Here is a 56,508-nt window from a genome sequence, read left to right as displayed (position 1 = left end):
GCGGGAAATATGCACATGTATGAAGCTAGCTTTATCGATGAAGCAATAAAGCTTTGCCATGATTTTAATGTGCAAGTGATTTTTGATGAAATTGCGGTAGGTTTTGGACGCACAGGCACTTTGTTTGCCTTGCATCAATGCAAACAAAGCCCCGATTTTATCTGTCTTTCAAAGGGAATTACAGGAGGATTTATGCCCCTTTCTGTAGTGCTTACAAAGGATGAAATTTATAATGCCTTTTATGCACCCTATAGCGAACAAAAAGCCTTTTTACACTCTCATAGTTATACAGGAAACACTCTAGCTTGTGCAGCAGCTAATGCGGTTTTAGATATCTTTGAAAATGAAAATATTTTAGAAAAAAATCAAATTTTAAGCACCTTTATCCAGCAAGAATTTTCAAAACTTAAAAAATTTGATTTTTTAGGAAATTTTAGAACTTGTGGAATGATCAGTGCTTTTGATATTTTAAGCCATAAACACGAACGCGTGGGACTTTTTGTATTTCAAAAAGCCTTAGAAAAAGGTTTGCTTTTAAGACCTTTAGCAAATACGATTTATTTTATGCCTCCTTACATCATCACAAAAGAACAAATCGTTTATGTAGTAGAGAGTTTAGAACAAATTTTTAAGGAATTTTAAGTTGCAAAATTTCTTGCATTTGCTCTTTAAAATCTTGATTTAAAATGCTATTTTCATCAAAAAAATCAAGATTAATTATGGGAATTTTTGCATAATTTTTTATAAAATCATCTTGAAAGGTATCTTTTTTGCCCATCATCACAAGGGCTAAAAGATTAATATTTCTTTGCTTTAAAGCTTCAATGCTAAGCAAGATATGATTAATGCTTCCAAGATAGTATTTTGCTACTAAAATCGTAGGGTGTTTAAAAATATTCACAAAATCAATCATAGTGTAATTTTCATCCATAGGAGAAAAAAGCCCACCTGCAAGCTCAATAAGTAGGTTCTCACTTTTTGGTAAAATAATATCTAAGGCTTTATAATCAAGCTTTTCTTTGATTTTTCCAAGATGAGGGGAAGCTGGAGTTTGCAAAAAAATACCTTCTTTAAAAACCTTTGTTTTTGGGCTAAATTTTGCAATAAACTCGCTATCTGTTGGAGTTCCTGCTTGAATGAGTTTAAAATAATCATAGTTAAAATTCGCGCAAAAAGCTGCACTAAAATGTGTTTTTCCTACATCAGTATGTATTCCACTCACATAAATTTGCACAAAAAATCCTTAAGAAAGAAATTTTAAACCTATTGTACAAGCAATAATCACAGCGATTAAAAAAAGTTTTAAAAAACTTTTACTTTCTTTATAAAAAAGTACTCCTATCATTACCCCACCAGCAGTTCCAGCTCCTGTCCATATAGCATAAGCAACACTCATAGCGATATTTTGCATACTTAAGCTTAAAAAAGTAAAAGAAAATCCAAAACACACAATCAAAGCCAAAAGGTAAAGCTTGTTTTTAGTGCTTACAAGTTCTTTCATGATCACCACACCAAAAATTTCACAAGCAGTAGCTAAAAACAAATAAAACCATTCCATAACTAAGCTTCCTTGCTTACCCATTTAAGGGCTATAATGCTTAAAAGTAAAATCGCTATAAGCACAAGTTTAACTATAGAAACAGCCTCGTTAAAAATAAACATTTCATTTAAAACCACCCCAACAGTGCCAATGCCTACAAAAACACTATAAGTAATACTTACTTCAAGTCTTTCACAAGCTTTTAAAAAGCAAGTAAAAGAAATACAAACTCCAATGGCTGTTAAAATATAATGCCAAATTTCTGTAGAATATTTAAGTCCGCTTACCCAAAAGCATTCTATAATCCCACCTAAGATTATTAAAAACCAAGCTATATTGATATTGAATTTTTCATTCACATGAAGCCTTAAATTAACATAATTTATAAAACAAATTATATCTTAAAGAAATTAAAGAAGCTATAAATTTACTTTTCCATAAGCCAAAATTAGATATAATCAAAGCTCATTTTTTAAGAAAGGACAAAAGATGTTAGAAGGTATCGTTAGAGAGAGTATCGGTAGAAAAGCTGCTAAAGCTTTAAAAAGAGATGGTTATCTAATCGCAAACATCTATGGAAAAGGATTAGAAAACATCAATGCCGCTTTTAAAGTAAATGAGTTTATTAAGGAAGTTCGTAAAAAAACTACTTTAATTTTTGATGTAAAAGTAGGTTCTCAAACTTTAAGCGTTGTAGTTGTGGATTATCAAAAAGATCCTGTAACTGCAGAACTTAAACATGTGGATTTAAAAGTTGCACAAAAAGGTGTGATTTCTAAATACATGGTTCCAGTTAAAATCACAGGAACAGCTATAGGTCTTAAAAATAAAGGTGTTTTAATCCAATCAAAAAGAAGATTAAAAGTAAAATGTGCAGCTGAAAATTTACCAAATTTTTTCGAACTTGATGTAAGTAAACTTGATGTGGGTGATGCTTTACTTGTTCGTGATATTGTAGTTCCTGCGGGAGTAACTATGATTGATGCTGATAGAGTAGCGGTTGTAGGTGTAGAAAAAGCTAGATGATTTTAGTCGTAGGGCTTGGCAATATAGGCGTAGAGTATGAAAATACCCGTCATAATGTCGGTTTTATGCTAATTGACTTGCTTTTAAAAGAAAGCAATTTTACAAATCTTACAAACTCTAAATTTAAAGGAGAACTTTTTAAAATAGGTTCTTCTTTACTTCTTCTTAAACCTAGTACTTATATGAATAATTCAGGACTTAGTGTAAAAGCAGTGAATGATTTTTATAAATGCGAAAGAATGATAGTTATCCATGATGATATAGATATAAATTTAGGAGCCTTGCGCTTTAAAAAAGGCGGTTCAAGTGGTGGACATAATGGGCTTAAAAGCATAGATACTTTATGTGGAAATGGTTATGAAAGAGTGCGTATAGGAGTGGGAAAGGGTGAAAATGTGATTTCCCATGTTTTGGGCAAGTTTAAAGCCGAAGAAGAAATAACTTTAAGCAAAGTTTTAGAGCATACAAAAAAAGCTTTGCTTGAGCTTATTGAAAACGATGATTTGTCTGCTATATCATCCAAATACAGCCTAAAGGCTTAAGATGTGGATATTTTTTCGTTTTATTTCAGGGATTTATCTAAAAAATTTTTTTATTATATTTTTTTCTTTACTTGGTTTTTATTGCGGTATTGATTTGCTCTTAAATTTTAAAGATCTACCAAAAGCCGCAAATCTTGATTTGCTTTATGTTATGTTTTTATCTTTCTCGGCAGTGCCTTATGTATTACCCATTTCTTTGATTTTTGCTTTGGTAGTTTCTTTGATTTCTATGATCAGAGCAAATGAATTTGTAAGTCTTTATGCGTTAGGACTGAGCAGAAATTATGTTATTTTATTTCCTTTTTTATGGGCTTTATTTTTTTGTTGTATTTATATAGGATTGAATTTTACTTCTTTTGCTTATGCAAATGATTATAAGAGAAATATTTTAAAAAATGGCACTATTATGAATCAAAGTGGAGAAGTGTTTTTGAAATTTAACAATAATTTTGTTTATATTTCAAAGATAAACAATGGACAAAATAGTGCTCAAAATATAAAAATTTTTAATATCAATGATTTAAATTTAAGCTCTTTTGTAAGTGCTAAAAATGCCCATTTTGAAGGTGAAAGTTGGATTTTGCGAGATGGTAATATTACATTATTACCTAAAAATTATGAACTTGCTAATGATGGTTTAAAGATACAAGATTTCTCCGAGCTTAAATCACTTGAGGGTTTTAAACCAAAGATTATAGAAGGGGTTGCTAGTAATAGTGATTATTCAATATCTGACGCACTTGAAAGTTTTGAGCTTTTTAAGGCGCAAAATGTCAATACAGATGCTCTTAAAATCAATCTTTATAAATTTGTTTTTACTCCTTTTTTTGCACCATTTTTAATGCTTATTATGTATTATTTTTTTCCTGTAATAGCAAGATTTTTTAATCTTGCTTTTGTAACTTTTATAGCTTTTGTAGTGACTTTGATGATTTGGGGAGTCTTGTTTTTGCTTACTAGATTAAGCGAAAATAGTGTGATTGCAAGTGAAATTGGCATTGTAGTGCCTATTATAATTTTGGGTTGTTTAAGTGCTTATATGTATTATAAGCATCGATAAATTAAGCTTTGTGTAGTAAAATTATAAAAATTAAAGGTTAAATATGGATTATAAACAATTAAAGCAAGAATTTAATACTCCTTTTTATATTTACAATTTTGATTTCATAAAAGAGCGTTTTTTAAATCTCAAAGAGGCTTTTAAGGCAAGAAAATCTCAAATTTTTTACGCTGTAAAAGCCAATTCAAATTTAAGTTTGTTGCAAATGCTTGCAAATTTAGATAGTGGATTTGATTGTGTGAGTATAGGCGAGGTAAAGCGTGCCTTAAAAGCAGGAGCAAAAGCTTATAAGATTATTTTTAGTGGAGTAGGAAAAACCAAAGAAGAGTTAAGACAAGCTTTAGAATATGATATTTTATATATTAACCTTGAAAGCGAAGCTGAAATGATGCTTTTAGAAAGTGTGGCTAAAGAACTTAATCTAAAGGCAAGAATCAGTATTCGTGTTAATCCAAATGTTGATGCAAAAACTCATCCTTATATTTCTACAGGATTAAATGAAAATAAATTTGGTGTTGAAATTGATATAGCAAGAAAAATGTATCTTTATGCAAAAAATTCATCTTTTTTAGAGCCTGTTGGAGTGCATTTTCATATAGGTTCGCAACTTTTAGATATTTCTCCCATTCATGAAGCAGCAGGCATTGTTGCAAAACTTGTAAGAGAGTTAAAAGCCTTGCAAATCGACCTTAAATTTTTTGATATAGGCGGTGGTTTGGGTGTAGCTTATGAAAAAGATGAGTGCGAACCTGATCTTTATAATTATGCACAAGGTATATTAGCACAACTTCATGGGCTTGATTTAACCATAGGAATGGAGCCTGGAAGGTATTTAGTTGCTAAAAGTGGAGAATTTGTTTGTTCAGTACTTTATGAAAAACAAAATAAAACCAAGCGTTTTGTTGTAGTAGATGGAGCGATGAATGATCTTATACGCCCAAGTTTATACGAGGCTTATCATGAAATAATCTTACCTTATAATCAAGCCCAAGAGAGTTTATGTGATGTTGTAGGTGGAATTTGTGAGAGTGGAGACTTTTTTGCTAAAGCAAGGTCTTTACCTAGCACTCAAAGCGGCGATATAATGGTTATTAAAAATACTGGAGCTTATGGTTTTAGCATGAGTAGTAACTACAATACTCGTAATAAAGTTTGCGAATTAGCCCTTGAAGAAGGACAGGTAAGATTGATCCGTCAAAGAGAAAATTTTGAAAATCAAATCGCTTTAGAAGAGAAATTTTTAAAGGCTTAAAATGTTTTTTTTAGATGTTCAAGGGACTTTAATTTCTGATCATGATAAGAGTTTAATCCATGGTGCTAAAGAATTGATCGATTTTTTAAATGCAAAAAATCTTCCTTATGTTATCATTACTAACAATACAAAAAAACTTGATTTTTTAGAAAAATTACAGCAAAAAGGATTGGCTATAAAAGAAAATGCTTATATTGATCCTTTTAGCGTTTTAAAACACCTTTTAAAACCTTGTAAAGTTGCGGCTTTTGGTGCAGATGAGTTTGTAAAAAGTCTTGAAAATCTTGGTTTTGAACTTGATTTTGTAAATCCTAGTGCTGTGCTTGTAGCTAGTTATGATGATTTTAAATTTAAAGATTTTGCTAGTATGATAGAATTGGCTAGAAGAGAAGTTAGGTTTATAGCTATGCACGAAACTAGCATTTATAAAAAAGATGGTAGGCCTTATCCTGGTGTAGGTAGCATTATGGCTATGCTTAAAAATGCTATTGATTTTGAATACGAGGTTGTGGGTAAGCCTAGCATTGCTTTTTATAAAGAAGCTTTAAATTTGATAAGAAAACAAAATTCAAAAATCGATTTTGAAGATATTAAAATCATTAGTGATGATTTTAGAGGAGACTTGCTTAAGGCAAAAGAACTTGGCATGAAAACCTTGCTGGTTTTAAGCGGAAAGATAAGCGATACAAAAGGCATTGATATGGATTTGCTTGATGGAGTTTATCCTAGTGTTTTTGAGTTTTTAAAGGAGCTAAAATGCCAAATTTAGAAGAATTTAGAAATAAAATCGATGCGGTTGATGATAAAATTTTAGAACTTTTAAATGAAAGAATGACTTATGTTAAAAGTATAGGCGAGCTTAAACAAAGCAGTGGGGGAGCTATTTATCGTCCTGAGCGTGAAAGAGCCATTATCAATCGTTTAAAAAATGCAAATTTAGGACTTTTAGATCAAAATGCCATAGAGGCAATTTATCAAGAAATTTTTGCAGTTTCAAGAAATTTAGAAATGCCTCAAACTATAGCTTATTTAGGGCCTGAGGGAACTTATACTCATCAAGCAGCAAGAAGTCGTTTTGGTGCGATGAGTCGTTATATAGCCTTGGCTAATATCGAAGATGTTTTTAAAGAGTTAAGCAACAAAGAAGCAAAATACGGTGTTGTGCCTATAGAAAATAATACCGAAGGTGCAGTAGGTATTACTTTAGATTGTCTAGGTAAGTATAATGAGCTTAAAATTTTTGGTGAAATTTATATGGATATTCATCATTCTTTTGTGGGAATTAATGAAAATTTAAAAGAAATCAAACGCATTTATTCGCATCCGCAAGGTTATAATCAATGTCGTAAATTTTTAGAAAGTCATGAACTTAGCGCTATAGAATTTGTTCCTTCAAAATCTACAGCTAATGCGGCTTATTTAGCTTCGCAAGATAAATATGCGGCAGCAATTTGCTCTAAAATAGCGGCTAAGCTTTATAATGTGCCTGTGCTTTTTGATAAAATAGAAGATAATGCAGCCAATAAAACAAGATTTTTAATTTTAAGCGATATTAAAAATCCTAAAATGCCAAATTGTAAAACTTCTATTTTAGCACACACAGCACATAAACCTGGGGGGCTTAGCTTTTTATTAGAGCAGTTTAAAAAAGAAGATATCAATCTTACCAAGCTTGAATCTCGTCCTGTAAAATCAAAAGAATTTTTACACAGTTTTTATATAGATTTTGAAGGGCATATTGATGATGAAAATGTAAAAAAAGCTTTAAAAGATATACAAGAGATTGTTTGGCTTGGATCTTATTTATCAGGAGAAAAAGATGAAATTTAATGAATTTTTAAATCATTTAAGCAATTATGAACCCGGAAAAGATATAGAAGTTATTGCCAAAGAATATGGCGTTAAAGAAGTGATAAAATTAGCAAGTAATGAAAATCCTTTTGGTACGCCACCAAAAGCCATAGAATGCTTAAGACAAAATGCAAACAAAGCTCATCTTTACCCTGATGATAGTATGATAGAACTTAAAAGCACATTGGCTCAAAAATACAAAGTTCAAAATGAAAATATTATCATTGGTGCAGGTAGTGATCAAGTGATTGAATTTGCTATACATGCTAAGTTAAATTCTAAAAATGCTTTTTTACAAGCCGGAGTTACCTTTGCTATGTATGAAATTTATGCCAAACAATGCGGTGCAAAGTGTTATAAAACTCAAAGCATTACTCATGATTTAAATGAGTTTAAAAAGCTTTATGAAGCACACAAAGATGAAATTAAACTCATTTTCTTATGCTTACCAAATAATCCTTTAGGCGAGTGTTTGGATGCAAGTGAAGTGACCAAGTTTATTAAAGGTGTGGATGAGGATTGTTTAGTTGTGATTGATGCAGCTTATAATGAATTTGCAAGTTTTAAAGATAGTAAAAAACATTTAGAACCTTGTGAATTGATTAAAGAATTTGACAATGTACTTTATTTAGGAACTTTTTCTAAACTTTATGGATTAGGAGGCTTACGCATTGGTTATGGTATAGCTAATGCTAATATTATTAATGCATTTTACAAGCTTCGTGCTCCTTTTAATGTGAGCAATCTTGCTTTAAAAGCAGCAGTTGCAGCAATAAATGATGATGAATTTACTAAAAAAACTTTAGAGAATAATTTTTCTCAAATGGAGCTTTATAAAGAATTTGCTAAAAAATATGATATTAAAATCATTGATAGTTATACAAATTTCATCACTTATTTTTTTGATGAAAAAAATAGTACAGATTTGTCTGAAAAATTGCTTAAAAAGGGTATAATAATAAGAAATTTAAAAAGCTATGGTTTAAATGCTATACGCATTACTATAGGAACATCTTATGAAAATGAAAAATTTTTTACAGAATTTGATAAGATTTTAAGATAGATAAATCAAATAAAAATATGTAAAATTCGCTAAACTAAGGGATGAGAATTAATGGATTTTAAAAATATGCTTCATCAAATTGGGCAACTTTATCAAAATTTAACTCGCAAGCAGCGTATAGTGATTGCTGCATCTATTGTAGTAGTGGTTGGGTTTTTGGTTTTTTTAGCTTTATTTCGTGGAAGTGGTAGTAATGCAAATAATGGATATGCAGTTTTAGTTGAAAATGTAAGCCCAAGTTCTTCTGCTGCAATTGTAGCTAAACTTGAACAAAATAATATTCCCTATAAATTAGAAAGTGAAAATAAAATTTTAGTTCCACAAGATCAGGTTTATCGTCAAAGAATGTTTATTGCAAGCGAAGGTCTTATAAAAGATAGTCGCGTGGGTTTTGAAGCTTTTGACACTCAAGCTTTTGGAGCTACAAATGAAGAGCAAAAGGTAAAATACCAAAGAGCCATAGAAGGCGAACTTGCAAGAACTATTGAGACTTTAGAACCTATTCGTAGCGCTGTTGTACACATAGCATTTCCTAAAGATAGTGTTTTTACTGAAAGGCAAATTCCACCTACAGCTTCAGTTGTTGTTAATGTTCGCGAAGGCTTAAAGCTTACTAGAAAACAAATTGATGGTATAAAAAATATTGTTTCAGCGGCAGTTCCAAAACTTACTAAAGAAAATGTTAAGATTAGTGATCAAAGTGGTGTGCCTTTAGATGAGCAAGAAGCATATGAAGATGACTTGGTTCGTGCGCAAATTAAATTTAAAAGTGATCAAGAAAAAGCTTTAGAAGATAAGATTATAGAAAATTTAGCTCCTTTTGCAGGTGGTATGGATAAAGTAAAAGTGAGTGTAAATATAGATTTTGATTTTTCCAAGCAAGAATCTCAAAGTGAAATTTATGATCCAAATCCTATAGTGCGTAGTGAGCAAACTTTAAACGAGGAAAGAACAGGTAGAAAAGATCCAGAAATTCAGGGTGTTCCAGGTGCTGTTTCTAATATAGGTCCTGTTGAAGGACTTGACAATAAAGGTCAAATTGACACTTATAAAAAAAATCAAGTTACTACAAACAATGAACTTTCTAAAACTATCACAAATACAAAAAAACAATTTGCAACAGTTTTACGCACTTCAGCAGCTGTCACTATAGATGGAAAATATCAAGATGTGGTTGATGAAAATGGGGAAGTGAAAAGCGAATATGTCCCATTGACTAAAGAAGAGCTTGCAAGTGTTGAGAGTATAGTTAAAAATACTATTAATTTTAGCGCTACTAGAGGTGATAGTGTTGTAGTGCAAAATTTACCATTTCATCGTGAGTCGATTAGAGTTGAGAGTAAAGTTAAAACTTTTTACAATCGTTTTGTTGAGCCATTTATTCCACCAGTTAAGTATTTTATTGCAGCGATTTTACTTTTTATTTTTTACAAAAAAGTCATTGCTCCATTTACTCAAAAAATGCTTGAAGATGTCGCAGCGCAAGAAGAAATGCAGCAAGGTCCAAATGCTGTTTTAGATGATGCTGAAGATGCTTTGGAGAAATTTAATGCAGCAAGGAAAAAAGTTGAAGAACAACTTGGTTTTGGGGATAATTTTAATGAAGATTCTATTCAATATGAGGTTTTACTTGAAAAATTGCGTGGTTTAGTAAGTGATAAAGGCGAGGAAATTGCAGCACTTTTACAAAACTTAATTCAAAATGATAGTGAATTTGGCGAAAAGGATATGTGATGATAAAGCTAAGTGAAGAACAAAAAATGGTCTATGATGATTTATCGATGCCTGAGAAGGTAGCAATATTTCTTATACAACTTGGCGAAGATGCAACAACTTCTGTGTTTTCACATATGGAAATTGATGTAATTACAGAAATTTCACGTTATATTGCTATGGCTAAAAATGTTGATAGATCCGTAGCTACTGCAGTTTTAGAAGAATTTTACACTCTGCTTCAATCAAATCAATATATTAAAAGTGGTGGTTTGGAATATGCTAAAGAAATACTTTTTCGTACTTTTGGGCCAGAGATTGCAAATAAAATTCTTGAAAAACTCACTAAAAGTATGGAGAATAATCAAAATTTTGCTTATTTGGCACAAATTAAACCACAGCAACTTGCAGACTTTATTACCAAAGAGCACCCACAAACCATCGCTCTTATTTTGGCACACATGGATTCTATTCATGCGGCAGAAACTTTAGAGTATTTTAGCGATGAGTTAAGGGCTGAGGTGGTTATAAGAATGGCAAATCTTGGCGATATTTCTCCAAGTATTATTAAAAGAGTTTCTGCAGTGCTAGAAAGCAAGCTTGAAAGTCTTACCTCTTATAAGGTTGAAGTGGGCGGCCCAAGAGCGGTAGCAGAAGTGCTTAATCGTTTGGGTCAAAAAGCAAGCAAATCAACCATTACTTATATTGAACAAAGTGATGAACGCTTAGCAGAGACTATTAAAGAGCTTATGTTTACTTTCGATGATATACAAAAACTTAGCACTCAAGCTATAAGAGAAATTTTAAAAGTAGCCGATAAGCGTGATTTAATGATAGGTTTAAAAGGTGCAAGTGAAGAGTTAAAGCAAAAATTCTTAGCCAATATGTCTACGCGTGCAAGCGAAGCTTTTCTTGAAGAAATGGGTTTTTTGGGTGCTGTGCGTGTTAAAGATGTTGAAGATGCACAAAGAAAGGTTGTTGAAGTGGTGCAAAAACTTGCAGAACAAGGTCTTGTTCAAACAGGCGATGCGGATGAAATGATAGAGTAGGTGAGAGATGGTTAATCGTAGCAATGTAATTTCTGGTGGGGCTTCTGATCAGCATGTTGTTGAAGGATATCGTTTTAAAGTTATTTCAGAATTTGATAATCATACAGGTGAAAAAAAACATACTCAAACTCCAGATGAAGAAAATGCTAATATATCTTTAAATGACGAAAAACCAGTTGAAGAAAATCAAGCCATTGTCCCTACGCAAGCTGTTATGGAAACTCAAATTCCAACATTTCAACCAAGTTTTGTTGAAGATTTGCTTAAAAAAACAGATGAAATGTCAAGCAATATTATTAAACTTCAAATGCAAATAGAAAGCCAAGAGAATGAATTTAATAACCGCTTAAATTCAGAACTTGAAAATGCTAAAGAAAAATTTGCCAAAGAAGGTTATGAGAAAGCAAAAGAAGAATTTCAAAAGGAATTGAGTGATTTTAAAGATAAGTATTTAAAAAGTATAGCCAAACTCGATAATGCTTGCGAAAATCTTGAAAATTTCATAGAAAAAAATGAGAAAGAATTAGCAGATACTGCTATAGATATCGCTAAAGAAGTAATCTTAAAAGAGCTTGAACTAAATTCAAGTAAGATAGCTTATGCTTTGGCCAAAGATTTAATCGGCGAGCTTAAGGGTGCTAGCGCAATTGAGCTTAAGGTTAATGCAGAGGATTATGAGTATTTAAAAGAGCAATTTGATCAGAATGCTCATATTAAAATAAGTCTTGATGATGCAATTAGCAAAGGAAGTGTTGTTATTATAAGTGACGCAGGCAATATAGAATCCAATCTTAACTCTCGTCTAACTAAAATTAAAAAAATGGTGAATAATGAGTAAAAAATTTGCCCATACTCAAGAAGAGTTAGAAAAGCTAAGTTTAAAAGAATTAGAAAATTTAGCAGCATCTATGCGTGAAAAAATCATACAAGTTGTGAGTAAAAATGGTGGGCATTTAAGTTCAAATTTGGGTGCTGTAGAACTTAGTATAGCAATGCATTTGGTTTTTGATGCAAAAAAAGATCCTTTTATTTTTGATGTGTCGCATCAGTCTTATACACACAAGCTTTTAAGCGGAAAAGAAGAAATATTTGATACTTTAAGACAAATCAATGGTTTAAGTGGTTATACAAAACCTAGCGAGGGAGATTATTTTGTAGCAGGGCATTCTAGCACCTCTATTTCTTTGGCAGTAGGTGCTTGTAAGGCCATTGCTTTAAAAGGTGAAAAGCGTATTCCTGTTGCTTTGATTGGAGATGGTGCTTTAAGTGCGGGTATGGCCTATGAGGCTTTAAATGAATTGGGTGATTCTAAATTTCCTTGCGTAATACTTTTAAATGATAATGAAATGAGTATTTCAAAACCAATTGGAGCAATTTCAAAGTATCTTTCTCAGGCTATGGCAACGCAGTTTTATCAAAGTTTTAAAAAGCGTATTGCTAAAATGTTGGATATATTGCCTGATAGTGCTACTTATATGGCCAAGCGTTTTGAAGAGAGTTTTAAACTTATTACTCCTGGGCTTTTGTTTGAAGAATTAGGGCTTGAATATATAGGGCCTATTGATGGACATAATTTAGGTGAAATTATTTCTGCATTAAAACAAGCAAAAGCTATGCAAAAGCCTTGTGTGATACATGCTCAAACCATAAAGGGTAAAGGCTATGCTTTAGCTGAAGGAAAACATGCTAAATGGCACGGGGTGGGAGCTTTTGATATAGATAGTGGAGAGAGTGTTAAAAAAAGTGATGCTAAAAAATCTGCTACTGAAATTTTTTCTAAGAATTTGCTTGATTTAGCCTCAAAATATGAAAATATTGTTGGGGTTACGGCGGCTATGCCAAGTGGAACAGGTCTTGATAAGCTTATAGAAAAATATCCAAATCGTTTTTGGGATGTGGCTATTGCAGAACAGCATGCAGTAACTTCTATGGCCGCTATGGCAAAAGAAGGATTTAAACCTTTTATTGCAATATATAGCACCTTTTTGCAGCGTGCTTATGATCAAGTGATCCATGATTGTGCGATTATGAATTTAAATGTGGTTTTTGCTATGGATAGAGCAGGGATAGTAGGCGAAGATGGGGAGACGCATCAAGGTGTTTTTGATCTTAGTTTTTTAGCTCCTTTGCCAAATTTCACTCTTTTAGCCCCAAGAGATGAACAAATGATGCAAAATATAATGGAGTATGCTTATTTACATCAAGGACCTATTGCTTTTCGTTATCCTAGAGGGAGTTTTATTTTGGATAAAGAATTTAATCCTTGTGAGATAAAACTTGGTAAGGCACAATGGCTTGTAAAAAATAATAGTGAAATTGCTTTTTTAGGTTATGGACAAGGTGTGGCAAAAGCGTGGCAAGTCTTAAGAGCCTTGCAAGAAATGAATAATAATGCTAATTTGATTGATTTAATTTTTGCTAAACCTTTAGATGAAGAGCTTTTGTGTGAGCTTGCTAAAAAAAGTAAAATTTGGTTTATTTTTAGTGAAAATGTTAAAATTGGCGGTATAGAAAGTTTAATTAATAATTTTTTACAAAAATATGATTTGCATGTAAAAGTTGTTAGCTTTGAATATGAAGACAAATTTATTGAACATGGAAAAACAAGTGAAGTGGAAAAAAATCTAGAAAAAGATGTCAATAGTTTGTTGACGAAAGTTTTAAAATTTTATCATTAAATAATAAAAAATATTATTTAATATAAACTTCTTTTAATAAAAATTTTATTATTATTTTTACTTAAAAAAGCAAGGAATAAATAAAATGGAATTACTACAAATGCTTAAAAAACATGAGTTAAAAGCTACTCCGCAAAGACTATGTGTTTTAAAAATTTTAAAAAGACATGAGCATCCTAATATTGATGAATTATATACAGAAATTAAAAAAGAATACCCTTCAATCTCTTTAGCGACGGTTTATAAAAATCTTAATACTTTGCAAGAACAAGGTTTAGTTGTTGAAATCAATGTTTTAAATCAAAAAACTTGTTACGATATTTATGAAGAAGAACATATTCATGTTGTTTGCGCCAAATGTGGTGGTATAGAGGATTTAAGTTTTAAAGATGCTAAGCTTTATGAATATCAAGAGCATTTAGAAAAAAAGATAGGCAATCTCGTCAATCATCTGTCTGTTTGTGCTTATGTTGACAGTTGCAAAAAGTGTCATTAAGCAAAATAAGGTTAAAATAACCCATATATTTTAAGGGTTATTTTAATGGTTTATGAAATTCAAAAAAACTTTTTACTATCCGATTGCACTCTTTTAGAGAATTTAAAAAAAGATAATATACCTTTTCAAAATTCTAAATTTGAAACTTTTTATACTCAAATAACTTCAAATCATAGTGTCAAATTTCAAAGTTTTTGCAATGAATTTTATAAAATTACAAAATTTAATAATTCAATTTTAGAACAGAATCAAGAAGAGAAAATTTCTAAAAAAAAATTTGAAAAAGCTCGAAAAAAGATTATAGGAAAGAGTATTAAAAAAGAACGCTTCGAATTTAAATTTTGCTCTTTAAAAAGTTATATTGATATTTATGAAGAGCCTAAAATTTGTATTTTAAAAATATTTTTTCCAACTTTGGATAGTTCCAATGAATTTAAAATTCCTAAAGATTTTAAAATTCAAAAAGAATTACATCATGATTTAAATTCTAAACATATCGTTTTATATGGTTTTGAATATCAAAATTTTGATATAGAGAAATGTTTTAAAATTATAGAAAAAAATCAGAATTTTAGCTTGGATTTTCCAAATTATATTAATGCTTATGATGGATTTAGAATTTTTTTATTTTATTTATTTAAAAAATTAAAATTTTATTGGACTTTATCTTTAGAGAGAAAAGATAAGCAAAGTTTATACGAATTTTTATTTTATTCAAGAAGCTTGTATATAGTTTTATCAAGTATGAATACTATTTTAGATAAAAATTTGAGTAATATTTTAGCCTTAAAGTTTAAAGATATAACGAAAAAAACTCAAGATATTTTAGCAAGTGAAAATTCAAATCAAGATTTATTGCTATTTTTAAGCGATGAAAAAATCCAAGATTTGTTTAATGATTTTGATTTTTTCATAAAGGAAAATTCTTTTTATGAAGGCGATTGCAAAGATAGGTTTTTTAAACAACTTGTTGCGTTAGAACTTAGAAAAAAAATTATTTTATTTAGAAAAAATATACTAAAAAATTTTGATTTAGAGCTTTTTGAAAATAGTTTTTTTGAATTGGCAATATTTTTAGAATATTTTTATCGTTTTTTAGAGATAAAAAATTTAAACAAACTTTATGAAAAATATTGTAAAGATAGAGATAAAAATATTTTTTCGAAAATAATCAATAATAAAAATAAATTTTGCAAATTGCTTAAAAAATCAAGTAAAAATTTGAAAATTTACAAAGGATAAAAATGCAAAAACAAGAAAAAATTATAGAAATGTTTAATCAAATTGCACCTACTTATGATAAGGCGAATAGAATTTTAAGCTTTGGAGCTGATGTAGCGTGGCGCAAAAAAGCTTGTCAAAGAGTGATGAGTTTGTATTTAAAAAAAGATTTAAAAATCGCTGATATTGCCTGTGGCACAGGGGATATGATAGAGATTTGGCAAGAGAGTGCTTTAAAAATGGAAAAAAATATTTTAAATATTAAAGGTATTGATCCAAGTAGTGGCATGCTAAATGTTGCAAAAGAAAAATTCCCAAATGTCGAATTTATAGAAGCAGGGGCGCAAAATTTACCTTTAGAAAGTCAAAGTTTAGATATTTTAAGTATTAGTTATGGCATTCGCAATGTTGTAGAAAGACAAAAAGCCTTAAGCGAATTTGCTAGAGTACTTCAAAAAGGTGGTATTTTGGTAGTTTTGGAATTTACAAAAAGAGAAAAGGGTGGATTTATAGCAGCTTGTAGAGATTTTTATCTTAAAAATATTTTACCAAGTATAGGTGGGATAATCAGTAAAAATAAAAGTGCTTATGAGTATTTGCCAAACTCTATTGAAGGATTTTTAAGTAAGGAAGAATTCATCTTAGAACTTAAAAATGCTGGTTTTGAAATGCTTGATTATAAAAGTTTTAGCTTTGGCGTGAGTTCAATGTTTATAGCAAAAAAACTATGACACCAACAGAATTAAATCTTAAAGCAAAGGCTTTATTAGAAACACATTTTGATGATATAGTTTTAAGTGGAGAAATTTCAAAAATTACTTTGCATGGTTCAGGGCATTGGTATTTTGATTTAAAAGATGAAAGATCAAGCATTGCTTGTGCTATGTTTAAAGGAGCTAATTTAAAAGTCGGGTTTAAACCAGCGGTGGGGGATTTTTTAGAGCTTTGTGGAAGTGTGAGTTTATATCCTGAAAGCGGTCGTTATCAATTTATCGCTACTAGTATGAAAAAAGCAGGTTTTGGGGATTTGGAAGCACAGTTTTTGGCTTTAAAAGAGCGTTTGCAAAAAGAAGGACTTTTTGATCCACGCTTTAAAAAATCTTTGCCAAAATTTCCTAAAAAAGTAGGCATTATCACTTCAAAAACTTCTGCTGCTTTGCAAGATATGTTAAAACTTATTCATCAAAAAGAATATTTTTTGGCAAAAATTTATATTTTTGATGCTTTAACTCAAGGAAATAATGCTCCTTTTTCTCTTATACAAGCTTTAAAAAAAGCCGATGATATGGATTTAGATGTTCTTATTATAGCACGTGGTGGAGGAAGCAGGGAAGATCTTTTTTGTTTTAATGATGAAAATTTAGCAAGAGAGATTTTTAAAGCAAAAACTCCTATTATTTCAGCCATAGGACATGAGATTGATTATGTTATTAGTGATTTTGTTGCAGATTTTAGAGCTCCAACGCCTTCAGCTGCTATAGATACTTTGTTTTATTCTAAGTTGGATATAGAGCAAAGTTTGGATTCAATGGAAGAAAAATTAATGCAACTTTGGAATCATAAAATACAAAATTATGAAAATTTGCTTTTAAATTTAAGCAAATTTTTCAAATTTAATTCTTTGCCAAAAATAATAGATGAAAAAATAAAACAAAGCCATAATATAGAAAAGCAATTAAATCATCTACTGGCAAATCAAATGCGTTATAATGAATTAAAATTAGATAAATTGCAAAATGCTTATTTGCAACATGAGAATTTTTTTAATAAAAGCAAAAAGTTTATTTGTATCAGAAAAAATGGTAAAATAGCAAATTTAGAAGATCTTAAGAGTGATGATATCGTTATTTTAAGTTCTCAAACTTCTCAAAAAGAAGCAAAAATTTTATAAGGATAGATTATGAGAAAAATCAATTTCAGTGCAGGGCCATCGACTTTACCTTTGGAAATTTTAGAGCAAGCTCAAAAAGAACTCTGTGATTATCAGGGTAGGGGTTATTCTATAATGGAAATTTCTCACCGCACAAAAGTATTTGAAGAAGTGCATTTTGGAGCACAAGAGAAAGCTAAAAAACTTTACGGGTTAAATGATGATTATGAAGTATTATTTTTACAAGGTGGAGCAAGTTTACAATTTGCTATGATTCCTATGAATTTGTCTTTAAATGGGGTTTGTGAATATGCAAATACAGGAGTTTGGACAAAAAAAGCAATTAAAGAAGCGCAAATTTTAGGTGTCAATGTTAAAACCGTAGCAAGTAGCGAGGAAAGTAATTTTAATCATATTCCTAGAGTGGAATTTAGCGATAATGCTGATTATGCTTATATTTGTTCTAACAATACTATTTACGGCACTCAATATCAAAATTATCCTAAAACTAAAGCTCCTTTGATTGTGGATGCATCGAGTGATTTTTTTTCTAGAAAAGTAGATTTTTCAAATATCGCTCTTTTTTATGGCGGGGTGCAAAAAAATGCTGGAATTTCGGGTTTAAGTTGTATTTTTATCCGTAAAGATATGTTAGAAAGATCTAAAAATAAACAAATTCCTAGCATGTTAAATTATTTGACTCATGCTGAGAATCAGTCCTTGTTTAACACGCCTCCAACCTTTGCTATTTATATGTTTAATCTTGAAATGGATTGGCTTTTAAATCAAGGTGGACTTGATAAAGTACATGAGAAAAATTCTCAAAAAGCTGCTATGCTTTATGAGTGTATTGATTTAAGCAATGGATTTTATAAAGGACATGCAGATAAAAAGGATAGATCTTTAATGAATGTGAGTTTTAATATTGCTAAAAATAAAGATTTAGAGCCTCTTTTTGTAAAGGAAGCCGAAGAAGCTGGAATGATAGGACTTAAAGGACATAGAATTTTAGGAGGAATTCGTGCAAGTATTTATAATGCGCTTAATTTGGATCAGGTAAAAACCTTGTGTGAATTTATGAAAGAATTTCAAGGAAAATATGCATGATAAAGCGTTTTGATGAGTGCGATAGAATGTCGCAAATTATTGTTTTTGATAAATATTTTAAAACTGCAGGACAAGTGGCTTTTAAACCTAGCGGAGATATTAAAAAACAAACTAAAGAAGCACTTGCAGAACTTGATACTTTGTTTGAAAAAATAGGCGCATGCAAAGGAGATTTGATTCAAATTCAAATCTGGTTAGCTAATATGCAAGATTTTGATGCAATGAATGAAATTTATGATGCTTGGATTAAAAATTACCCTAAACCTGTTAGAGCTTGTGTAGGAAGTGCTTTAGCAGAGGGTTATTTGGTGGAAATTCAAGCTTTTGGAAAGCTAAGAGAGAATTAAAAATTCTCTCCTCCAAATTTTAAAAGTGCAGATCCCCAAGTAAAACCACCGCCAAAAGCATCTAGTAAGATTAGATCTCCTTTTTTAAGTCGACCTTCTTCATAGGCATCATTCATTGCCATAGGTATAGAAGCAGCTGAAGTATTGCCATATTTGTGCACAGTGATCACACATTTTTCATCGCTTAGATTGAGTTTTTCTTGGACGGCTTTAATGATGCGTAGATTAGCTTGATGAGGAATAAAAAGATCAATTTCTTGTGCTAAAATGTTATTTTTAGCTAAAATTTCTACAACATCATTACTAAGCGTGTTTACTGCTATTTTAAAAACTTCATTGCCTTTCATTTGCATAGAAAGTGTTTGACATAGGCTTGATTTTTGCAATCTTTGAGTCATTAAAAGATCTCCATAATTACCATTGCTTGCAGTATGTACATCAAGGATATGATTTTCATTATCCAAACTTACAACTCCAGCACCTGCACCGTCTCCAAAGAGTATGCAAATACTTCTGTCATTGTAATCCATAATTGAACTTGTTTTTTCAGCTCCTATGATTAAAACATTTTTTTTCAAACCACTTTCTACTAAGGCTTTAGCTTGTTCAAGCAAATAGATAAAACCAGAACAAGCTGCTGAAATATCAAAAGCGCTAATATTTACAAGTCCTAAATTTGAAGCAATTTTACAAGCCGTTGAAGGCATAGTAAAATAATCAGGACTTAAAGTAGCTACAAGAATCGCATCAATATCTTCAGGTTTTAAATTTGCTCTTTCTATGGCTTTTAATGCAGCTTTTGTGCCCAAATCACTGGTATTTTCATTTTCACTAGCAATGCGCCTTTCTTTAATACCTGTGCGTCTAGTGATCCATTCATCGGTGGTATCTACCATTTTTTCAAGATCAGCATTGCTTAAAATTTTTTCTGGAATATAAGAAGCTATACTTTTAAGACTGGCTTTAAGCATTGTATTTCCCAAGTTCATTTTCTATAAGTTCATTGATATGAGATTGGCTAAAATTTATAGCTTGAAAAATTGCATTTTTAATAGCTCTAGAATCGCTTTTTCCATGACTTATGATCACACAGCCATTAACTCCAAGAAGGGGTGCTCCGCCATATTCTTGCCAATCTGTGTGTTTTTTTAATTTTTTAAAAGATGGCTTCATAAGTAAAGCACCTATTTTAGAAATAAAAGATTGTTTTACTTCGTTTTTTAGAAGTTGAAAAATAGCTGTTGCTACACCTTCGCAAGCCTTTAAAATAACATTTCCATCAAAACCATCACAGACTAAAACATCTATTTCACCATTGAAAATATCTCTACCTTCAGCATTACCTATAAAATTTGGAATTTTTTTCATAAGCTGATGACTTTCTTTGGTAAGTTCATTACCTTTGCATTCTTCTTCACCATTAGAAAGTAAAGCAAGGCGTGGTTTTTGAATTTGCATGATTGCTCTAGCATAAACTTCACCCATTATGGCAAATTGAAATAAATTTTCAGCTTTACAATCTGTATTAGCTCCAACATCCAAAAGTAAAGTTTTGTTAACGATATTTGGCATTAAAGTGGCAATAGCAGGTCTTGAAATGCCTTTAAGTCTTCCAAGCCTTAAGGTAGCCAAAGACATACTTGCTCCACTATGACCCGCTGAAACTACAGCATCTACTTTTTTTTCTTTTAATAAATTAATAGCTTTGTATATGGTTGTTTCTTTATTTTTTAAAGCATCTGTGGCATTTTCATTCATCGAAAAAATTTCACTAGCTTCTTCGTATTGTATATATTGTTCTAATTTTTTTGGTATTAAAGGTTTTAGAATTTTAGAATTTCCCACTAAGATAGCGTTAAAAGGTTTTGCTTCTAGCGCCTTTAAAACGCCTTCTATAATGGGTTTTTCTCCAAAATCACCACCCATTGCATCAATGGCAATGTTAATCATTGATTTTAATATTCCTTAGTTGTTGGATTCGCACGGTGAGGCATTTTGTAGCTTCCATCTTTGTCTTTTATAGGCATAGGAAGACTAACTTTATAGTGAGTTCTGCGTTTAGCTGCACGAGTTTTGCTCACTCTTCTTTTTGGTACTGCCATTTTTTCTCCTTTATAAAATTTAATTAATTATTGCAATTTATGCAATAAAAATAATCACTTAAATAAGCTTCAAGCTCGCTAATAGCAACTTCTATTAAATCAATATGTCCATCGAAAAATTCTATAGTATTGCTCAATTCGTTTGCTTCATCTTTAAAAATACCATCGCTTGCAAAAAGTTCTAAATTTTCTTTAATTTCAAGTTCTAACTCAGTTCCACAACTATCACAAGGTCTATAGATAAAACCTTGCATAATAGCATTTATTTTAACAAGCTTAGGATTTATTTTTACTAAATTTCCCTCAAAAATCATATTTTCAAGATTAAGTTTAAAAGGATATTCCTTTGTATTAATCTTAGAAAAAGGGATTTTCATTTAGCAAATTTCATTTGGTTTAAAGAAAAAATCAATTTCTATTTTTGCATTTTCCAAGCTGTCACTTCCATGAACAGCATTAGCATCAATACTCTCAGCAAAATCGGCTCTAATTGTTCCTGCTTTAGCTTCTTTAGGATTTGTCGCTCCCATTAAATCTCTATTTTTTAATACAGCACCTTCTCCTTCTAGTACAGAAACAACAACAGGACCGCTAATCATAAATTCAACCAAGTCTTTAAAAAAAGGTCTTTCTTTATGAACAGCATAAAAATTTTCAGCTTGTTCTTTACTAAGTTGAACTTTTTTCATTGCAGCGATTCTTAATCCATTGCTTTCAAAACGATCTAAAATTTTTCCTATAACACCTTTTTTAACAGCATCAGGTTTAATTATAGATAAAGTTTTTTCCATCTTTGTAATAACTCCTTATTTTAATAAAGCTTAAAATTATACTTGAATTTGTTTAAAGAAAGTTAAATTAAAAGAAAAAGCTAGGAATCTCTAGCTTTTTAATTTTTTAAAATTATGCAAAAACTGGAGTGTCCCCACTTCTCATATCAGCGCCAATATTATCACGACTTGGTTGTCCTGATTCTACTGCACTCCAAACTATACATCCATCTGTTGGGCAAGCACTGGCACAAGCGGGTTGATCATTATGTCCTACGCATTCAACGCATTTGTTTGCATAAACATAATATCTATCTTCACCTTCTGGATTGTTAGCATCATCAACGATAGCACTCACTGGACACTCATCAATACAAGAACCACAAGCAATACATATATCTGTAATTTTTACAGCCATTTTTTCTCCTTTTTAATATTAAGATTTAAAAGATTTTAGCATAAAATTCTTAAATAAGGTAAATTTTGATAATCAAAAATTTACATTATTTGATAATAATTATAACTTTCTTAAATTTTTAATATTATTTTAGATATTTAAAAAAAAATAAAGATTTAAACGATATAATTTCGTTATCAATAAAATTTATTATTTAGGAGAAAATATGATAGTTACTAAAAAAGCTTTAGATTTTACTGCTCCAGCAGTATTGGGAAACAATGAAATTGTTCAAGATTTTAATCTTTATAAAAACATAGGTCCAAAAGGAGCGGTAGTATTCTTTTATCCAAAAGATTTTACTTTTGTTTGTCCTTCAGAAATTATAGCTTTTGACAAAAGATATCAAGAATTTAAAAACCGTGGCATTGAAGTAATTGGAATTTCAGGAGATAATGAATTTTCACATTTTGCTTGGAAAAATACTCCAGTAAATCAAGGTGGTATTGGTCAGGTTAAATTTCCGCTTGTTGCTGACTTAACTAAGCAGATTGCTAGAAATTTTGATGTACTTTATGCAGAAGCAGTTGCCCTTCGTGGTTCGTTCTTGCTTGATGCTGATGGAACAGTTCGCCATGCTGTGGTTAATGATTTACCACTAGGTAGAAATATAGATGAAATGTTAAGAATGGTTGATACTATGCTTTTTACAAATGAGCATGGTGAAGTTTGTCCTGCGGGATGGAATAAGGGCGATGAAGGTATGAAAGCTAACCCTAAAGGCGTGGCTGAATATCTTGGCAAAAACGAAGCTAAACTTTAATTTCTTAGTATAAAGCCTCTTTACGAGGCTTTTTCTTCATTTTTATTCTTTAATTGAAATTCATAAATTTTCTATTATAATTTTATACACATAATTAAAATTTTTATTTAGGCTAAAATATGGCAGGCGAAGATCAAGAAAAAACAGAAGAACCCACGTCCAAAAAGATAGAAGATGCGCGTAAAGAAGGTAATGTTCCAAAGTCTCAAGATGCGGCAGCTATTGTAACTTTGATAATTGGAGTAACTATAACTTTATTTATGATGAGTTTTATGGGCGAGAGAATTGTAAATTTATATAGATACTATCAAAGTTTTATTGGTGTTGAATTTGATTTGCGTATTATTCAAGCCATTATGATTAAAAGCATTTTTGAGGTTTTAATTATTCTTGCACCTATTGTTTTAAGTATTATGATTGCTGGGGTTTTGGGAAATATTATGCAATTTGGTTTTATTTTTACAACTAAACCTATTATGCCAAATTTAGGAAAAATCAATCCTCTAAAAGGTTTAAAAAACCTTTTTTCATTGAAAAAAATTGTTGAAAGTATAAAAATTATTTTAAAAGTGGGTATTGTTTTTACTATAGCTTTTATAGTTTTACTTAAATTTATGCAAGAGCTTCCAAGAGTTGAGCTTTATACTATGGTTGCACAGCTTACTTGGCTAAGAGACAGAGCTATTGTTTTAGCAGCTATTGTTATAGTTGCTTTTTTAATTATTGCTGTTTTAGATGTTTTTTTGGTGCGTTTTCAGTATTTTAAAGGTTTGCGTATGAGCAAACAAGAAATAAAAGATGAGTATAAACAAATGGAAGGAGATCCTCAGGTTAAAGGTAGAATTCGTAGACTTCAAATGGAAGCTGCGCGTCGTCGTATGGTTCAAGATGTTGCAGGTGCGGATGTGGTGATCACAAACCCAACGCATTATGCCGTAGCTATTCGTTATGATACAAGTAAAGAACAAGCCCCTAGGGTTGTTGCCAAAGGAGTGGATTTTCTCGCTCTTCGCATAAAACAAGTAGCCTATGAAAATAATGTTGTAGTTTATGAAAATCCTCCTTTAGCAAGAGAGCTTTATAAAGCTTGTGATGTTAATGATCTTATTCCTAGGGAAATGTTTAAAGCTGTAGCTGAGGTACTAGGATTTGTTTATAATACAAATAATAAGAGTCGTTTAGCTGGTCAAGTAAAAAAAGGAAACTAAAACTTTTAAGGTGCTTTAGCTCCTATTTTGTTAATAAGCTCAAGAACCGATTTTTGAGTACTTGTATCTGCTGTATCGACTTTAAAATATATTTCTACTCTATTATTTTCTAGAGCTTGTGGATTTCCATTGATGGGATTATTAAGCCCGTAGCTTTTAATGCTAATGTTTTTTAAATTTGCTCCACCTTCTATAAAATATTTTAATACATTTTCTGCTCTTTGATAGGCGAGTTCATAACTTCTTATAATAGAGTCGCTATTGTCTGTATAGCCTCTAATTTCTATTTTTGCTTGAGGTGGCAAATATGTTGTTAGTTCAGCCATACGTTTTAAATAATCTTGTATATCAGCTGAAACGATTTGAGCACTACCTCTTTCAAATTCAACTTTAGATGGAAGGTTAAGAGCAACCTGATTGTCGCTTTGATCTAGAGCTGCTTGAAGACGTTTGATGGTTTCTTGCTGTGTCATAGTCATTTGTTTTAACGATTTGAGTTCATCACTTTCTTCTTTTGATGCACCCTTATATTTTTCTTGGGTTTTACTTTCTTCTTTGACTGTTTGAGTAGAGGTATAATCAAAGATTTTAACAAATTCGGTTTTTAAAGCCTCTACTTTAGCAGGATTTGTTTTAGAAATTGCCCAAAGAGCAATAAAAAGTGCCAAAAGCAAACTTAGAAAGTCTGCATAAGGTACAGCCCATTTTTCACCTGCAGGACATTCTGGACATTTATGTTTCTTGGCCATTTTTAACCTTTGTCAAATTGTGAAATTTTTGGATCATCGTGACTTAAGAAATTAAAAAGCTTAGCTTCCAAATCTCTAGGATTCGCACCTTCTGCAATTCCTTTTATGGCTTCAGTGATGACAATTTGCTCTTTTACAAGATCCATTCCATTAGCTTTCATTTTTCTTCCCCAAGGTGCAAAAAGCGCATAAGCACCAAAAATCCCAGTAACCGTAGCTGTAAAAGCACCTGAAATACCCGCTGCCATTGCTTGAGGATTATCTAGCAATTTAAGAGCTAGAATAAGACCAAAAACCGCTCCAACAAGTCCCATGGTAGGGCAAGTTTCTCCAAATACTATCCAATATTCTGCGCATTCTTTATAATGCTCTTCAAGTTGTTCGGTTTGTATTTCCATGCTTTCGTGAATTTCTTCAAAGCTTTTACCATCTACAAGCATCATCATAGCATTTTTTAAAAATTCATTTTCAATCTCATTGGTTCTTGATTCTAATGCTAAAAGACCATCTCTTCTTGCAATAATAGCAAATTCTATTAACTGAGCTATCCTTTCAGGTAGATTTACTCCAGAACCTTTAAAGACAACTTTGAGTTCTTTATAAGCTGCTTTTACAATTTTTTTATGTGTAGAAGTCATTGCACAAAATGCAGCCGTTGGCATAACTATAAGAAAGGAAGAAAGGTGAATAACATGTAAAGGATTTCCTCCTTCTAATATATCTCCTACTGAAATACTAGTAACTGCGAGCACCATTCCCAGTATGGTTGAAAGATCCATTAAATATCTCCTTGATTATTTTAAATCGCCCCAATTTTTGGCGATACTTGAGCTTGTTTTTAATTTTACTTTTAATTTTACTATATTTTCCATAATATCTCTAGTTTTTTTTACAAAATTTTCACATAAATCATCTTTTACTTCAAAAATTAATTCATCGTGAATTTGCAAAATAAGCTTTTTGTCTTCATTTAATTCTTTATTGATTTCTAGCATTGCAAGTTTGATTACATCAGCTGCTGAGCCTTGTAAGATTGAATTAATGCTTTCTCTTTCATACATGGCAATTTGCATAGGTTTTGCGTTTTCAAAATCAAAATAACGCTTGCGACCGCTTAAAGTAGTGATAAAACCATTTTGTTTAGCTTTGTTTTTAACTGTTTCAAAATATTTCTTAATACTAGTAAAATTTTCAAAATATTTTTCTATGTAAGATTTGGCTAAATGAGCTTCTATTTTTAAATTTTGACTTAAAGTTTTATAGCCCATGCCATAAATAAGTCCAAAATTTATACTTTTTGCAACACTTCTGGTTTCATAATTGCTTTCTCCAAAAATCATTATAGCTGTTCTTGCATGTATATCTTCATTGTTAGCAAAAGCATTTAAAAGTTTTTCATCTTCGCTAAAATGCGCAAGCATTCTCAGTTCGATTTGAGAATAATCAAGAGAGATAAAACTAAATCCATCTTTAGCTACAAAGCAAGATTTATAATCTTTTGCGTATTGTCCGTGTGCAGGAATATTTTGCAAATTTGGATCTTTAGATGAAAGGCGTCCTGTAGCGGTTCCAGTCTGTAAAAAACTTGAATAAATACGTGAATTTTTATCTTTTAACGCTAGTTTTAACAAAGGTTCGCAATAAGTGGAATAAAGTTTGGCAAGTTCTCTATAATCTAAAATTTTGGCAATTACAGGATGTTTATCTAAAAGTGCATTTAAAACTTTTTCATCGGTAGAATATCCTGTTTTTCCTTTTTTTCCACTTGGAAGTTTAAGTTTTTCAAAAAGTATATCACCTACTTGTTTAGGTGAGTTTAGGTTAAATCTATCCTCGCAAAGAGTATAAATTTCTTCACTTAAATTTTTGATTTCATTTTCAAATTTTTTCATAAGGATTTCAAGTGCATTTGTGTTAAGTTTTATCCCATTTTCTTCCATCGTCATAATGATTTTAATGAAATCAAATTCGCAGTTTTTAGCAAGTTCTAATAAAGGAGTTTCAAGATTTTTTAAAAAATAAAGATAAAATCTTAAAGTGATATAAGCATCTTCCGCAGCATATTTGCAAGCTTTTTCAAGCTCTACACTTGCAAAATTTTCTCCTTTTTTAACAAGGCTTTCAAAATGTAAGGTTTCATAATTAAAAAGTCTTAAAGCTAAATCATCCATATTTACTCTTAAAGAAGGATTTTTAAGCCATGCTAAAATCATTGTATCTGCGTATTTTTGAGGTAAATTTAATCCAAAATTATTTTGAATGATTTTAAAATCATATTTGAGATTGTGTCCTATAACAAAATGATTAAAGATTACTTCTATAGCTTTTTTGGCGCTTTGCAATGAGATTTGCTCACCTACTCCAAGATAATTATGGGTTAAAGGCACGTAAAAAGCTTCATTTTCACTCATGCAAAAACTAAAACCAACAATTTTTGCTTCTTTTGTATCAAGTCCTGTGGTTTCGGTATCAAAAGCAATAATACTTTCTTTATCAAGGGTATTTAAAATTTCAAAAAGTTTGTTTTCATCTTGTATTAAAGTGGCTTTAAAACCTAAATTTTTATCTTTATTATCAGGATTTTGACGCAGTTTTTTAAGTAAAGTATTAAGTTCGTAATGTTCTAAAATTTCAAGTATTTTTAAAAGAGGTTCTTCATCAGGATAAGTTGCTTTTTCTATAAGATCTTGCACTTCTAAATTTTCATATAAAGAAGCTAGTTTTTTGCTTAAAAATGCATTTTCCTTACCCTCTAAAAGCAAGTTACGACTTCTTTCATTGCGTATTAGAGTTAAATTTTCATAAATTCCTTCTATGCTACCAAATTCATCAAGTAAGGTTTTAGCCCCTTTTGCACCTATACCTTTAACGCCTGGAATATTATCAGAACTATCTCCGCAAAGAGCTAAAAAATCTCTGATTTGATGAGGTTTTACTCCGTATTTTTCTAAACACGCTGCTTCATCATAGTCGTTTTTAGAAATAGGACTGTAAATGCTTGTTTTACCATCTTTTATGAGCTGATAAAGATCTTTATCTTGAGTGATAATGCGTACAAAAATATCCCTATCTTCACAAGTTTTTACAAAAGAAGCGATGATATCATCGGCTTCATAACCTTCTTGAGAAACGCTTATAAAACCCATTTTTTCTATCATCTCTATGCAAATTGGAATTTGTTCTAGAAGTTCAGGTGGTGGTGGAGTGCGATTTTGTTTATAGTTTGGATCAATTTCGCTACGAAAAGTTTTTCCTTTGGAGTCTAATGCAAAAACAATATAATCACTTTTATGTTCATTTTTTAAGCTATAAATAAAATTTGCAAAACCGCTAATCATTCCACTAGCTTGTCCTTGTGAATTTTTAAAGCCTTTTAATGCGTAGTAAAGTCTGAAAAAAAATCCAAAAGTATCAATAATAGTTAAAGTTTTCATAATAATTTCTTCTTTTGATAAAATATATTTTTAAGTTGTATTATTTCAAAATTTTGCTTAAAATGTCTACAATTTAAGATCTTTAAGCAAAAACACTGCAATTTTTAGCCATAATTACAAATTATTTATAAAAAAATATATTAAAATATAAGGATAATGTAATGACAAATCAGCAAATTGATGGAATTGCGGATAAGAATTTTAACACACCTGAAGGTAGGAAAGTTTTTAAAAAGGCAGTTTTTTCTTGCTGGTTGGGAACTGCTATGGAATATGCAGATTTTGCACTTTATGGTTTAGCAGCTGCAACAATTTTTTCAGAAGTGTTTTTTCCTGAGCAAACTCCAGTAATTGCACTTTTGCTTAGTTTTGTAACTTATGGCATAGGTTTTATTGCAAGACCTATTGGGGCTTTGTTTTTTGGTTATTTAGGTGATAAACACGGAAGAAAAAATGTTATGATGGCTACAATAGCTTTAATGGGAATTTCAACTACTCTTATAGGTTTTATTCCAAGCTATGCAGTGATTGGTGTTTGGGCGCCTATTTGTTTGGTTATATTACGTTTTATGCAGGGTTTTGGTGCAGGAGCTGAACTTTCAGGTGGAACAGTTATGCTAGGAGAATATGCTCCTAGCAAGAGAAGAGGGCTTGTTTCTTCTGTGATTGCCTTAGGATCAAATAGCGGAACTTTGCTTGCGTCTTTTGTATGGCTTTTGATGGTGCAAATGGATGAAGCAAGTTTTAAAGAATGGGGCTGGAGAGTTCCTTTTATGGGAAGTATTTTAATCGCTCTTTTTGCTGTATATATTCGTTTTCATGTCAAAGAAACCCCTGTTTTTGAAAAGCAAAAAAATGAGATGATGAAATTGCGTCTTAATAACGAAAAGCATATGAAAAAAGATGAAAGAAGTTTTTGGCAAAGAAGTCGTGCTTTTTGGACTATGGTGGGCTTAAGAATAGGTGAAAATGGACCTTCTTATCTTGCGCAAGGTTTTATTGTAGGTTATGTGACTAAAATTTTACTTTTAGACAAATCAGTAGCTACTACAGCAGTGATGATAGCTTCATTGGTGGGTTTTTTGGTTATTCCTTTGGCAGGTTATTTAAGTGATAGATTTGGAAGACGTATTACTTATAGAATATTTTGTTTGCTTTTGATGATTTATGCTTTTCCTGCTTTTATGCTTTTAGATAGTAAAAATGAAATTATTGTGATTTTAACTATTATTGTAGGTATGTCTTTAGCATCTTTAGGGATTTTTGGTGTGCAAGCGGCTTGGGGTGTGGAGCTTTTTGAGGTAAAAAACCGTTATACAAAAATGGCTTTTGCTAAGGAGCTAGGTTCTATTCTTTCAGGAGGAACAGCACCTATGGTGGCTTCTGCTTTACTTGCGTATTATGGTACTTGGTGGCCTATCGCAACGTATTTTGTATTAACTGCAGGTATAGGTTTTGTGACTACATTTTTTGCGCCAGAAACTAGAGGCAGGGATTTAAATAAAATAGAAGATGCAATATGAGACTTATCTTAGACACGGATATAGGCAATGCTATTGCGGGAGCAAATACTGATGATGGTTTAGCGCTTGCTTTGATTTTGGCATCTAAAGAAATCAAACTTGAAATGCTAAGCACGGTTTGTGGTAATGTTCCAAGCCTTGTTGCCTATAGTGTGGCTAAGGATTTATTTAAACGTTTAAATTTAAATATTCCTGTTTATTTAGGAGCGAATGAAGCCCTAAAAGAACCAAGTAAAGCTTGGCGTCAAAGACTTGATGAAAGTGTAAAAAATTTTAAACTTGAATATCTTTGGGAAAATATAAAAAGTCCCGAAATTTTAGAAAATATAAATCCTGATGCGATTTTTAAAATGGGTGAGTTGGTGAGTAAAAATCCTAAAGAAATTTCTATTTGTGCGATAGGACCTTTGACAAATATCGCTATGACTATGAAAATTTTTAAAGATTTTGATATAAATCTTAAAGAGCTTTTTATTATGGGCGGTAGTTTTGATATGCCTTATTATACTAAAGATACAAATTTTGGTTTCGATCCTGAGGCGGCTAGTATAGTGTTAAATTCAAGAGCTAAAATTACACTCGTACCTTATAATGTAACCATGCAGACTTTATTGACTCATGAGGATTTAAAAGAGTTGCAAGCTAAGAATATTTTATGCGATTTTATCGTTGAAACTTTAGGTGTTTGGATTGATTATGCCTCTAAAACACGTGGTACAAAGGGAACTTGGATACATGACGCTTTAACGATAGCTTATGCATTAGATTCTAGTATTGCAGATTTTGATGAGTGTTATGCTGATGTTATTTGCGATAGTTCTTTGGCAAGAGGTATGAGTTGGCGTTGCTTTAAAGAACCAAAAATGAGTATGGGGGTGGATTTAAGCACTAAAAATTGTGTTAAAATTTTAAAAAATGTAGATAATACAAAGCTTTTAAAACTTATAAAAGAGAGGCTTTTAAAAGGAGTTTGCTATGAAAATTATGAAAGCATAACGACTTAATTTTCCAAGTAAGATAAAAAATATAGTTTTTAAAAAAGAATATTTCGCAAAACCAAGTCCTAAGGCAAAAAGATCTCCCACTAAAGGTAAAAAAGTAAAAAAAGCAAATATACTTCCAAATTTAGCAAAATTAGCATTGAAATTTTCTAATTTTTTTAAGGATTTGCTAAAGTATTTTTCTAAAATTTTTTGCTTACCAAGATAAGCCAAGCCATAAGTACTTAAACTTCCTAAGGTATTACCCAAAGTGGCTACGATAAGCACTAAATTTGGATTAAAATCAAGTTTTATAAAGCCTAAAACAAAGGCTTCACTTGCTAAGGGTAATAGTGTGCTTGAAAGAAAACACACTATAAAAAGTCCTAAATAACTTATATCATTATATAAAAAATCAAACATAAAATTATGATTTTTGTGTATTTTTAAGCTCTAAGTCTAGATAATATCCTGTGTAAGAACGGGTTTTTTTGTGTTCTTTAGCGACTTTTTCCACGCTTCCTGTGCTTATAACTTTTCCACCTTTAACTCCGCCTTCAGGCCCCATATCGATAATATAATCAGCATTTTTAATCACATCTAAATTATGCTCTATTACAAAAACCGAATTTTTAAGATCAACCAAATGTTGTAAAACTAAGATGAGTTTATTGACATCTTCAAAATGCAGTCCTGTTGTAGGTTCATCAAGTATATAAAGCGTTTTTCCTGTATCGCTACGGCTTAGTTCTTTAGCAAGTTTGATTCTTTGTGCTTCACCTCCACTTAAGGTGGTGGCATTTTGTCCTAGGGTTAGATAGTCTAAACCCACTTTTACTAGAGTGTCTAATTTTTGCTTGATTTTAGGAACGGCTGTAAAAAATTCACACGCTTCTAAAACACTCATATTTAAAATTTCACTGATATTTTTGCCTTTATATTTGATTTCTAGAGTGGCATCATTGTAGCGTTTGCCCTGACAAGTATCACAAACTACCATAACATCAGGTAAAAAATGCATTTCTATTTTGATTTCTCCATCTCCGCTACACTTCTCACATCTTCCACCCTTGACATTAAAAGAAAAGCGTCCTGCTTTATAACCACGCATTTTAGCTTCTTTAGTGGCGGCAAAAAGATTTCTGATTTCATCCATAGCGCCTGTATAGGTGGCAGGATTTGAACGTGGTGTGCGTCCAATTGGGCTTTGATCAAGATAAATGACTTTATCAAGTTTTTCAAGTCCTTCTATTTGCACCCCACCAAGTTTTTTAACTTTTTTAGCGCGGTTTAATTCCTCTTGTGCAAAAGGAAGTAGGGTTTGAAGTATCAAAGAACTTTTTCCAGAACCTGAAACTCCTGTTATAGCGACTAAATTTTGTAAAGGAAATTTTACGCTTAAATCTTGAATATTGTTAATATTTACATTTTTAAGCTCTAGCCATTCTTTTTGTGCTCTGTTTTGAAGTTGTGAAATTTGTTTTTTACCATTCATATAAAGTGCAGTTTCGCTTTTGCTTTTTAAAAGTTCTTTATAAGTTCCACTAAATACAACCTCACCTCCAAATTTTCCTGCTTTTGGGCCAATATCTACAATAAAATCTGCTTCTTCTATAGTCATTTTATCATGCTCTACGACAATTAGGGTATTGCCCTTTTGTTGTAAATTTCTTAAAGTTTTAATCAGTTTTGCAGTATCTCTTTCATGAAGTCCTATGCTAGGCTCATCTAAGACATACATCACTCCGCTTAAACCACTGCCAATTTGTGAAGCTATGCGGATTCTTTGTGCTTCACCCCCACTAATCGTTCTTGCATCGCGCCCTAAGGAAAGATAACCTAGCCCCACATCATACAAGAAAAACAATCTTTCGTTGATTTCTTTTAGGATAGGTTTAGAAATAAGTTTTTGTTGCTCGCTTAAATAAGAAAAATTTTTCGCATCTGCAAAAAAGGCCGTACTATCTTCTATGCTCATATCTAAAATTTCGCCCAAGCCTTTTTTGGCTACTTTCACGGCTAAACTTTCGGGTTTTAAACGATGCCCACTGCAGTCTTTACAAATTTTTTCACTCATATATTCGGCTAAATCTTTTTCATCTTTTAGCATTTCATAAGCCATTTTAACTACGCCTTCAAAGGTGCGTTTTAGACGATTTCTTTTCCAAAGAAATTCTATGGTTTTGGCATTACCATACAATACAAGGCGTTTTTGTTCTTCGCTTAATTGCATAAAAGGTATTTTGATAGGAATTTCATTTTGTTCGCAAAAGGCGATTAGGAATTTATAATAATAACTTTTGTTAAAACCATACATGATTTTAACAGCACCATTTTCGAGGCTTAAATTTTCATCGATAATTTTTTTCATATCTAAAGTATAACGAATGCCAAGTCCATCACAAGCTTCGCATGCTCCTTTTGGAGAATTAAAAGAAAAGCTTAAAGGTTCAAGTGGAACAAAGGAAATTTTACAATCAAAACAAGCACAGTGTTCGCTAAAATGATAGTGTTTATTAAGGTTTATTTCCTCATGATTTAAAACTTCTATTTCTATTTCTCCAAAGCTTTCTTGTAAGCCTTTTTCTATATCGCTTGCAAGACGAGAAAGTAAATCTTCTTGAATTTCAAGCCTATCTATGACAAGTTTAATGGTGTGTTTTTTGGTTTTGGCCAGTTCAATTTCTTCATCAAGTCTTACCAAAACTCCATCGATTTGAGCTCTTACATAGCCTTTGTTGCGTAAATTTTCAAGCAAATCTGCATAAGTTCCTTTTTTTTCTCGTATGAGTGGGGCGTAGATGATGATTTTTGCACCTTTTGGAAATTTTAAAATTTCACTGACTATATCACTTGCACTCATAGATGAGATTTTTTGTCCGCATTGATGACAATGTTGAATGCCAACTCTTGCGTATAAAAGTCTTAGATAATCATAAATTTCAGTGATGGTTCCTACAGTAGAGCGTGGATTTTTAGAAGTGGTTTTTTGATCTATAGCAATGGCTGGAGTTAAACCTTCGATTTTATCGACATCAGGTTTGCCTACCTTATCTAAAAATTGTCTAGCATAAGCGCTTAAACTTTCTATGTAACGGCGTTGTCCTTCAGCATAAAGAGTTCCAAAAGCAAGGGTTGATTTTCCACTTCCACTCAGTCCTGTAAAAACAATGAGTTTGTTTTTGGGAATTTCAAGGTGGATATTTTTTAGGTTATTTTCTCTTGCACCAATGATTTTTATGGTATCGTTCATAGTCTTTCCTAAACATTAAATAAATTTAAGATTTTAGCATAATAATATTAAAAGAACTTGGATAAATCCAAGTTAAAAATTTATAAGATTTAGCTTATTAAGTAAAGAGTGGGTGGTTCCAAGTATTGATAAGGCATATACGCAAAGTAAAATTTTTCTATGAGCTGAAATATGCATTTTTTCTATGATTTTAATTCCTATAAAAACTCCAACCATAGAAGCTATACCTACTAGTATTCCTTTATGAATAACTTCAGAGTCTATAACTCCAGAATTTGAAAAAGATATAATACCAGAGACTGAAGCAAAAATAACAAAAAACAAGGATAAAGAAACAACTTTTTTACTATCATAGCCTAAAAAATAAGCTAAAATCGGAGCAATTAAAAGTCCACCACCAATTCCCAAAGAAATAGCAAAAATACCAGTAAAAGCTCCAGCAATAAATAAAATGACATTTTTTACCCAAACGCTTCTTTGATTTTGCACAATGTTTTCTTTAATTCCAAAAGCATATTTGATAAAAAATATACAACTTACTGCTAAAAATACACTAGTAAGAGCTACATCACTTAAAGCTTTTAAAAGCATTCCGCTAAAGCTTGCTCCTATGAGTCCTCCAAAACCTATCATAATACCATCTTTAAGATTTAGATTTTTTTTCTTATAATTAATATAAGAGCCAAAAACTGCTGCAAAAATCATTTGCAATACTGAAATTCCGATAGCATGGTGAGCACTTGCTCCAAGTGCGAACATAGAAGGAACGATAATCATACCTCCACCAATGCCAAAAAGTCCAGAAGCAATACCTGAAATGATTCCTATGATTAGATAAGGTAAATCTGTGATTTCCATAGCTTTTCCTAAAAAATATTAAATATTTCAAATACGGAATAATTTTATCTTATTAAGCTAAGTATTATCTTAGTTTTTTATAACAATAGAATATTTTTTGGTAACTTTAAGCATCGTAAAAATGTTTCAAAATATTATAAAATATAAAGATTTTATAATATTTATTTTAAATTTAAAGCAAAATTTATATTTATTGATTAAAATTAATTTAGACTTTAAAAATTTTCATAAAAGTCTTAATTTTTGAAATATTTTATAAGAAAGGTAAAAGATGAGTGAAAATGATTTTTTTAGTAATTCTTTGATTTTAAAACTTACACATACTCTTCGCTCTTGGCGTTTCTAAACTTCTTTTTATCTAAATTTTTTCTTTAATATTATTTTAATTTATTTTTTAAAAAAAGGTTTATTATGTTTGTTAAAAATGTAAATTTTTATTACAGACAAATCCTTGAAAAATTTGAAAATTCTTATTTTGCAGAGGATTTGACTAAGGTAATTATAGGGATTGATTGTGATTATTTAGATGCTAATGAATTATCATTTAGCGAGTTTAAGGCAAAATATTATGAAGCTTTAAGCAAGAATAAAATTTGCGACTTTGCTGGATTTTTTGGAGTTTTTAGTGCAAATTTTGTATCTTTGTTTGAAAAAATTCCACTTTCTTCTAAGAAAAATTATGATTTTCCTTTATTTTTATTTGCCAATGCTAAAGCTTATTTGATTTATGAGAAAAATAGCAAGATGTTTTTTAAATTTGGTGCTTCAAAATATTTTGAATATTTAAAAGATGATATTGAACCAATGAAAAAGAAACAAAAAAATGATTTTGAAATTTTAAACTCTTTAGAAGATGAGAAAAATGATTTTTTAAAAATGTGTGAAAAAGCTAAAGAATATCTTTTAAGTGGAGATATTTTTCAAGTGGTCTTAAGTAAGCAACTTTGCATCAAGCATCAAGTAAATGCTTTTGATTATTATGAGAGTTTAAGTGTTTTAAATCCAAGTGCTTATATGTTTTATTTTCCAAGCAAATATGGCGTTGTTTTAGGTTCTTCTCCAGAGTTTTTATTAAAAATTAAAAAAAGAGAGATTTATTTAGCCCCTATTGCAGGAACTAGAAATTTGGAAAATAACTGTGATCTTTTAGCTTTAGAAAAAGATCTTTTAAGTGACGAAAAAGAACTTAGTGAACATAAGATGCTTGTAGATTTAGCAAGAAATGATGCTTCTAAATTTGGCACTCAAACAAGAGTGGAAAATCTTTTTTCTATTATTAAAAATAAATTTGTAATGCACATAGTGAGTGAAGTGTATGCCAATATGAAAGAAGATGCGAGTATTTTTGATGTGATTGAAGCAGTTTTTCCAGCAGGAACTTTAAGCGGAGCTCCTAAAATAAGAGCTTTAGAGATCATTAGTGAGCTTGAAGATTGCGATCGTGGAATTTATGGTGGTGCAGTAGGATTTTTAAATTTTAACGAAGACATAACTTTAGCGATTTTAATTCGTTGCGCTTTTTTTACTCAAGATAAGGCTTATTTGGCAAGTGGGGCGGGTATTGTTTTGCAAAGTGAGAGTCAAAAAGAATATGCAGAAATTTGTGCTAAACGCAAGGCGCTTTTGGTAGCTTTTGAAAATTTAAAAAAGGAAAATCAATGATACTTTTAATTGATAATTATGATTCTTTTGTTTTTAATGTTAAAAGCATGTTAGAACAACTCAGCAATGATGAAATTTTAGTAAAAAGAAATGATGAAATTTCGCTGAGCGAAATTAAAAATTTAAATCCTACTCATATTATTTTAAGTCCTGGTCCAAAGCATCCAAGTCAAAGTGGGATTTGTCTTGAAATTTTTAAAGCAAGGCTTAATATCCCTGTTTTGGGAATTTGTTTGGGACATCAAGCTTTAGCTTTGGCTTTTGATTCTTTAGTGGTTAAAATGCAAGAGCCTATGCATGCAAAAAATTCTTTGATAAAACAGTGCAGGGAAAATGAATTATTTTCTAACTTGCCTTCAAATTTTAGCGTGATGCGTTATCATTCTTTAGAGATTAAACAGCTTGGTGATGAGCTTGAAATTTTAGCCCTTGATGAAAAGGGTGTGATTATGGCTTTGGGGCATAAAAATTTACCTTATTATGGTGTGCAATTTCACCCTGAAAGCTATTTTAGTGAATATGGCTTACAACTTTTTTTTAATTTTTTAAAACAAGATATAAAAAAATCACAAAAACAAGAAAATCCTCTAAGTTTTTATTTGCAAAAAATGAGTGAAAATCATTTTTTGCAAAGCGATGATTTTGAGCAAATTTGTAAGATTATTATGTCTAAAGATTATGAAATTTTACAAGTAGCGGCTTTATTGATTTTAATCACTGAAAAGTCTTTAAACGAAAAATCTTTAAGTGCTTTTGTAAGACAAATTTTAAGATATTCTCAAACTTTTAGTGATGAGAGTGAGATGATTGATATTTGTGGAACAGGTGGAGATGGTTTTAAAAGTATCAATGTTTCTACGACTAGTGCTTTTATTTTAGCAGCTTTAGGAGTAAAAGTAGCCAAACACGGAAATCGTGCCATTTCAAGTTCTAGTGGAAGTACAGATGTGTTAGAAGCTTTAAGTATAACTACTCCAAATACTTTAGAATCAGTTTTAAAACAACTAAACAATCAAGGGCTTAGTTTTTTACATGCTCCATTTTTCCATCCTTTAGTAGGAGAACTTAAAGAGATTAGATCAAGGCTTGGAGTAAGAACGGTTTTTAATGTTTTAGGTCCTTTATTGCACCCTAATTTAAAGTTAAAATATCAACTTATGGGAAATTATCACGCACCTGTGCATAGGCTTTTGATAGAGGTTTTAAAAAATTTAGGACGCAAAAAAGCTTTAGTGGTAAGAGGAAATGATGGTATGGATGAGCTTAGTATTTGCGATGAAAGTAAAATTTATGAACTTTGTGAAGGAGAAATTTTAGAGTATTCTATCTGTCCTGAACAATTTGGTTTTAAAAGAGCTTTTCATAGTGAAATCATAGGGTCTAGTGCATATGAAAACGCTAAGGATTTAAAAGATATTTTAAGTGGTAAAATGCAAGGGGCAAAATTTGATTTAGTAGTTTTAAATGCTATGTTTGCACTTTATACAGCCAATAAAGCAAGTTCGCCTTTAGTGGCTAAAGATATGATTTTAGAAGCCATTTATTCAGGTAAGGTTATAGAGTATTTTAAGGAGTATCAAGCTTATGTTAAAGCTTAAAATTTGTGGCATTAAAGATGAAAAAAATGCCAAAGATTTAGCTTTTTTAAATATTGATTTTTTTGGACTTATTTTTGCTAAAAGTCCAAGAAGAGTGAGTTTAGAACAAGCAAGAAATTTGAGTGCAATTTTTCATGAAAAAGATAAAAAAGTTGTCGGTGTTTTTGTAGATGAAAATTTAGAACAAATTTTAAGATGTATTAAAGAAGCTAAGCTTGATGGAGTACAAATTTATCGCACTATTACCAAAGAAGAATTTGAAATTTTAAAGGTGCAAAATGTTTTTGTATGGCAGGTGATAAGTGTGGAAGATAGTTTAGATTTAAAAAGTGAAATTTTTGCTGATTTAGTGCTTTTTGATGCTAAGGGAATTTTAAAGGGCGGTAATGGAATAAGTTTTAATTGGACTTTATTAAGTTCTTATACTAAAGATTTTGCATTAGCTGGAGGCATAGGTTTGGACAATATTCATAAGGCTGTAAAAACAGGAGCTAAAATTTTAGATCTTAATTCAAAACTTGAAGATGAAAAAGGCTTAAAAGATATCAACAAAATAAAACAAATTTTAAAGGAGCTGAAAAAATGAAAAAAGCATATTATGGGGATTTTGGTGGGCAGTTTTTGCCTGAAAGTGCAATGTTTGCTTTAAATGAGCTAGAAGGTGCTTTTTTGAAATTTTCTAAAGATAAACTCTTTAAAAAAGAATTAAACGAGCTTTTAAAAACTTATGTGGGGCGTCCTACTCCGCTTTATTTTGCTAGAAATTTAAGCAAAAAATATCAGCATGAAATTTATTTAAAACGCGAGGATTTAAATCATACTGGAGCACATAAAATCAATAATGCCATCGCTCAAGCCCTTTTAGCAAAAAAAATGGGAAAGAAAAAAATCATAGCAGAAACAGGAGCAGGTCAACACGGACTTGCAACAGCCACTGCAGCAGCACTTTTAGGACTTGAATGTGAAATTTACATGGGAGCAACTGATGTACAAAGACAGGCTTTAAATGTTTATAAAATGGAGCTTTTGGGTGCTAAAATTCATGCAGTACAAAGTGGGCTTAAAACTCTAAAAGAAGCTACTACTGCGGCTATTCAAGCTTGGGTTGGAGATATTAAAAATATTTTTTATGTGGTTGGAAGTGCGGTAGGTCCTTATCCTTATCCTAAAATGGTAACGCATTTTCAAAGCATTATAGGAAAAGAATGCAAAATGCAACTTCAAAAACTCAATAAAAAAGTAGATTATATTATTGCAGCTGTTGGGGGTGGAAGCAATGCAGCAGGAATATTTTATGATTTTATCAAAGATGAAAATGTTAAACTTATAGGTATTGAAGCAGGGGGGCTTGGCATCGATACACCTTATCATGCAGCGACTTTAAATAAGGGAAAAACAGGCATTATTCACGGTATGAAAACCAAGGTTTTACAAGATGATTTAGGCAATATCTTGCCTGTGCATAGTGTTTCTGCAGGGCTTGATTATCCAGGAATTGGTCCTTTGCATGCTTTTTTATTTGAAAGTAAAAGAGCGCAATATCATGCTATAAGTGATGAAGAATGTATGCAAGCTTTAAAATTACTTTGCAAAGAGGAAGGTATTATTGCAGCGATTGAAAGTTCGCATGCTTTAGCGTTTTTAGAAAAACTTTGTCCAACTTTAAAAAAGAAAAGCGTGATAGTAGTAAATCTTTCAGGTAGGGGAGATAAAGATATGCAAATGATTAGAGATTATAAAAAAGGGGTGATTTATGGTTGATTTTAGAAAATTTTATAAAGAAAATGCAAATGTGGCTTACACGGTTTTAGGTTATCCAAATCTTCAAACAAGTGAAGCTTTTTTGCAAAGATTAGATCAAAGCCCTATTGATATTTTAGAACTTGGTGTTGCTTATAGTGATCCTATTGCCGACGGTGAGATTATTGCAGATGCGGCAAAAATAGCTCTTGATCAAGGTGTAGATATTTACAATGTTTTTGAGCTTTTAGCTAGGATCAAAACTAAAAAAGCTTTGATTTTTATGGTTTATTATAATCTAATTTTTTCTTATGGCTTGGAAAAATTTGTGAAAAAAGCAAAATCTTTAGGGATTTGTGCTTTGATTGTACCTGAATTAAGTTTTGAAGAAAGTGATGATTTGATTAAAGAGTGTGAAAGATATAATATAGCTTTAATCACGCTTGTAAGCGTTACAACCCCTAAAGAAAGGGTTAAAAAGTTGGTAAAACATGCTAAAGGTTTTATTTATTTATTAGCAAGCATAGGTATTACAGGTACAAAAAGTGTCGAAGAAGCAATCTTACAAGATAAAGTAAAAGAAATCAGATCTTTTACAAATTTGCCTATTTTTGTAGGTTTTGGCATTCAAAATAATCAAGATGTAAAAAGAATGAGAAAAGTTGCTGATGGAGTGATTGTGGGAACTAGTATAGTAAAGTGTTTTAAACAAGGAAATTTGGATATAATAATGAAAGATATTGAAGAAATTTTCAAAAAATAAAATTTTAAAACATATTTTTATTTTATATTTACTATAATTTTAAATTAAGTTTTTTATAAAGGTGGTAGCTATGTTAAAGATTCTTGAGTATTCCATCACTCATTTTTGCGAGCATATCTTAAGACTTCGCATTGAAGCAGCTCAAGATATAAGCGGTGAACTTTATGGAGCGAGTATTCCTATCATGGGCAAAAGCGAAGGAGAATGTAATTTTTATTTATTTTTTCCAAAAGAATTTTTAAAAAAAATTGCAGAAATTTTAATTAATGATGAAAAATTTAAAGAAGATGACTGGTGCGATTTAACTAAAGAATGCGCCAATCAGATTATAGGTTATGCTAAAAATTTGTTAAATGATGCCAAGGGTGATGACGAGTATAAACTCGGAATTCCCGAATATTTAGGAAAAGTTGATTTTTCTGAAATAGTTCTAGATGAAGCTTTAACTTATAAATTTGAAAATTGTTATTTTAGAATAGGATATTGCAAATAATGAGCGATGATATAGAGTTTAACATTCATCATGGGCTTTTACAATCTTATGAAGATATCTTAGATATTACAGTAGATTTTGTAAGCGAGCTTGGAACTACAAATATGAGTGTAGCGGAGCTTTTAAAACTTGAAGTAGGCTCGGTTATTGATCTTGAAAAGCCTGCTGGAGAAAGCGTTGAGCTTTATATCAATAAAAGAATTTTTGGCAAAGGCGAGGTTATGGTTTATGAAAAAAATCTCGCTATAAGAATTAATGAAATTTTGGATTCTAAGACTGTGCTTCAATACTTTAAAAAAGAAATTTAAATGAGATTGCTAGTATTATTTTTTTTAATTTTACCTTTATATAGTGTTGAGTTGATTAGTTATAATATCTACGATAGAAATGACCGAGTAGATTTAATGCTTTCTTTTGATAATGCTTATAATGGCAAGATTTCTCAAAAAAAAGAAAAAAATTTAACTCTTTTAACTTTTAGTGATTTAACGTATTCTAAAGATGAATTAAAAGAACTTAACTCTCAACTTGTAGATAAAATTAGTATTAGTTCTAAAAATAATAATACCTATATTATGCTACAAAACAAACAAAATATTAATTTAGAACTTAGCTCTATCAATGATAAATTTGGAGTAAGGATACGAGCTATAGAGCAAGGGAAAGCAAATATCGAATCTGTACCTACAACAACTGCGAATAATTCTCAAGAATTAATGCCTAAACCAAAAAGTACAAGTTTAGAAGGGTATGATTATACAAATTATATCTTAGTAATGCTGATTTTAGTTATTTTGTTAATAGTGCTTTGGTGGTTTAAAAAGACTATGGTTTATAAAAATAACAATGTTTCTAGAGATTTTACTATGATTTTTCAAAGATTTTTAGATAAAAATAATCAACTTGTTGTTTTTGATCACGCTAATAAACGTTATACAATGATAATAGGTAATTCCAATGTGCTTTTAGAAAGTGTTGAAATTCCAGAGGAACAAACAATAAAACATACAGAAAAAACAGAGAAAAATTTTGATTCTTTTTTTGAAGAGAATAAAAAAAGAATTCAAAATCTTATAGAGCAGCGTCAAAAAGGTAAAAAATCTTAAATTTTTTGATTGATTGCTAATGCTATGGTAGCTGGTTTTGCAATTTTTTTGAGCTCATCTTTGGGTAAATTAAGAATTTTGTTTTCTTGATATATATAAAGAGTATTATTTGCAAAAGCAAAATCAATCTTATCTTCATTTGTGCTTAAAGTTTTAGCTAGGCACAAAATAAAATTAAGCCATGAAATGGTATGAATATTGGGTAAAAGTTGCTTATAGGGTTCAAGATTATAAGGATTAACTTTTTTTCCATTAAGCTTAATAATGCTAGCAATTAAAGCTTTTTCTTTATGTGAAAATCCATAATTTAATCCACCTAGTACAAAATGAGCAGAGTGTTCATTAGCAAAATAGAAATTTAAATATTCTCCAATATGGCATAATTTAGCAGCATTTAGTAAAGTATGCTTATAGTTATCGTTAAGTTTATGAAGATTTTTAAGGGTTGTAAAAATTTGCAGAGCAAAATGTGGAGTTTTATTTTTTTGTTTTGATTGTAAAAATTTATCTTGTAAACATTTTAAGCTAGGATTAAAATTTGGTGGAAAAGTGATTTTAGGACGAAGTAAATCTTGCAAATAAACTCCTTCTCTGATTCCAACCCCACTCGTGATAACTTGTTTGGCTTTTATTTTTTCCGCAATCTTCAAAAAAATAAATATACCCTCTTTAATGGTATCAAAACGATCCTTTTTTATGCCAAAATTGATTAAAGAGTCTAAGCTTGAATTAAAAATTTTTAAAATATGTCCTTTTTCTTCATCTAGCATATAGCGAAAATCATGTAAATTTTTCAGTGGATAGGAATTTTTTTGCATGATGGAATTAGATATTGCTCTTAAGCTTCCACCTATTGCAATAAGGTTTTGATTGCAAAATTCTTTAGGAATTTGTTCTAAAATTGGTTTTATAAATTCTTCTAAAGAATCCATTTTTCCAGTATCATAGAACAATTCTTTTAGCCTAACAGTGCCAATATCAAGAGATATGCAAGAAATAATTCTATTATTTTTTATTAAACACAATTCACTAGAACCACCACCTATGTCTAAAGTGGTTCCATCCTTAAAAGGACTTAATAAATTTAAAGCCGCAAGACCACCTAAGTAACTTTCGCTTTTTCCATCTATACAGCGTATATTTAAAGACAGATTATCTTTGATTCTTTTAATAAAATTTTTTGAATTTGGGGCATCTCTTAAGGCTGATGTGCCTACTATAAATATTTTTTTGCACTTATGCTTTAAAGCGCATTGTTTGAAAAAAGCTAAGGCATCTTCGGCTCTTTGCATGGCTTCTTCTTGGAGAATTTTGCCATTATTATAAGCATTTTCTCCAAGTCTTACTTTGCGTTTGTATTCGCAAGTTGTATAAAAACCATATCTAGAAGTTTTTTCAAAAATCACCATTCTAATGGAGTTTGAGCCAAGATCAACAACGGCTGTTTTTTTTGCCATTAAAATTCTCTATCTCTATGTTTGAGTTTTAATTCTTCTATAGTTTCTACATTATCAGGATCAGGAATGATACATTCATATGGGCAAGCAACAATACAGGCAGGCTCTGAAAAATCATTAACGCACTCTGAACAAAGATCAGGGTCTATTACATAAATTGGACTATTTTCATAAATAGCTTCATCAGGACATTCTTCTCTGCAAGCATCACAACATACGCAGTCTTTTGTAATTAAAAGAGACATCATAACCTTTCAAAAATTTAAAAAATAATTTTAGTTTATACAATAACCAAACTTAAATAAAATATAAAAATAGAAATAAAGATAAATTTTTTGCACCGAAGGTGCAAAATTGTTAAGATTTTTTAGGGAAGCAGAAACGGTATCCTCTACGACGAACTGTTTCTATGGTAGATATATTTAATGGTTTATCCATTTTTTGACGAATTTGATTGATAGCTACTTCGATAACATTTGGAGTTACTAGCTCAGGTTCTTCCCAGATGGCATCTAAAAGTTGTTCTTTGGATACAATTTGATCCGAATGTCTTGCTAAGTGCGTTAAAACTTCAAAAGGTTTTCCTTTAAGTTCTATATCTTGACCTTTATAAGTAATTTTTTCTTCATCTGGATCAATAACTAAGTCTTCAATTTTAATAACATTGGTTCCGCCAAGTCTTAGTCTTGCTTCAATTCTTGCGAGTAGAATATCAAAATCTAAAGGTTTTTTAACAAAATCATCAGCTCCAGCTTTCAAAGCTTTGATTTCTGTTTCTTTGTCTGTTTTTGAAGACATAATCATAACTGAAGTTCTTGGAGATTTATGTTTAATGGTATTAACAAGTTCTGCTCCATCTCCATCAGGTAAAGTCCAGTTTGCTAAAACTAAATCATAATGTCTAATGCCGATAAAGTATTCTCCATCTTTAAAATTTTCAGAAGAATCGGTTTGATAACCAAATTCATTAAGATTGTCTATAATTGTTTTATTTAGGCTAATCTCATCTTCTATAACTAAAATTCTCATTTGTTCTATCCTTATTAAGAAAAATTTAAAGAATTATATCATAGCTTAAGTAAATGTTTAGATATCTTTAAAAAAAAATTAATATTTTTTTTTCAATTTAACCCCAACTGTAGCATTTTTTATTATATGGGGTTTGAAAATTTTTATGTTAAGATTGGTTAAATTAGGAAAATCTTTTTTTAAATTTAAGCTTACAAAGTCTAAAGACTCTTCAAGGGTGTAAAATTCTTCTTTTTTATACCATGTTTTAATTTTGGTAATTACCTCTGCATAATTTAAAAATTCATTTGCTTTAGCTTTAAGCTTGATAATAATTTTTTGTTTTTTTCTTCTTTCGAAATCTAATATACCAATGATACACTTAAAGTGAAATTTTATTTTTATATGACTTTGCATTCTTCTTTAAAAATCAATCTTTTAATATTAGGTAGATGTTTATATACTATAATAAAAGCGATAATGAAAACGGGTGCATGTGTATGAATTTCTAAGTCATAATTAAATATAAAAGAACTTATAACAAAAGCAAGTAACGCTGCTAAAGAAGCTAGCGAAGATATTTTAAAAATTTTTCCAATAACTACCCACACAATAAATGCTGTAAGCACTTCCAATGGAAGTAAAACTATCATAGCGCCTGCTCCTGTTGCTATGCCTTTCCCTCCTTCAAATAACAAGTAAATTGAAAAACAGTGTCCAAAAATAGCCAAAACTGCGACGCTCCAAAGCAAAGCTTGATCATAATGAAGAAATTTCAAGATTAGTAAAGGAATAGCTGCTTTTGCAAAATCTAAAATTATTGTAGCAATGGCAAGTTTTTTTGCTAGTTTGGGATTTTTTTCTTTTACTACTCTTAAAACATTGGTTGCCCCTATACTTTTTGAACCTTCTTTTTTGATATCAGTTTTAGCAAAAAATTTAGCTAGGATTAGCCCAAAAGGGATTGAACCTAAAAGATATATAAAAGCGTAAATTATTAAATTTTCCATAATATCCTTTTCAAATCATCTTAAAATTTTAAGATTTATAACTAAAAATTATATCTTATGAAAATAAATAAACAAAAATAATTTTTATAGGATAAAAATAGTATTAATTAATTGTAAATATTTTTTAATAATATTTATTTTTATTTAAGCTCTAAATGATTATTATTTTATTTTAATTTATCTTTAATAGGAGTTTGTAAATGAAAGTAAAATCATTGCTAATCGCATCCTTAGTTGCTTTTTCAAGCTTAAATGCTGCAAGTCTTATAGATGAAGCTAAAAATTCAGGTCTTGTTGCCTTGCCAAAAGATCAAAAAGGCGTTGATGAAATTTTAAAACAAAATGGAGTAAAGGCTAGTGAATTTACTCTTGAAAAAGCAGAGCTTGGCAAAAAGCTTTATTTTGAACCACGTCTTTCAAAAAGTGGTATCATTTCTTGTAATACCTGTCATAATGTAGGACTTGGTGGAACAGATGGAATCAGTGCTGCAGTGGGTCATAAATGGACAGCAAATCCTCATCATTTAAATTCACCAACAGTTTATAATGCGGTTTTAAATAATACTCAATTTTGGGATGGTCGTGCAGGAACATTAGCCGATCAAGCTAAAGGTCCAATCCAAGCCGATCCTGAAATGGCAACTCCTGCTAAACTCGCAGTAGAAAAAATTTCATCATTGCCTGAATATGTGAGTGAGTTTAAAAAAATCTATGGCAAAAGCGGTGTAAATTTTGACAATATTGCTGATGCAATTGCAAATTTTGAAAGAACTTTAATCACTCCATCTCGTTTTGATAAATTTTTAGAAGGCGATGAAAAAGCTTTAACAAAAGAAGAGCAACAAGGTTTAAAACTTTTTATAGATAAAGGTTGTGTAGCTTGTCATAATGGTGTGAATTTAGGTGGCAATATGCAAGCGTTTGAAGTTGCTGGTAAATATAAATTTGCAAATTTAGGCGATTTTAAAGGTGATGCAAATGGTATGGTAAAAACTCCAACTTTAAGAAATGTTGCTGAAACTGCTCCATATTTTCATAATGGTGCGATTTGGAATTTAAAAGATGCTATTAAGGAAATGGGTAGTGTGCAACTTGGCATTAAAATTTCTGATAAAGAGGCAAAAAGCATTGAAACTTTCTTAAAATCTTTAACAGGAACAAAACCAGCAATTGTTTATCCACAACTTCCTATTTCTACTGAAAAAACTCCTAAACCTGAACTATAAGGTTCCAAACAAGCTCTATTTTTAGAGCTTGTTTAAATTTCTTTATCTTAGCTTTGTTATAATTGTCTTTAAATTTTGCTAGAAAGGTTTGCAATGAAACTTTTTGGAACTGATGGAGTTCGTGGAAAAGCGGGTGAATTTTTAGATAGTTTTTTGGCTATGCGTTTAGCAATGGCTGCGGGTATTTATTTTAAAGATAAAAGTATTACTAATAATATCTTAGTAGGAAAAGATACAAGAAGAAGCGGCTATATGATAGAAAATGCTATTGTTTCAGGGCTTACTTCTATAGGATATAATGTTATACAAATTGGTCCTATGCCAACTCCTGCGATTGCATTCTTAACTGAAGATATGCGTTGTGATGCAGGGATTATGATTTCAGCTTCTCACAATCCTTATTATGATAATGGTATTAAATTTTTTGATGCTCATGGAAATAAACTCAGTGAAGATATAGAGAAAAAAATAGAAGAAATTTATTTTGATGATAAGCTTATACAAGCCTCTAAGGTGGATATGGAAAAAATTGGTCAAGCAAAAAGAATTGATGATGTTATAGGAAGGTATATTGTTTCTATTAAAAATTCTTTTCCAAAAGATCTTACTTTAAAGTCTTTGCGTGTGGTTTTAGATGTGGCTCATGGGGCAGCTTATAAGGTAGCACCTACTGTTTTTAAGGAATTAGGTGCTGAAGTTATAGTAATGAGCGATAAACCTAATGGACTTAATATCAATGAAAATTGTGGAGCTTTACATCCTGCAAATTTAGCTGCTGAGGTAAAGCGTTTGCGTGCAGATGTGGGCTTTGCTTTTGATGGTGATGCAGATCGTTTGGTGGTTGTAGATGAAAAAGGCGAAGTGGCTAATGGAGATAGTTTATTAGGGGTTTTAGCACTTTATCTTAAAGAACAAGGTAAATTACAATCAAGTGTTGTAGCTACTATAATGAGTAATGGTGCTTTAAAAGAGTTTTTAAATAAACATGGCATAGAACTTGATACTTGTAATGTGGGCGATAAATATGTGCTTGAAAAATTAAAAGCTAATGGTGGAAATTTTGGTGGAGAGCAAAGTGGGCATATTATTTTTAGTGATTATGCAAAAACTGGAGATGGTTTGATAGCTGCTTTGCAATTTAGTGCTTTAATGCTTTCTAAGAAAAAATCTGCAAGCTCTATTTTGGGTCAAGTCAAACCTTATCCTCAGCTTTTAACCAATCTTAAAATTGCAGAAAAAAAAGATTTAGATAAAATCAAAGGTTTAAAAGAATTAAAAAAAGATTTAGAAAATAAAAATATCAATACCTTATTTCGCTATTCTGGAACAGAAAATTTGATAAGACTTTTACTAGAAGCCAAAGATATTAAGCTCTTAGAAAAAGAAATGAAAAATGTTGTGGAGTTTTTTAAGAAAGCTTTAAATGGCTAAAACTTTTAAATTTATTTTTTATTTTTGGGGTGCCTTTGTTTTGGTTTTTGTCCTTGATCAATGGGTAAAATCCTTAACTTTAGCAGGACTTAGATGGCAGAGTGAATACTTAGATTTAACTTATGCTCTAAATACAGGCGTAGCTTTTTCAATGTTGAGTTTTTTAGAACATAATTTAAAATATTTACATCTTGCTTTAATTGGAGTGCTTTTTATTTATCTTTTTTGGCAAAAAACACTTTTAAAAACTCATAGCATAGCTTTTGGAATGATGCTTGGTGCTGGCGTTTCAAATTTATTGGATCGTTTTATACACGGAGGTGTAGTGGATATGTTTTTTTGGCATAAATGGTTTAATTTTGCTATTTTTAATGTTGCAGATGTCATGATAAATATAAGTGTGGCTTTGATTTTAATACAAGAAATATTTAAAAAAAGGAAAAAAGATGACAGAATGGATTAATGATTATTATTTTTGGATTAAATGGGTGCATTATTTGGCATTTGTTTCTTGGATGGCGGGTCTTTTTTATTTACCTCGTCTTTTTGTGTATCATGCTGAACATAAAGACAATAAAGGTTTTGTCGAGATTGTAAAAATTCAAGAAAGAAAACTTTATTTTTATATACAAACTCCTGCAATGATTGTGACTTTAATCACAGGAAGTTTAATGTTACATGCTCATAAGGAAGTTTTAATGGTAGGTGCGGGTTTTATGCATGTTAAACTTACCTGTGTTACACTTTTGATTATTTTTCATATACATAATTATTATTGTTTAAAAGCTTTAGCAAATGATACTTCTGCTAAAAGTGGGAAATACTTTAGAATTTATAATGAATTCCCAACTATAATGTTTATTATTATCGCTTTAATGATGGTTGTTCGCCCCTTTTAGTTTGTCTCCGCTTTAAATTCCATACTAGCGGAGTTAAGCGGATCAATATTTTCTTTCATGATATCGATATAATCTTTATTTTTAAGACGCTTATCATCTCTAAATACTGCACGCACAAGATCCATTCCTGTGTAAAAATCTTTCATTAAAACCACAAAAAGATATTGACCAAATTCAGTTGCGATTAAAGCATTTTGATCTTTTATGATGGCACCACTTGTTTTAAGCCCTAAAAGTTCTATGAAAAGTTCTTTTTCGAGGTTGCAATTTAGGGTTTTATTAAATTGATCAATTTCTATTTTTCCTGAAAAAATTTCAGTTAAAAAGACATATTTGATAATTTCTTTTTTATCAAAACAAGCTTTGGCTATATTAGCATTTTGTTTTTCTTGTATAAATTTAGCATAATCATTTAGATTAAATGCATTGATTAAAAGCTCCCCATCTAAAAAGCTAAATGCCCCGCTACCTACTCCTAGATATTCATGATGAGAACTAACATATTCGTCATTGAGTTTATTTTTTTCTAAAGAAAAACTCCAACCATTGTTTTGGGTATAGTCTTTAAAAAATTCTCGTATGATTTGATAATAAGCAAATTCATTATCTTTAATGCTTACTCCTAAGCTTTTGGCGATATTATCTTTGGTAAGATTTGATTTCATTAAAGGATAGGTTGTGATTTGTTGCGGGGCTAAATTTTTAGCAATTTCTAAGTCATTTAAAAGTTGTTTTTCGCTTTGTCCTGGAAGATTGAAAATAAGATCTATGCTAAAAATAGGTAAAATTCCTAAAGCTTTTGAAATTTTTTCTTGAAGTTCTTTAGATGAACCAAATTTATTATATCTTACCACTTTTTTTAAAGTTTCATCATCAAAACTTTGAATCCCGCAACTTAAACGATCAATTATACCTTTAAACATAGAAAGCTTATTTGGATCAATATGATTTGGATCGCTTTCGCATGAAATTTCTTTTATATTAAATAACTTTTTACAAAGTTCTAAGGTTTTTAATAATTCCTCTTCATTAATCAGTGTTGTACCACCACCTACATACATGGAGGTAAAATCAAAACCTTTATCTTTCATGATTTTAATTTCTTCTCTAAGATTTTGAAAATATACTTTGGCTAAATTTTCATCATAATAATATTTATGAAAACTACAATAAGGACAAAAGGTATGGCAAAAAGGTACATGAGCATAAAGCATATAGCTTTTGTCTTGTTTTGGAATTTTTTCTTTGGGTTGTTTTAAAAGTTCGACATTGAAACCTTTTTGAAGGGATTTTTCCATCATAGTATGAGAGTATTTTAAAGCTAAATTTTGAAATAAATTCATAAGTGGCCTATATATTAAAATATTTAAGACATAACTTTATCAATTTTTAGCTAAAATAGGAGTAAATTTTTTATTTCTTAAATAAAAAATGGGATTAAGTTTTTAAATTATTTAAAAAGGATATAAAATGGATAAAGCCAAAATTGTTCAAAATTTAAATGCTTTGTTTAAACAAAGAGCAGGGTTTTACTCTTATTTTGATGAAAATATTGCCAAAATCAATAATACTGAAGTATTTGATTTTAAGAATGCTAAAAATTTAAATCCAGAAGAGGTATATAAGCAATTTTATCATTTTGATTATGCTATAAGAAAATTATTGCCTGCTATTTACAAGGCTTATGAAATTACAGATGCAGATTTAGACAAAGATTTTTAATTTATTTAGAGAATAGAACAAACTATTCTCTAAAAGACATATCTAAATTTTTTGATTCTTTTTTTATGTTTTTACTCATATCTTCACTTTGCTCAAATCCTCCACCAAATGCTTTGATTACATCTACTATGGAATTGGCATAAGAATATTTAGTATTATTAAAAGCAACCGCAGCATTAAGCCAATTTTGACGCGCCTCTAAATAATCTTGCAAAGACATTTCTCCTATATCATAGCGTTCTTTAGCAATTTCATAGATTCTTTTATAAGATTGTTCGCTTGCTTGTGCGTTATCGTATTGTAAGCGTATAGTTTTTCTAGCTACTAAAGCATAGCGAATTTCTCCAAAAGCAGTAATCAAAGTATTTTGATAATTTACAAAAGCTTCATCTTTATTAAGCTTAGCTAAATTTACATTTTGGTAAATTTCACCCCAATGAAAAATAGGCAGAGTAAAGTTTCCACCTATATTCCAAGTCTTAGAACCTCCTTTAACCAAGGTATCTAAATCCCCACTTTCAAATCCCAATAATCCTGTTAAAGAAAGGCTAGGTAAGAAAGCCGTGCGAGCTACTCCAACAAGATAATTTTGCTGAGTTAATTTTTCTAAAGAAGAGCCAATATCTGGACGTTGAAGCAAGATGGTGCTTGAAATTCCAGTTGGAATGTCAAATTCTTTAAGATTAAAAACTTGATAGCTTTGATTTTTGTAAAGTATGTCATTTAAATCATTTGAAGTTAAAATTTTTAAAGCTTTAAGGTAATTTTCTTTATTTAATTTTGCTTCATTATATTGTAAAGCCATACTTTCTAAGTTGGCTCTTGCTTGAGCAAGTTCATATTCACCTACAGCGCCAACTTGAAATTTTTCATCATTGATCCTATAAATTTCTTTTGCAGATTCATAAGCTTCTTTAAGAGCATTTTCATTTTCATAAGCATTTACAAGATTAAAATAAGTTTGAACTGTATTTGAAATAACAGAAAGTCTTGCAGCTTCATAATCATACTCACTTGCTTTAAAGCTTGATTTTGAGGCGCGATATGTATCGCGATATTTTCCCCAAAGATCGATTTCATAGCTTAAATTAAGCCCCATTTTAAAATCATTACCGTAACTTACTTCCCCGGTTCGATTGCTTGGAGCATTTATAGCTGTTTTTGCACGATTACCGCTTGCGCTACCATCAAATTTTGGCAACAAACTGCTAAAATCTATACCTAATTGAGCAGCAGCTTGTTCCATGTGTATGAAGGCAAGTTTTAAATCATTATTATTTTTAAGTGCTAAATCAACTACTTTATTTAAATTTTCATCATCAAAGTCTTTCCACCAATTTTTTGTGATAGAGCTATTGTTTTCTTTTTCCCAAGATAAGGCTCCAAGCTTATTATCAATGCTATAGTTTGCTTCGGGAATATTTAAATTTGGACTTAAAGAGCAAGCTGAAATCAAAAGAGTAAAACTTGCTATAGCACTAATTGAAATTATTTTATTCATGAACCTTACCTCTTTTTTTATCTAGCCATTCATTAAAATTTTCTAAAAGATAGAAAAATAAAGGCACAAAGAATATCGCTAAAGTTGATGCTGCGATCATTCCACCAATAAGCCCTGTTCCTAAAGAGTGTCTTGAAGCACTTCCTGCTCCTGTTGCGAAAATCATTGGCAAGACCCCAAAAGTAAATGCCAAAGAAGTCATTATGATAGGACGAAAACGAAGTTTTGCTGCTGCAACAGCTGCTTCAAAAACTCCTTTGCCTTTTTTAAAGCGCTCTTCCATTGCAAATTCTACGATTAAGATAGCATTTTTAGCTGAAAGTCCAATCAAGAGCAAAAGTCCTGTTTGAAAATATATATCATTACTAAATCCTCTTAAATATACCAATAAAAATGATCCAAATACCGCAAAAGGTACAGCTGTTACAACTGCTAAAGGTATAAGCCATCTTTCATATTGGGCAGCTAGAATTAAAAAGACAAATATCATACCTAAAGCAAAAGCATAACTTGCTGTTCCTTTACTAGAAACTTCTTGATAAGCTGATCCACTCCAAGCTATGGAATAATCATCCCCTAAAGTTTCTTTTGCTACTTGAGCAATCGCTTCTATAGCTTGACCTGAAGTATAACCTGGTGCAGGTTGACCTTGAACTTGTGCCGCTGGGAAAAGGTTGAATCGTTTTACATCATCAGGCCCTGAACTTCTTTGTAAAGTTAAGAAAGAATCAAGTGGTATCATTTTTCCATCATTTGATCTTACAAAAATATTTTTTAATGCATCTTGTGTATTTCTAAAATCGCCTTTTGCGCGGATATTTACTTGGAAGTTTTTACCTAGCATAGAAAAATCATTAACATAATAAGTACCTATAGTTGCATTCATCGTGTTAAAAACATCTTGCATGTTAAGATTGTAGTGTTTTAATTTATCTCTATCAATTATAAGCTTGTATTGAGGGAAAGTTGTATCAAGTGTTGTTCTTACTCTTGATAGTTCTTTTCTTTGGTTGGCCGCAGCAACAAGTTTATTTACATCTTTTTGTATTTCATCATAGCTTTTTCCGCTTTTGTTTTGAACATACATTTCAAAACCGCCTGTGATACTTAATCCAGGTATAGGAGGTAAGCCTATAAATACACTTGAGGCATTGCGATCAAAAGCAAATTTTTTATTAAGTTCGGCTATAATTTGATCAGCACTTACATTTCTATCTTTCCAGTCTTGCAAACCTATAAACATTGCAGCGGCATTTTCTTTGAGTGAACTTGTAAAAAGATCAAATCCTATCATAGCCATTGCATCTTTAACTCCATTAGTTTTTAAAACTTCTTGGCTTATGTGATCAACTTCTGAAATTGTTCTATGGAGTGCTGAAGCTGAAGGAAGGTTGATAATACTAATCATTAAACCTTGATCTTCTTCAGGAACTAAAGAATTTGGCACAGCTTTATTAAGATAAAAAATCGCTCCAAGCATAATACAAAAAATTAAAACAAAACGAATGGTTCTTTTTAGAATATATGCTACTCCTGCGCTAAATACAGAGGTGCTCCAATCAAAAAAATCATTAAATTTCTTTACAAATTTAAATGGCTCTCCTTCATTACGTCGCAAAAAGAGTGCGCATAAGGAAGGTGTTAAGGTAAGAGCAACAAAACCTGATATGGTTACAGATATAGCTAAGGTAAGAGCAAATTGTCTTTGAATTTCTCCAACAAAACCTGATATAAAAGAAACTGGTACAAAAACAGCACAAAGCACAAGAACAATTGAAATAACCGGAGAACTAACTTCTTGCATCGCTTGGATAGCAGCATCTTTTACGCTTATTTGTTCATTTTCATGTAAAATCCTATCGATATTTTCTACAACTATGATCGCATCATCTACAACGATCCCTATGGCTAAAACCAAAGCAAAAAGCGTAAGCAAGTTAATACTAAAACCTAAAACATAAAGTCCAGCAAAAGTTCCTAACAATGAAACAGGTACAGCTATCATAGGAATAAGGGTTGCACGGAAATTCTTTAAGAACATATACATAACAATGATAACTAAAATTAGAGCTTCAACAAAAGTTTTAACAACTTCTTTGATTGATTCTATTACAAATTTTGTTGTATCGTAAGGAATTTTATATGTTAAACCTTTTGGGAAATTTTTTGAAAGTTCTTGCATTTTAGCTTGAACAAGTTCTGCTGTATGCAATGCGTTTGCCCCTGATTGAAGATTGATCATAATCGGAACTGCATCATTGCCATTTAATCGTCCTTGTGAGCTGTATTGTTGCGATCCTATTTCCACATCAGCTACATCTTTAAGTCTTAAAAATGATCCATCATCATTTGTTCTTAAAATAATGTTTTCAAATTCACTAGGATTTTGTAGTCTTCCTTGCATAGTGATTGAATAAACATAAGGGGATTTTTGGGTTACAGGTTCTTCGCCAATTTTACCAGTTGCGTATTGGGCATTTTGGTCATTAACCGCAGAAATTACATCAGTAGCTGTGATTCCAAATTTATTTAATAAATCAGGCTTGAGCCAAATTCTTAAAGAATAATTACGATTTCCTATAGCATTTGCATCTCCAACTCCTGGAACCCTTTTTAACTCATCTAACACATTTAAAGTGATATAGTTATATACATCTACTGCACTCATTGAACCATCGCTTGAATACATAGAAATTGCAGCAAGTGTTGTTGAGGAAGTTTTTCTAACTGTTACTCCAAGTTTTTTAACTGCATCTGGCATTTTTGCAGTTGCGGCTGAAATTCTATTATTAACATCTATGGTGGCTTGATCAGGATCTGTACCAATATCAAAATAGACAGTCAAACTCATAGTTCCTGAAGAACTTGAAGTTGAATCCATGTAAATCATATTATCCGCGCCATTGATTGCATCTTCGATAGGACTTGCAACTGTTGAAGCAATGGTTTGTGCATCAGCTCCTGTGTAAGTTGCACTTACTTTAACTGTAGGAGGAGTTAAAGAAGGATATTGTTCTATAGGTAAATTTGTAAGACTTATGACTCCAGCTAAAGAAATGATAATTGCAACAACTGAAGCAAAAACAGGTCTTTCGATAAAAAATTTAGAAAACATTATTGTGCTCCAATTTCTTTAACTTCGCTACCAACTTGAATTTTTTTAAAGTTATCTAAAATGATTTTATCGCCATTTTGCAATCCTTTGTCAATAATGGCGTATTCATTGTTTTGGTAGCTTATATGTACAGAAGATTTTTCTACTTTTCCATTTTTAACAAGAAGAACATAAACATCATTTTGATCTTGTTTAACAGCTATTTGAGGCACTTTAAAGCCATTTTTTTGTATAAAACCTTCTGAAGTAATTGTTGCAAAAGCACCTGGTAAAAGTGTTGAGTTATTGTTATCAAATACGGCTTTGGCTTTTACTGTTCCACTATTAGCATCTATAACCGAATCAATAAAATAAAGTTTGCCTTGAACGGTTTCTCCATTAAGATTTAAATTTGCATGAATGCTGTCTAAGTCCCATTTTCCACTTTGAGTATTGCGGACTAAATTTAGTTTATCTGTATCTGAAATAAAGAAATCTGCGTAAATAGGATTTAAATTTGTAATTCTAACTAGTTCAGTTGTTGAAGCACTTACATAATCTCCTATATTAACTAAAGCATCTCCTACAGTACCATCAAAAGGAGCTTTTATTTCGGTATGATCTAGATCAATTTTTGCATTTGCAAGTTGTGCTCTAGCACTTGCTAGACTAGCTTTTGAATTGTTAAATGTAGCAAGAGAAGAGTCGTATTCCTTTTGAGAGATTGCACTTTTACTAAAAAGAGCTTTAGAACGATTAAAATCCTTGCTTGCATTTTCAAAAGTTGCTCTAGCCATTAAAGCTTGTCCGTAAGCCGAATCAACACTAGCTTTAAATTTATCTTGTTCTATAATAAATAATGTTTGTCCTTTTTTTACCTTATCCC

At 30.8% G+C, this 56,508-nt stretch carries 60 protein-coding genes (2 of these 60 cut by a window edge); 36 read left to right on the top strand and 24 right to left on the bottom strand.

Annotated features, from left to right (window positions below; all coding sequences use genetic code 11):
- Positions 1-642: the 3' portion of an adenosylmethionine--8-amino-7-oxononanoate transaminase gene (locus ELQ10_RS02720; RefSeq protein ID WP_133401563.1), read on the top strand. Its footprint begins 642 nt before the window's first position; 642 of the gene's 1,284 nt are visible here — the last part of the coding sequence; its start codon lies beyond the left edge, outside the window; the stop codon is at positions 640-642.
- Here ELQ10_RS02720 and bioD read toward each other — a convergent pair.
- The 3 genes from bioD to ELQ10_RS02705 are packed head-to-tail and all read right to left on the bottom strand — an operon-like array spanning position 629 to position 1,899.
- Positions 629-1,234, bottom strand: coding sequence for a dethiobiotin synthase (gene bioD, locus ELQ10_RS02715; RefSeq protein WP_002894784.1), 606 nt, complete (start codon positions 1,232-1,234; stop codon positions 629-631). The genes ELQ10_RS02720 and bioD overlap by 14 nt on opposite strands.
- A 9-nt stretch (positions 1,235-1,243) precedes the next feature.
- Positions 1,244-1,558 (bottom strand): multidrug efflux SMR transporter, encoded by a 315-nt coding sequence (locus ELQ10_RS02710; protein ID WP_133401562.1) that lies wholly within the window; start codon positions 1,556-1,558, stop codon positions 1,244-1,246.
- Positions 1,559-1,560: 2 nt separating this feature from the next.
- Positions 1,561-1,899: a multidrug efflux SMR transporter gene (locus tag ELQ10_RS02705; RefSeq protein WP_002892867.1), complete on the bottom strand. Its 339-nt coding sequence runs from the start codon at positions 1,897-1,899 to the stop codon at positions 1,561-1,563.
- A 130-nt stretch (positions 1,900-2,029) separates the two neighbouring features.
- Between ELQ10_RS02705 and ELQ10_RS02700 the strand changes: the two genes are divergently transcribed.
- The 17 genes from ELQ10_RS02700 (at position 2,030) to ELQ10_RS02620 (ending at position 18,815) form a co-directional block, all read left to right on the top strand.
- Positions 2,030-2,566, top strand: a complete 537-nt coding sequence (locus ELQ10_RS02700; RefSeq protein WP_002791314.1) for a 50S ribosomal protein L25/general stress protein Ctc — start codon at positions 2,030-2,032, stop codon at positions 2,564-2,566.
- Positions 2,563-3,108 carry an aminoacyl-tRNA hydrolase gene (pth, locus tag ELQ10_RS02695; protein ID WP_133401561.1) on the top strand — a complete coding sequence of 182 codons (546 nt, stop codon included), beginning with the start codon at positions 2,563-2,565 and terminating at the stop codon, positions 3,106-3,108. The genes ELQ10_RS02700 and pth overlap by 4 nt, the downstream gene beginning before the upstream one ends.
- Position 3,109: 1 nt before the next feature.
- Entirely contained in the window at positions 3,110-4,168 is a 1,059-nt protein-coding gene (locus ELQ10_RS02690; RefSeq protein WP_002866667.1) for an LptF/LptG family permease, read from the top strand.
- A gap of 43 nt (positions 4,169-4,211) precedes the next feature.
- The gene (gene lysA / locus ELQ10_RS02685) at positions 4,212-5,420 is read left to right on the top strand and encodes a diaminopimelate decarboxylase (RefSeq protein ID WP_002854538.1); all 1,209 of its coding nucleotides are present in this window, start codon (positions 4,212-4,214) and stop codon (positions 5,418-5,420) included.
- Position 5,421: 1 nt separating this feature from the next.
- Positions 5,422-6,189: an HAD-IIA family hydrolase gene (locus tag ELQ10_RS02680; protein ID WP_133401560.1), complete on the top strand. Its 768-nt coding sequence runs from the start codon at positions 5,422-5,424 to the stop codon at positions 6,187-6,189.
- Complete coding sequence (pheA, locus tag ELQ10_RS02675; RefSeq protein WP_002857448.1) at positions 6,177-7,250, top strand: prephenate dehydratase; 1,074 nt, start codon at positions 6,177-6,179, stop codon at positions 7,248-7,250. The genes ELQ10_RS02680 and pheA overlap by 13 nt, the downstream gene beginning before the upstream one ends.
- Positions 7,240-8,334, top strand: coding sequence for a histidinol-phosphate transaminase (gene hisC / locus ELQ10_RS02670; protein ID WP_133401559.1), 1,095 nt, complete (start codon positions 7,240-7,242; stop codon positions 8,332-8,334). Before pheA ends, hisC begins: the two co-directional genes overlap by 11 nt.
- 51 nt (positions 8,335-8,385) lie before the next feature.
- Positions 8,386-10,068 (top strand): flagellar basal-body MS-ring/collar protein FliF, encoded by a 1,683-nt coding sequence (fliF, locus tag ELQ10_RS02665; protein ID WP_134250166.1) that lies wholly within the window; start codon positions 8,386-8,388, stop codon positions 10,066-10,068.
- The gene (gene fliG / locus ELQ10_RS02660) at positions 10,068-11,096 is read left to right on the top strand and encodes a flagellar motor switch protein FliG (protein ID WP_002854670.1); all 1,029 of its coding nucleotides are present in this window, start codon (positions 10,068-10,070) and stop codon (positions 11,094-11,096) included. The genes fliF and fliG overlap by 1 nt, the downstream gene beginning before the upstream one ends.
- A gap of 7 nt (positions 11,097-11,103) precedes the next feature.
- A complete protein-coding gene (fliH, locus tag ELQ10_RS02655) occupies positions 11,104-11,934 on the top strand; it encodes a flagellar assembly protein FliH (RefSeq protein ID WP_134250165.1) in 831 nt (276 codons plus the stop codon).
- Entirely contained in the window at positions 11,927-13,774 is a 1,848-nt protein-coding gene (dxs, locus tag ELQ10_RS02650) for a 1-deoxy-D-xylulose-5-phosphate synthase (RefSeq protein WP_002876899.1), read from the top strand. The genes fliH and dxs overlap by 8 nt, the downstream gene beginning before the upstream one ends.
- An 85-nt stretch (positions 13,775-13,859) precedes the next feature.
- A complete protein-coding gene (perR, locus tag ELQ10_RS02645) occupies positions 13,860-14,270 on the top strand; it encodes a peroxide-responsive transcriptional repressor PerR (protein ID WP_002854244.1) in 411 nt (136 codons plus the stop codon).
- A 45-nt stretch (positions 14,271-14,315) separates the two neighbouring features.
- The gene (locus ELQ10_RS02640) at positions 14,316-15,512 is read left to right on the top strand and encodes a hypothetical protein (RefSeq protein ID WP_134250164.1); all 1,197 of its coding nucleotides are present in this window, start codon (positions 14,316-14,318) and stop codon (positions 15,510-15,512) included.
- A gap of 2 nt (positions 15,513-15,514) precedes the next feature.
- Positions 15,515-16,222, top strand: a complete 708-nt coding sequence (gene ubiE / locus ELQ10_RS02635) for a bifunctional demethylmenaquinone methyltransferase/2-methoxy-6-polyprenyl-1,4-benzoquinol methylase UbiE (RefSeq protein ID WP_002899012.1) — start codon at positions 15,515-15,517, stop codon at positions 16,220-16,222.
- Entirely contained in the window at positions 16,219-17,382 is a 1,164-nt protein-coding gene (gene xseA, locus ELQ10_RS02630; protein ID WP_134250163.1) for an exodeoxyribonuclease VII large subunit, read from the top strand. Before ubiE ends, xseA begins: the two co-directional genes overlap by 4 nt.
- Before the next feature lie 9 nt (positions 17,383-17,391).
- Complete coding sequence (serC, locus tag ELQ10_RS02625; protein ID WP_134250162.1) at positions 17,392-18,468, top strand: phosphoserine transaminase; 1,077 nt, start codon at positions 17,392-17,394, stop codon at positions 18,466-18,468.
- Complete coding sequence (locus ELQ10_RS02620; protein ID WP_134250161.1) at positions 18,465-18,815, top strand: RidA family protein; 351 nt, start codon at positions 18,465-18,467, stop codon at positions 18,813-18,815. The genes serC and ELQ10_RS02620 overlap by 4 nt, the downstream gene beginning before the upstream one ends.
- On the opposite strand, the gene ELQ10_RS02615 is transcribed toward ELQ10_RS02620, so the two are convergent.
- From ELQ10_RS02615 to ELQ10_RS02590, 6 genes are all read right to left on the bottom strand, one after another.
- Positions 18,812-19,786 (bottom strand): beta-ketoacyl-ACP synthase III, encoded by a 975-nt coding sequence (locus ELQ10_RS02615; protein WP_134250160.1) that lies wholly within the window; start codon positions 19,784-19,786, stop codon positions 18,812-18,814. The genes ELQ10_RS02620 and ELQ10_RS02615 overlap by 4 nt on opposite strands.
- Positions 19,779-20,765 (bottom strand): phosphate acyltransferase PlsX, encoded by a 987-nt coding sequence (plsX, locus tag ELQ10_RS02610; protein WP_002857325.1) that lies wholly within the window; start codon positions 20,763-20,765, stop codon positions 19,779-19,781. The genes ELQ10_RS02615 and plsX overlap by 8 nt, the downstream gene beginning before the upstream one ends.
- A gap of 5 nt (positions 20,766-20,770) precedes the next feature.
- Positions 20,771-20,917 carry a 50S ribosomal protein L32 gene (gene rpmF / locus ELQ10_RS02605; protein WP_002858674.1) on the bottom strand — a complete coding sequence of 49 codons (147 nt, stop codon included), beginning with the start codon at positions 20,915-20,917 and terminating at the stop codon, positions 20,771-20,773.
- A 23-nt stretch (positions 20,918-20,940) separates the two neighbouring features.
- Complete coding sequence (locus tag ELQ10_RS02600; protein ID WP_002857618.1) at positions 20,941-21,294, bottom strand: hypothetical protein; 354 nt, start codon at positions 21,292-21,294, stop codon at positions 20,941-20,943.
- A complete protein-coding gene (gene ndk, locus ELQ10_RS02595; protein ID WP_002854376.1) occupies positions 21,295-21,708 on the bottom strand; it encodes a nucleoside-diphosphate kinase in 414 nt (137 codons plus the stop codon).
- 112 nt (positions 21,709-21,820) lie between these two features.
- Positions 21,821-22,105, bottom strand: coding sequence for a 4Fe-4S dicluster domain-containing protein (locus ELQ10_RS02590; protein ID WP_002854354.1), 285 nt, complete (start codon positions 22,103-22,105; stop codon positions 21,821-21,823).
- Positions 22,106-22,310: 205 nt separating this feature from the next.
- Between ELQ10_RS02590 and ELQ10_RS02585 the strand changes: the two genes are divergently transcribed.
- A complete protein-coding gene (locus tag ELQ10_RS02585) occupies positions 22,311-22,907 on the top strand; it encodes a peroxiredoxin (RefSeq protein ID WP_002854219.1) in 597 nt (198 codons plus the stop codon).
- A 119-nt stretch (positions 22,908-23,026) separates the two neighbouring features.
- Positions 23,027-24,115: a flagellar biosynthesis protein FlhB gene (gene flhB, locus ELQ10_RS02580; RefSeq protein WP_002857279.1), complete on the top strand. Its 1,089-nt coding sequence runs from the start codon at positions 23,027-23,029 to the stop codon at positions 24,113-24,115.
- 5 nt (positions 24,116-24,120) lie between these two features.
- On the opposite strand, the gene motB is transcribed toward flhB, so the two are convergent.
- Genes motB through polA form a run of 3 tightly spaced genes read right to left on the bottom strand, consistent with a single transcriptional unit; the run spans position 24,121 to position 28,298 of the window.
- Positions 24,121-24,864 (bottom strand): flagellar motor protein MotB, encoded by a 744-nt coding sequence (motB, locus tag ELQ10_RS02575; protein WP_134250159.1) that lies wholly within the window; start codon positions 24,862-24,864, stop codon positions 24,121-24,123.
- Positions 24,865-24,866: 2 nt separating this feature from the next.
- Positions 24,867-25,643 (bottom strand): flagellar motor stator protein MotA, encoded by a 777-nt coding sequence (motA, locus tag ELQ10_RS02570; RefSeq protein WP_002880492.1) that lies wholly within the window; start codon positions 25,641-25,643, stop codon positions 24,867-24,869.
- A 15-nt stretch (positions 25,644-25,658) separates the two neighbouring features.
- Positions 25,659-28,298, bottom strand: a complete 2,640-nt coding sequence (gene polA / locus ELQ10_RS02565; protein WP_134250158.1) for a DNA polymerase I — start codon at positions 28,296-28,298, stop codon at positions 25,659-25,661.
- A gap of 161 nt (positions 28,299-28,459) precedes the next feature.
- Between polA and ELQ10_RS02560 the strand changes: the two genes are divergently transcribed.
- Positions 28,460-29,821 carry an MFS transporter gene (locus ELQ10_RS02560; protein ID WP_134250157.1) on the top strand — a complete coding sequence of 454 codons (1,362 nt, stop codon included), beginning with the start codon at positions 28,460-28,462 and terminating at the stop codon, positions 29,819-29,821.
- Positions 29,818-30,825: a nucleoside hydrolase gene (locus ELQ10_RS02555; protein WP_134250156.1), complete on the top strand. Its 1,008-nt coding sequence runs from the start codon at positions 29,818-29,820 to the stop codon at positions 30,823-30,825. Before ELQ10_RS02560 ends, ELQ10_RS02555 begins: the two co-directional genes overlap by 4 nt.
- On the opposite strand, the gene ELQ10_RS02550 is transcribed toward ELQ10_RS02555, so the two are convergent.
- From ELQ10_RS02550 to ELQ10_RS02540, 3 genes are all read right to left on the bottom strand, one after another.
- Entirely contained in the window at positions 30,781-31,224 is a 444-nt protein-coding gene (locus ELQ10_RS02550) for a YqaA family protein (protein ID WP_002866650.1), read from the bottom strand. The two genes, ELQ10_RS02555 and ELQ10_RS02550, sit on opposite strands and share 45 nt — an antisense overlap.
- 4 nt (positions 31,225-31,228) lie before the next feature.
- Complete coding sequence (gene uvrA, locus ELQ10_RS02545; protein WP_134250155.1) at positions 31,229-34,054, bottom strand: excinuclease ABC subunit UvrA; 2,826 nt, start codon at positions 34,052-34,054, stop codon at positions 31,229-31,231.
- Between the two features lie 72 nt (positions 34,055-34,126).
- Positions 34,127-34,912, bottom strand: a complete 786-nt coding sequence (locus ELQ10_RS02540) for a sulfite exporter TauE/SafE family protein (protein WP_002854334.1) — start codon at positions 34,910-34,912, stop codon at positions 34,127-34,129.
- A gap of 121 nt (positions 34,913-35,033) precedes the next feature.
- On the opposite strand from ELQ10_RS02540, the gene ELQ10_RS02535 reads away from it, so the two are divergent.
- The 9 genes from ELQ10_RS02535 (at position 35,034) to ELQ10_RS02495 (ending at position 42,274) form a co-directional block, all read left to right on the top strand.
- Entirely contained in the window at positions 35,034-35,159 is a 126-nt protein-coding gene (locus tag ELQ10_RS02535) for a hypothetical protein (protein WP_002854718.1), read from the top strand.
- Between the two features lie 164 nt (positions 35,160-35,323).
- A complete protein-coding gene (locus ELQ10_RS02530; protein WP_134250154.1) occupies positions 35,324-36,574 on the top strand; it encodes an anthranilate synthase component I family protein in 1,251 nt (416 codons plus the stop codon).
- Positions 36,571-38,172 (top strand): anthranilate phosphoribosyltransferase, encoded by a 1,602-nt coding sequence (gene trpD, locus ELQ10_RS02525; RefSeq protein WP_134250153.1) that lies wholly within the window; start codon positions 36,571-36,573, stop codon positions 38,170-38,172. Before ELQ10_RS02530 ends, trpD begins: the two co-directional genes overlap by 4 nt.
- Entirely contained in the window at positions 38,159-38,758 is a 600-nt protein-coding gene (locus tag ELQ10_RS02520; protein WP_134250152.1) for a phosphoribosylanthranilate isomerase, read from the top strand. The genes trpD and ELQ10_RS02520 overlap by 14 nt, the downstream gene beginning before the upstream one ends.
- Positions 38,755-39,933: a tryptophan synthase subunit beta gene (gene trpB, locus ELQ10_RS02515; RefSeq protein WP_002880484.1), complete on the top strand. Its 1,179-nt coding sequence runs from the start codon at positions 38,755-38,757 to the stop codon at positions 39,931-39,933. Before ELQ10_RS02520 ends, trpB begins: the two co-directional genes overlap by 4 nt.
- Positions 39,926-40,675, top strand: a complete 750-nt coding sequence (gene trpA, locus ELQ10_RS02510) for a tryptophan synthase subunit alpha (RefSeq protein ID WP_134250151.1) — start codon at positions 39,926-39,928, stop codon at positions 40,673-40,675. The genes trpB and trpA overlap by 8 nt, the downstream gene beginning before the upstream one ends.
- 70 nt (positions 40,676-40,745) lie before the next feature.
- The gene (locus ELQ10_RS02505) at positions 40,746-41,168 is read left to right on the top strand and encodes a chemotaxis protein CheX (RefSeq protein ID WP_002854524.1); all 423 of its coding nucleotides are present in this window, start codon (positions 40,746-40,748) and stop codon (positions 41,166-41,168) included.
- On the top strand, positions 41,168-41,476 hold the full coding sequence (fliN, locus tag ELQ10_RS02500; protein WP_002824739.1) for a flagellar motor switch protein FliN: 309 nt from the start codon (positions 41,168-41,170) through the stop codon (positions 41,474-41,476). The genes ELQ10_RS02505 and fliN overlap by 1 nt, the downstream gene beginning before the upstream one ends.
- Entirely contained in the window at positions 41,477-42,274 is a 798-nt protein-coding gene (locus tag ELQ10_RS02495; protein WP_002868919.1) for a hypothetical protein, read from the top strand.
- Here ELQ10_RS02495 and ELQ10_RS02490 read toward each other — a convergent pair.
- From ELQ10_RS02490 to plsY, 5 genes are all read right to left on the bottom strand, one after another.
- Entirely contained in the window at positions 42,271-43,731 is a 1,461-nt protein-coding gene (locus ELQ10_RS02490; RefSeq protein WP_134250150.1) for a Ppx/GppA phosphatase family protein, read from the bottom strand. The two genes, ELQ10_RS02495 and ELQ10_RS02490, sit on opposite strands and share 4 nt — an antisense overlap.
- Positions 43,731-43,976: a YfhL family 4Fe-4S dicluster ferredoxin gene (locus tag ELQ10_RS02485; RefSeq protein ID WP_002854647.1), complete on the bottom strand. Its 246-nt coding sequence runs from the start codon at positions 43,974-43,976 to the stop codon at positions 43,731-43,733. Before ELQ10_RS02485 ends, ELQ10_RS02490 begins: the two co-directional genes overlap by 1 nt.
- A gap of 112 nt (positions 43,977-44,088) precedes the next feature.
- Positions 44,089-44,760 (bottom strand): homeostatic response regulator transcription factor HsrA, encoded by a 672-nt coding sequence (hsrA, locus tag ELQ10_RS02480; RefSeq protein ID WP_002857553.1) that lies wholly within the window; start codon positions 44,758-44,760, stop codon positions 44,089-44,091.
- Positions 44,761-44,838: 78 nt separating this feature from the next.
- A complete protein-coding gene (locus ELQ10_RS02475; RefSeq protein WP_002854273.1) occupies positions 44,839-45,156 on the bottom strand; it encodes a dihydroneopterin aldolase in 318 nt (105 codons plus the stop codon).
- Positions 45,141-45,749, bottom strand: a complete 609-nt coding sequence (plsY, locus tag ELQ10_RS02470) for a glycerol-3-phosphate 1-O-acyltransferase PlsY (RefSeq protein WP_002860289.1) — start codon at positions 45,747-45,749, stop codon at positions 45,141-45,143. Before plsY ends, ELQ10_RS02475 begins: the two co-directional genes overlap by 16 nt.
- Positions 45,750-45,949: 200 nt before the next feature.
- Between plsY and ELQ10_RS02465 the strand changes: the two genes are divergently transcribed.
- The 4 genes from ELQ10_RS02465 (at position 45,950) to hemJ (ending at position 49,305) form a co-directional block, all read left to right on the top strand.
- Entirely contained in the window at positions 45,950-46,975 is a 1,026-nt protein-coding gene (locus tag ELQ10_RS02465; RefSeq protein ID WP_002880482.1) for a cytochrome-c peroxidase, read from the top strand.
- Positions 46,976-47,068: 93 nt separating this feature from the next.
- Positions 47,069-48,406, top strand: coding sequence for a phosphoglucosamine mutase (gene glmM, locus ELQ10_RS02460; RefSeq protein WP_002857318.1), 1,338 nt, complete (start codon positions 47,069-47,071; stop codon positions 48,404-48,406).
- Positions 48,399-48,869, top strand: a complete 471-nt coding sequence (lspA, locus tag ELQ10_RS02455; RefSeq protein WP_044305794.1) for a signal peptidase II — start codon at positions 48,399-48,401, stop codon at positions 48,867-48,869. The genes glmM and lspA overlap by 8 nt, the downstream gene beginning before the upstream one ends.
- Positions 48,853-49,305 (top strand): protoporphyrinogen oxidase HemJ, encoded by a 453-nt coding sequence (gene hemJ / locus ELQ10_RS02450; protein WP_002892830.1) that lies wholly within the window; start codon positions 48,853-48,855, stop codon positions 49,303-49,305. Before lspA ends, hemJ begins: the two co-directional genes overlap by 17 nt.
- Here hemJ and ELQ10_RS02445 read toward each other — a convergent pair.
- Positions 49,302-50,648, bottom strand: a complete 1,347-nt coding sequence (locus ELQ10_RS02445; RefSeq protein WP_134250149.1) for a coproporphyrinogen III oxidase family protein — start codon at positions 50,646-50,648, stop codon at positions 49,302-49,304. The genes hemJ and ELQ10_RS02445 overlap by 4 nt on opposite strands.
- A gap of 127 nt (positions 50,649-50,775) precedes the next feature.
- Here ELQ10_RS02445 and cmeU point away from each other — a divergent pair, with 127 nt between their 5' ends.
- Positions 50,776-51,027: a CmeU family protein gene (gene cmeU / locus ELQ10_RS02440; RefSeq protein ID WP_134250148.1), complete on the top strand. Its 252-nt coding sequence runs from the start codon at positions 50,776-50,778 to the stop codon at positions 51,025-51,027.
- 22 nt (positions 51,028-51,049) lie between these two features.
- Here cmeU and cmeC read toward each other — a convergent pair whose 3' ends face one another.
- The 3 genes in view from cmeC to cmeA are tightly spaced (each overlapping or abutting the next) and all read right to left on the bottom strand, a layout consistent with a single transcriptional unit that may run on beyond the window.
- The gene (cmeC, locus tag ELQ10_RS02435) at positions 51,050-52,528 is read right to left on the bottom strand and encodes a multidrug efflux transporter outer membrane subunit CmeC (protein WP_134250147.1); all 1,479 of its coding nucleotides are present in this window, start codon (positions 52,526-52,528) and stop codon (positions 51,050-51,052) included.
- Positions 52,521-55,643 carry a multidrug efflux RND transporter permease subunit CmeB gene (cmeB, locus tag ELQ10_RS02430; RefSeq protein ID WP_002866634.1) on the bottom strand — a complete coding sequence of 1,041 codons (3,123 nt, stop codon included), beginning with the start codon at positions 55,641-55,643 and terminating at the stop codon, positions 52,521-52,523. Before cmeB ends, cmeC begins: the two co-directional genes overlap by 8 nt.
- On the bottom strand, positions 55,643-56,508 hold the 3' portion of the coding sequence (gene cmeA, locus ELQ10_RS02425; protein WP_134250146.1) for a multidrug efflux RND transporter periplasmic adaptor subunit CmeA. The gene runs 238 nt beyond the window's last position; 866 of the gene's 1,104 nt are visible here — the last part of the coding sequence; its start codon lies beyond the right edge, outside the window; the stop codon is at positions 55,643-55,645. Before cmeA ends, cmeB begins: the two co-directional genes overlap by 1 nt.

This window comes from Campylobacter sp. US42a, assembly GCF_004379055.1.
Classification (GTDB): Bacteria; Campylobacterota; Campylobacteria; order Campylobacterales; family Campylobacteraceae; genus Campylobacter_D; species Campylobacter_D jejuni.
This window is presented reverse-complemented; position numbering and strand designations above follow the sequence as displayed.

Excerpts from the sequence above, each read along its gene's own strand:
- ELQ10_RS02710 (WP_133401562.1), bottom strand. The coding sequence starts at position 1,558 with ATGGAATGGTTTTATTTGTTTTTAGCTACTGCTTGTGAAATTTTTGGT.
- ELQ10_RS02700 (WP_002791314.1), top strand. The coding sequence starts at position 2,030 with ATGTTAGAAGGTATCGTTAGAGAGAGTATCGGTAGAAAAGCTGCTAAA.
- pth (WP_133401561.1), top strand. The coding sequence starts at position 2,563 with ATGATTTTAGTCGTAGGGCTTGGCAATATAGGCGTAGAGTATGAAAAT.
- ELQ10_RS02690 (WP_002866667.1), top strand. The coding sequence starts at position 3,110 with ATGTGGATATTTTTTCGTTTTATTTCAGGGATTTATCTAAAAAATTTT.
- lysA (WP_002854538.1), top strand. The coding sequence starts at position 4,212 with ATGGATTATAAACAATTAAAGCAAGAATTTAATACTCCTTTTTATATT.
- ELQ10_RS02680 (WP_133401560.1), top strand. The coding sequence starts at position 5,422 with ATGTTTTTTTTAGATGTTCAAGGGACTTTAATTTCTGATCATGATAAG.
- pheA (WP_002857448.1), top strand. The coding sequence starts at position 6,177 with ATGCCAAATTTAGAAGAATTTAGAAATAAAATCGATGCGGTTGATGAT.
- hisC (WP_133401559.1), top strand. The coding sequence starts at position 7,240 with ATGAAATTTAATGAATTTTTAAATCATTTAAGCAATTATGAACCCGGA.
- fliF (WP_134250166.1), top strand. The coding sequence starts at position 8,386 with ATGGATTTTAAAAATATGCTTCATCAAATTGGGCAACTTTATCAAAAT.
- fliG (WP_002854670.1), top strand. The coding sequence starts at position 10,068 with ATGATAAAGCTAAGTGAAGAACAAAAAATGGTCTATGATGATTTATCG.
- fliH (WP_134250165.1), top strand. The coding sequence starts at position 11,104 with ATGGTTAATCGTAGCAATGTAATTTCTGGTGGGGCTTCTGATCAGCAT.
- dxs (WP_002876899.1), top strand. The coding sequence starts at position 11,927 with ATGAGTAAAAAATTTGCCCATACTCAAGAAGAGTTAGAAAAGCTAAGT.
- perR (WP_002854244.1), top strand. The coding sequence starts at position 13,860 with ATGGAATTACTACAAATGCTTAAAAAACATGAGTTAAAAGCTACTCCG.
- ELQ10_RS02640 (WP_134250164.1), top strand. The coding sequence starts at position 14,316 with ATGGTTTATGAAATTCAAAAAAACTTTTTACTATCCGATTGCACTCTT.
- ubiE (WP_002899012.1), top strand. The coding sequence starts at position 15,515 with ATGCAAAAACAAGAAAAAATTATAGAAATGTTTAATCAAATTGCACCT.
- xseA (WP_134250163.1), top strand. The coding sequence starts at position 16,219 with ATGACACCAACAGAATTAAATCTTAAAGCAAAGGCTTTATTAGAAACA.
- serC (WP_134250162.1), top strand. The coding sequence starts at position 17,392 with ATGAGAAAAATCAATTTCAGTGCAGGGCCATCGACTTTACCTTTGGAA.
- ELQ10_RS02620 (WP_134250161.1), top strand. The coding sequence starts at position 18,465 with ATGATAAAGCGTTTTGATGAGTGCGATAGAATGTCGCAAATTATTGTT.
- ELQ10_RS02615 (WP_134250160.1), bottom strand. The coding sequence starts at position 19,786 with ATGCTTAAAGCCAGTCTTAAAAGTATAGCTTCTTATATTCCAGAAAAA.
- plsX (WP_002857325.1), bottom strand. The coding sequence starts at position 20,765 with ATGATTAACATTGCCATTGATGCAATGGGTGGTGATTTTGGAGAAAAA.
- rpmF (WP_002858674.1), bottom strand. The coding sequence starts at position 20,917 with ATGGCAGTACCAAAAAGAAGAGTGAGCAAAACTCGTGCAGCTAAACGC.
- ELQ10_RS02600 (WP_002857618.1), bottom strand. The coding sequence starts at position 21,294 with ATGAAAATCCCTTTTTCTAAGATTAATACAAAGGAATATCCTTTTAAA.
- ndk (WP_002854376.1), bottom strand. The coding sequence starts at position 21,708 with ATGGAAAAAACTTTATCTATAATTAAACCTGATGCTGTTAAAAAAGGT.
- ELQ10_RS02590 (WP_002854354.1), bottom strand. The coding sequence starts at position 22,105 with ATGGCTGTAAAAATTACAGATATATGTATTGCTTGTGGTTCTTGTATT.
- ELQ10_RS02585 (WP_002854219.1), top strand. The coding sequence starts at position 22,311 with ATGATAGTTACTAAAAAAGCTTTAGATTTTACTGCTCCAGCAGTATTG.
- flhB (WP_002857279.1), top strand. The coding sequence starts at position 23,027 with ATGGCAGGCGAAGATCAAGAAAAAACAGAAGAACCCACGTCCAAAAAG.
- motB (WP_134250159.1), bottom strand. The coding sequence starts at position 24,864 with ATGGCCAAGAAACATAAATGTCCAGAATGTCCTGCAGGTGAAAAATGG.
- motA (WP_002880492.1), bottom strand. The coding sequence starts at position 25,643 with ATGGATCTTTCAACCATACTGGGAATGGTGCTCGCAGTTACTAGTATT.
- polA (WP_134250158.1), bottom strand. The coding sequence starts at position 28,298 with ATGAAAACTTTAACTATTATTGATACTTTTGGATTTTTTTTCAGACTT.
- ELQ10_RS02560 (WP_134250157.1), top strand. The coding sequence starts at position 28,460 with ATGACAAATCAGCAAATTGATGGAATTGCGGATAAGAATTTTAACACA.
- ELQ10_RS02555 (WP_134250156.1), top strand. The coding sequence starts at position 29,818 with ATGAGACTTATCTTAGACACGGATATAGGCAATGCTATTGCGGGAGCA.
- ELQ10_RS02550 (WP_002866650.1), bottom strand. The coding sequence starts at position 31,224 with ATGTTTGATTTTTTATATAATGATATAAGTTATTTAGGACTTTTTATA.
- uvrA (WP_134250155.1), bottom strand. The coding sequence starts at position 34,054 with ATGAACGATACCATAAAAATCATTGGTGCAAGAGAAAATAACCTAAAA.
- ELQ10_RS02540 (WP_002854334.1), bottom strand. The coding sequence starts at position 34,912 with ATGGAAATCACAGATTTACCTTATCTAATCATAGGAATCATTTCAGGT.
- ELQ10_RS02535 (WP_002854718.1), top strand. The coding sequence starts at position 35,034 with ATGTTTCAAAATATTATAAAATATAAAGATTTTATAATATTTATTTTA.
- ELQ10_RS02530 (WP_134250154.1), top strand. The coding sequence starts at position 35,324 with ATGTTTGTTAAAAATGTAAATTTTTATTACAGACAAATCCTTGAAAAA.
- trpD (WP_134250153.1), top strand. The coding sequence starts at position 36,571 with ATGATACTTTTAATTGATAATTATGATTCTTTTGTTTTTAATGTTAAA.
- ELQ10_RS02520 (WP_134250152.1), top strand. The coding sequence starts at position 38,159 with ATGTTAAAGCTTAAAATTTGTGGCATTAAAGATGAAAAAAATGCCAAA.
- trpB (WP_002880484.1), top strand. The coding sequence starts at position 38,755 with ATGAAAAAAGCATATTATGGGGATTTTGGTGGGCAGTTTTTGCCTGAA.
- trpA (WP_134250151.1), top strand. The coding sequence starts at position 39,926 with ATGGTTGATTTTAGAAAATTTTATAAAGAAAATGCAAATGTGGCTTAC.
- ELQ10_RS02505 (WP_002854524.1), top strand. The coding sequence starts at position 40,746 with ATGTTAAAGATTCTTGAGTATTCCATCACTCATTTTTGCGAGCATATC.
- fliN (WP_002824739.1), top strand. The coding sequence starts at position 41,168 with ATGAGCGATGATATAGAGTTTAACATTCATCATGGGCTTTTACAATCT.
- ELQ10_RS02495 (WP_002868919.1), top strand. The coding sequence starts at position 41,477 with ATGAGATTGCTAGTATTATTTTTTTTAATTTTACCTTTATATAGTGTT.
- ELQ10_RS02490 (WP_134250150.1), bottom strand. The coding sequence starts at position 43,731 with ATGGCAAAAAAAACAGCCGTTGTTGATCTTGGCTCAAACTCCATTAGA.
- ELQ10_RS02485 (WP_002854647.1), bottom strand. The coding sequence starts at position 43,976 with ATGTCTCTTTTAATTACAAAAGACTGCGTATGTTGTGATGCTTGCAGA.
- hsrA (WP_002857553.1), bottom strand. The coding sequence starts at position 44,760 with ATGAGAATTTTAGTTATAGAAGATGAGATTAGCCTAAATAAAACAATT.
- ELQ10_RS02475 (WP_002854273.1), bottom strand. The coding sequence starts at position 45,156 with ATGCAAAGTCATATAAAAATAAAATTTCACTTTAAGTGTATCATTGGT.
- plsY (WP_002860289.1), bottom strand. The coding sequence starts at position 45,749 with ATGGAAAATTTAATAATTTACGCTTTTATATATCTTTTAGGTTCAATC.
- ELQ10_RS02465 (WP_002880482.1), top strand. The coding sequence starts at position 45,950 with ATGAAAGTAAAATCATTGCTAATCGCATCCTTAGTTGCTTTTTCAAGC.
- glmM (WP_002857318.1), top strand. The coding sequence starts at position 47,069 with ATGAAACTTTTTGGAACTGATGGAGTTCGTGGAAAAGCGGGTGAATTT.
- lspA (WP_044305794.1), top strand. The coding sequence starts at position 48,399 with ATGGCTAAAACTTTTAAATTTATTTTTTATTTTTGGGGTGCCTTTGTT.
- hemJ (WP_002892830.1), top strand. The coding sequence starts at position 48,853 with ATGACAGAATGGATTAATGATTATTATTTTTGGATTAAATGGGTGCAT.
- ELQ10_RS02445 (WP_134250149.1), bottom strand. The coding sequence starts at position 50,648 with ATGAATTTATTTCAAAATTTAGCTTTAAAATACTCTCATACTATGATG.
- cmeU (WP_134250148.1), top strand. The coding sequence starts at position 50,776 with ATGGATAAAGCCAAAATTGTTCAAAATTTAAATGCTTTGTTTAAACAA.
- cmeC (WP_134250147.1), bottom strand. The coding sequence starts at position 52,528 with ATGAATAAAATAATTTCAATTAGTGCTATAGCAAGTTTTACTCTTTTG.
- cmeB (WP_002866634.1), bottom strand. The coding sequence starts at position 55,643 with ATGTTTTCTAAATTTTTTATCGAAAGACCTGTTTTTGCTTCAGTTGTT.